Annotated in this window: 40 protein-coding genes and 1 pseudogene (1 of these 41 only partly in view); 20 read left to right on the plus strand and 21 right to left on the minus strand. The window is 42.0% G+C overall.

From position 1 onward, the window contains the following. From hisB to LPA49_RS15560, 9 genes are all read left to right on the plus strand, one after another. On the plus strand, positions 1 to 764 hold the 3' portion of the coding sequence (hisB, locus tag LPA49_RS15520; RefSeq protein ID WP_036971969.1) for a bifunctional histidinol-phosphatase/imidazoleglycerol-phosphate dehydratase HisB. It extends 298 nt beyond the left edge of the window; the window shows 764 of its 1,062 coding nt (coding positions 299-1,062); its start codon lies off the left edge, out of view; it ends in the stop codon at positions 762 to 764. Further along, entirely contained in the window at positions 761 to 1,351 is a 591-nt protein-coding gene (hisH, locus tag LPA49_RS15525; protein WP_230237064.1) for an imidazole glycerol phosphate synthase subunit HisH, read from the plus strand. The genes hisB and hisH overlap by 4 nt, the downstream gene beginning before the upstream one ends. Before the next feature lie 28 nt (positions 1,352 to 1,379). Beyond that, complete coding sequence (locus tag LPA49_RS15530) at positions 1,380 to 2,114, plus strand: 1-(5-phosphoribosyl)-5-[(5-phosphoribosylamino)methylideneamino] imidazole-4-carboxamide isomerase (RefSeq protein ID WP_230237067.1); 735 nt, start codon at positions 1,380 to 1,382, stop codon at positions 2,112 to 2,114. Next, on the plus strand, positions 2,096 to 2,875 hold the full coding sequence (gene hisF, locus LPA49_RS15535; RefSeq protein ID WP_036971975.1) for an imidazole glycerol phosphate synthase subunit HisF: 780 nt from the start codon (positions 2,096 to 2,098) through the stop codon (positions 2,873 to 2,875). Before LPA49_RS15530 ends, hisF begins: the two co-directional genes overlap by 19 nt. Continuing rightward, entirely contained in the window at positions 2,866 to 3,480 is a 615-nt protein-coding gene (gene hisIE / locus LPA49_RS15540; RefSeq protein ID WP_230237069.1) for a bifunctional phosphoribosyl-AMP cyclohydrolase/phosphoribosyl-ATP diphosphatase HisIE, read from the plus strand. Before hisF ends, hisIE begins: the two co-directional genes overlap by 10 nt. Positions 3,481 to 3,613: 133 nt before the next feature. Continuing rightward, positions 3,614 to 4,351 (plus strand): DUF4097 domain-containing protein, encoded by a 738-nt coding sequence (locus LPA49_RS15545; RefSeq protein ID WP_230237072.1) that lies wholly within the window; start codon positions 3,614 to 3,616, stop codon positions 4,349 to 4,351. A gap of 161 nt (positions 4,352 to 4,512) precedes the next feature. Continuing rightward, entirely contained in the window at positions 4,513 to 5,025 is a 513-nt protein-coding gene (locus LPA49_RS15550; RefSeq protein WP_075593264.1) for a hypothetical protein, read from the plus strand. Positions 5,026 to 5,076: 51 nt separating this feature from the next. Then, the gene (locus LPA49_RS15555; RefSeq protein WP_083633614.1) at positions 5,077 to 5,262 is read left to right on the plus strand and encodes a DUF1289 domain-containing protein; all 186 of its coding nucleotides are present in this window, start codon (positions 5,077 to 5,079) and stop codon (positions 5,260 to 5,262) included. Between the two features lie 64 nt (positions 5,263 to 5,326). Continuing rightward, positions 5,327 to 6,121 (plus strand): glycosyltransferase family 25 protein, encoded by a 795-nt coding sequence (locus LPA49_RS15560; RefSeq protein ID WP_230237075.1) that lies wholly within the window; start codon positions 5,327 to 5,329, stop codon positions 6,119 to 6,121. A 4-nt stretch (positions 6,122 to 6,125) separates the two neighbouring features. On the opposite strand, the gene LPA49_RS15565 is transcribed toward LPA49_RS15560, so the two are convergent. Next, complete coding sequence (locus LPA49_RS15565; protein ID WP_230237076.1) at positions 6,126 to 7,907, minus strand: M61 family metallopeptidase; 1,782 nt, start codon at positions 7,905 to 7,907, stop codon at positions 6,126 to 6,128. 260 nt (positions 7,908 to 8,167) lie between these two features. Between LPA49_RS15565 and LPA49_RS15570 the strand changes: the two are divergent. The 6 genes and pseudogenes from LPA49_RS15570 (at position 8,168) to LPA49_RS15595 (ending at position 15,232) form a co-directional block, all read left to right on the plus strand. Then, positions 8,168 to 9,647, plus strand: a pseudogene (locus LPA49_RS15570) (diguanylate cyclase). Positions 9,648 to 9,721: 74 nt separating this feature from the next. Next, the gene (gene ppnN, locus LPA49_RS15575) at positions 9,722 to 11,065 is read left to right on the plus strand and encodes a nucleotide 5'-monophosphate nucleosidase PpnN (RefSeq protein WP_036971989.1); all 1,344 of its coding nucleotides are present in this window, start codon (positions 9,722 to 9,724) and stop codon (positions 11,063 to 11,065) included. 11 nt (positions 11,066 to 11,076) lie between these two features. Further along, a complete protein-coding gene (xni, locus tag LPA49_RS15580) occupies positions 11,077 to 11,850 on the plus strand; it encodes a flap endonuclease Xni (protein ID WP_118844876.1) in 774 nt (257 codons plus the stop codon). A gap of 71 nt (positions 11,851 to 11,921) precedes the next feature. Then, a complete protein-coding gene (locus LPA49_RS15585) occupies positions 11,922 to 12,305 on the plus strand; it encodes a DUF3192 domain-containing protein (RefSeq protein ID WP_036971993.1) in 384 nt (127 codons plus the stop codon). A 6-nt stretch (positions 12,306 to 12,311) separates the two neighbouring features. Beyond that, a complete protein-coding gene (locus tag LPA49_RS15590) occupies positions 12,312 to 14,009 on the plus strand; it encodes a hypothetical protein (RefSeq protein ID WP_230237079.1) in 1,698 nt (565 codons plus the stop codon). A gap of 215 nt (positions 14,010 to 14,224) precedes the next feature. Continuing rightward, positions 14,225 to 15,232: an isocitrate dehydrogenase gene (locus LPA49_RS15595; RefSeq protein ID WP_036971995.1), complete on the plus strand. Its 1,008-nt coding sequence runs from the start codon at positions 14,225 to 14,227 to the stop codon at positions 15,230 to 15,232. A gap of 53 nt (positions 15,233 to 15,285) precedes the next feature. On the opposite strand, the gene LPA49_RS15600 is transcribed toward LPA49_RS15595, so the two are convergent. Then, positions 15,286 to 18,282 (minus strand): immune inhibitor A domain-containing protein, encoded by a 2,997-nt coding sequence (locus LPA49_RS15600; RefSeq protein WP_230237081.1) that lies wholly within the window; start codon positions 18,280 to 18,282, stop codon positions 15,286 to 15,288. A 474-nt stretch (positions 18,283 to 18,756) separates the two neighbouring features. Between LPA49_RS15600 and LPA49_RS15605 the strand changes: the two genes are divergently transcribed. Both LPA49_RS15605 and ilvN read left to right on the plus strand, forming a co-directional pair. Further along, entirely contained in the window at positions 18,757 to 20,481 is a 1,725-nt protein-coding gene (locus LPA49_RS15605) for an acetolactate synthase 3 large subunit (protein ID WP_075593260.1), read from the plus strand. Continuing rightward, a complete protein-coding gene (ilvN, locus tag LPA49_RS15610) occupies positions 20,481 to 20,978 on the plus strand; it encodes an acetolactate synthase small subunit (protein ID WP_036972002.1) in 498 nt (165 codons plus the stop codon). The genes LPA49_RS15605 and ilvN overlap by 1 nt, the downstream gene beginning before the upstream one ends. A 74-nt stretch (positions 20,979 to 21,052) precedes the next feature. Here the strand turns inward: ilvN and LPA49_RS15615 are convergent, their stop codons facing one another. The 15 genes from LPA49_RS15615 to LPA49_RS15685 all read right to left on the minus strand — a co-directional run bounded on the left by LPA49_RS15615 (position 21,053) and on the right by LPA49_RS15685 (position 32,249). Next, the gene (locus tag LPA49_RS15615; protein ID WP_036972004.1) at positions 21,053 to 21,328 is read right to left on the minus strand and encodes an HU family DNA-binding protein; all 276 of its coding nucleotides are present in this window, start codon (positions 21,326 to 21,328) and stop codon (positions 21,053 to 21,055) included. A gap of 205 nt (positions 21,329 to 21,533) precedes the next feature. After that, complete coding sequence (locus LPA49_RS15620; protein WP_036972006.1) at positions 21,534 to 22,067, minus strand: DUF3833 domain-containing protein; 534 nt, start codon at positions 22,065 to 22,067, stop codon at positions 21,534 to 21,536. Further along, positions 22,060 to 22,557, minus strand: a complete 498-nt coding sequence (locus LPA49_RS15625) for a chalcone isomerase family protein (RefSeq protein WP_230237084.1) — start codon at positions 22,555 to 22,557, stop codon at positions 22,060 to 22,062. Before LPA49_RS15625 ends, LPA49_RS15620 begins: the two co-directional genes overlap by 8 nt. 56 nt (positions 22,558 to 22,613) lie before the next feature. Further along, positions 22,614 to 23,108, minus strand: coding sequence for a DUF2878 domain-containing protein (locus tag LPA49_RS15630; protein WP_036972010.1), 495 nt, complete (start codon positions 23,106 to 23,108; stop codon positions 22,614 to 22,616). Beyond that, the gene (locus LPA49_RS15635; protein WP_075593257.1) at positions 23,086 to 24,348 is read right to left on the minus strand and encodes a cyclopropane-fatty-acyl-phospholipid synthase family protein; all 1,263 of its coding nucleotides are present in this window, start codon (positions 24,346 to 24,348) and stop codon (positions 23,086 to 23,088) included. The genes LPA49_RS15630 and LPA49_RS15635 overlap by 23 nt, the downstream gene beginning before the upstream one ends. A gap of 14 nt (positions 24,349 to 24,362) precedes the next feature. Then, positions 24,363 to 25,103 (minus strand): DUF1365 domain-containing protein, encoded by a 741-nt coding sequence (locus tag LPA49_RS15640; RefSeq protein ID WP_230237086.1) that lies wholly within the window; start codon positions 25,101 to 25,103, stop codon positions 24,363 to 24,365. Next, positions 25,096 to 26,352 carry an NAD(P)/FAD-dependent oxidoreductase gene (locus tag LPA49_RS15645; protein ID WP_230237089.1) on the minus strand — a complete coding sequence of 419 codons (1,257 nt, stop codon included), beginning with the start codon at positions 26,350 to 26,352 and terminating at the stop codon, positions 25,096 to 25,098. The genes LPA49_RS15640 and LPA49_RS15645 overlap by 8 nt, the downstream gene beginning before the upstream one ends. Then, positions 26,349 to 27,059 (minus strand): SDR family NAD(P)-dependent oxidoreductase, encoded by a 711-nt coding sequence (locus LPA49_RS15650; protein WP_182396524.1) that lies wholly within the window; start codon positions 27,057 to 27,059, stop codon positions 26,349 to 26,351. The genes LPA49_RS15645 and LPA49_RS15650 overlap by 4 nt, the downstream gene beginning before the upstream one ends. Further along, entirely contained in the window at positions 27,059 to 27,487 is a 429-nt protein-coding gene (locus LPA49_RS15655; protein WP_036972020.1) for a nuclear transport factor 2 family protein, read from the minus strand. Before LPA49_RS15655 ends, LPA49_RS15650 begins: the two co-directional genes overlap by 1 nt. Position 27,488: 1 nt before the next feature. Beyond that, positions 27,489 to 28,880, minus strand: a complete 1,392-nt coding sequence (phrB, locus tag LPA49_RS15660) for a deoxyribodipyrimidine photo-lyase (RefSeq protein WP_230237091.1) — start codon at positions 28,878 to 28,880, stop codon at positions 27,489 to 27,491. Then, positions 28,880 to 29,833, minus strand: a complete 954-nt coding sequence (locus LPA49_RS15665) for a DUF523 and DUF1722 domain-containing protein (RefSeq protein ID WP_036972023.1) — start codon at positions 29,831 to 29,833, stop codon at positions 28,880 to 28,882. The genes phrB and LPA49_RS15665 overlap by 1 nt, the downstream gene beginning before the upstream one ends. A gap of 10 nt (positions 29,834 to 29,843) precedes the next feature. Beyond that, positions 29,844 to 30,494, minus strand: a complete 651-nt coding sequence (locus tag LPA49_RS15670) for a ChrR family anti-sigma-E factor (RefSeq protein WP_230237094.1) — start codon at positions 30,492 to 30,494, stop codon at positions 29,844 to 29,846. Further along, on the minus strand, positions 30,487 to 31,110 hold the full coding sequence (locus LPA49_RS15675) for a sigma-70 family RNA polymerase sigma factor (RefSeq protein ID WP_036972027.1): 624 nt from the start codon (positions 31,108 to 31,110) through the stop codon (positions 30,487 to 30,489). The genes LPA49_RS15670 and LPA49_RS15675 overlap by 8 nt, the downstream gene beginning before the upstream one ends. A 62-nt stretch (positions 31,111 to 31,172) precedes the next feature. Beyond that, entirely contained in the window at positions 31,173 to 31,751 is a 579-nt protein-coding gene (locus LPA49_RS15680) for an LON peptidase substrate-binding domain-containing protein (RefSeq protein WP_036972030.1), read from the minus strand. 219 nt (positions 31,752 to 31,970) lie between these two features. Continuing rightward, the gene (locus LPA49_RS15685; protein ID WP_051501856.1) at positions 31,971 to 32,249 is read right to left on the minus strand and encodes a hypothetical protein; all 279 of its coding nucleotides are present in this window, start codon (positions 32,247 to 32,249) and stop codon (positions 31,971 to 31,973) included. A 259-nt stretch (positions 32,250 to 32,508) separates the two neighbouring features. Between LPA49_RS15685 and LPA49_RS15690 the strand changes: the two genes are divergently transcribed. Continuing rightward, the gene (locus LPA49_RS15690; RefSeq protein ID WP_036972031.1) at positions 32,509 to 33,138 is read left to right on the plus strand and encodes a hemolysin III family protein; all 630 of its coding nucleotides are present in this window, start codon (positions 32,509 to 32,511) and stop codon (positions 33,136 to 33,138) included. Between the two features lie 34 nt (positions 33,139 to 33,172). Here LPA49_RS15690 and LPA49_RS15695 read toward each other — a convergent pair whose 3' ends face one another. Together LPA49_RS15695 and LPA49_RS15700 are read right to left on the minus strand one after the other, a co-directional pair. Next, positions 33,173 to 33,481 carry an MGMT family protein gene (locus tag LPA49_RS15695; RefSeq protein WP_065979038.1) on the minus strand — a complete coding sequence of 103 codons (309 nt, stop codon included), beginning with the start codon at positions 33,479 to 33,481 and terminating at the stop codon, positions 33,173 to 33,175. Further along, positions 33,465 to 34,376, minus strand: coding sequence for a LysR family transcriptional regulator (locus LPA49_RS15700; RefSeq protein ID WP_036972033.1), 912 nt, complete (start codon positions 34,374 to 34,376; stop codon positions 33,465 to 33,467). The genes LPA49_RS15695 and LPA49_RS15700 overlap by 17 nt, the downstream gene beginning before the upstream one ends. 117 nt (positions 34,377 to 34,493) lie before the next feature. Between LPA49_RS15700 and LPA49_RS15705 the strand changes: the two genes are divergently transcribed. Together LPA49_RS15705 and LPA49_RS15710 are read left to right on the plus strand one after the other, a co-directional pair. Then, complete coding sequence (locus LPA49_RS15705) at positions 34,494 to 35,579, plus strand: efflux RND transporter periplasmic adaptor subunit (RefSeq protein ID WP_118844866.1); 1,086 nt, start codon at positions 34,494 to 34,496, stop codon at positions 35,577 to 35,579. Continuing rightward, on the plus strand, positions 35,579 to 38,650 hold the full coding sequence (locus LPA49_RS15710; RefSeq protein ID WP_036972035.1) for an efflux RND transporter permease subunit: 3,072 nt from the start codon (positions 35,579 to 35,581) through the stop codon (positions 38,648 to 38,650). Before LPA49_RS15705 ends, LPA49_RS15710 begins: the two co-directional genes overlap by 1 nt. Before the next feature lie 56 nt (positions 38,651 to 38,706). Here LPA49_RS15710 and LPA49_RS15715 read toward each other — a convergent pair whose 3' ends face one another. After that, on the minus strand, positions 38,707 to 40,308 hold the full coding sequence (locus LPA49_RS15715) for an amidase (protein WP_230237097.1): 1,602 nt from the start codon (positions 40,306 to 40,308) through the stop codon (positions 38,707 to 38,709). A 127-nt stretch (positions 40,309 to 40,435) separates the two neighbouring features. After that, positions 40,436 to 40,673: IS200/IS605 family transposase (tnpA, locus tag LPA49_RS15720; protein WP_230237099.1), on the minus strand; the 238-nt coding region annotated here is incomplete at its 5' end.

The following is a 40,673-nucleotide window of genomic DNA, read 5'->3' on the forward strand; positions in this document are numbered from 1 at the left end:
ATTGCAACTGCCGTAAACCTAAAACAGGGTTGCTGACTGAACTTATGCGCTCAGGCAAAGTTGATTTAGCCCGTTCATTTGTCATCGGTGACCGCCAAACAGATATAGGTCTTGCTGCTAACTTATGCTGCGAAGGCATTTTATACACCGGCAGTTGGGATGCCATTGTCACTCAGCTAACAACACAAAACCGTGAAGGTCGCATAACCCGCAACACCAAAGAAACGCAAATCGATGTGCAGGTTAATTTAGACCAAACCAAAAATGGCGACATTAGTACTGGCCTTGGCTTTTTTGATCACATGCTTGACCAAATTCGCACCCACGCCAATATCGGACTTAATGTTCAAGCCACGGGCGACTTACACATTGATGAACACCACCTCGTTGAAGACATTGGTATTGCCTTAGGGCTAGCACTTAAACAAGCGCTGGGTACAAAAACGCAAATTGGCCGTTATGGATTTGCGCTACCGATGGATGAATGTAAAGCCGAGGCGCAAATAGATTTATCGGGCCGTGCATCGTTTGTGTTAAATGCCGATTTTAGCCGTGAAAAAGTCGGCGACTTAGATGTGCAAATGGTTGAGCATTTCTTTAAAAGTTTAAGTGACAACGCCGCAATGAGCCTGATTTTGTCAGTCAGCGAGGGTAACTGTCATCACCAAGTAGAAGGCTTATTTAAAGCCTTTGCCAGAGCGCTGCGCGCTGCTATCGCAAAAGATGCCACGCAACAAACTGCCAGCTCGAAGGGGTGTTTATGATTGCCATAATTAATACGGGTTGTGCCAATATCAACTCGGTGCGTTTTGCGTTTGAGCGACTCGGTCAAAATCCAGAAGTGATCACTTCGCCTGAGCAACTAAAAGGCTTTGAACGTGCTATTTTACCCGGTGTAGGCCATGCTTCTGTGGCAATGAAGCGCCTAAAAGACGGTGGCTGGCAACAAGCCATTGATGAATATCATCGTCCGCTTATGGGCATTTGTTTAGGCATGCAATTACTTTGCGAAAGCACCGAAGAAGGCAATGTTGATTGCCTAGGTAAAATCCCGGGTATTGTTAAGCAACTTGACGTAGGTACATTGACATCACCGCATATGGGCTGGAACGACCTAACAGTATTAAAAGAGCATGCGCTCACTAAAGGTTTAACAGCGCAAGATCATGTTTACTTTGTGCATAGCTTTGCTCACACCGTCAACGATGCCACGCTTGTCAGTGGTGAATACGGAAACACTTTCTCTGCGATTGTTGCAAAAGATAACTATGCAGGCATGCAATTTCACCCAGAGCGCAGTGCCAAAGTCGGCACCCGATTATTACAAAACTTTTTAGATTGGCAGCTGTAAGCGCAGCACAAAAATAAGAGACCAAAACGTGATTATTCCAGCACTTGATGTATTACAAAACCAAATTGTGCGCTTATACCAAGGTAAGTATGATACAGCACAATTTTACCCTTACGAACTAGGCGCACGCTTACAATCGTACGCAAACAGCGGTGCAGGTAAGCTGCACCTTGTTGATTTAGAGGGCGCACGCGACCCGAGCAAAAAGCAATGGCAACATATTCAAACCGCGACCAAAGCATTAAACGTCCCTTATCAGGTTGGCGGCGGTATTCGCTCTGAACACGATGTGGCCGACTGGCTAGAAGCCGGAGCTAACCAAGTTGTGATTGGTTCAATGGCCGTTGAAAAGCGCGAGCAAGTCCAAGCATGGATTGAAAGGTTTGGGGCCGAACATTTCGTGATTGCCCTTGATGTAAACAAAACCGAAAACGGCTGGGCTCCTGCCACTCACGGTTGGTTAAGTGAATCTGAGTTTGGATTATTTGAACTTGTTGATTTTTACGTAGCATTGGGCGTCATTGACTTTCTGTGCACTGATATCAGTAAAGACGGCACCATGACAGGCCCTTCATTTGCACTGTATGAAGATTTAATAAACCACAACAACCAAATAAAAGTACAAGCATCTGGCGGCGTAAGCTCGCTTGACGATATCGCCAAGCTTAAAAAACTCGGTGTGGGTGGGGTTATCTTAGGTAAGTCATTGCTTGATGGTGCCTTTAATGTTGAGGAGGCGTTAGCATGTTATCAAAACGCATAATTCCTTGCTTAGATGTCAAAGACGGCCAAGTCGTAAAAGGCGTTAAGTTTAAAGGCCACGAAGTGGTTGGTGATATTTTAACACTTGCAAAAGCATACAGCGATGCCGGTGCTGATGAACTGGTGTTTTATGAAATTAGCGCCAGTGTCGAAAAACGCCTACTTGATGTAAATTGGGTTGAGAGTATTGCCCGCCATATTGATATTCCATTTTGTGTGGCTGGTGGCATTAAATCAGTTGCCGACGCAGCGCGTGTGCTAGAGCGCGGCGCAGATAAAATCAGTATCAACAGCCCTGCCATTGCACGCCCTGAACTTATCAAAGAATTACACGATGAGTTTGGTAAACAATGTGTGGTTGTCGGCATTGATAGCTTTTACGATGAAACCACTGGCGAATATTTAGTGTACCAATTAACGGGTGACCCTAATGCATCAAGCCGTACACGATACAAAACCGAAGAATGGGTCAAGCGTGTGCAAGACCTAGGCGCAGGTGAAATCGTGTTAAACTGCATGAACCAAGATGGTGTGCGTAAAGGTTACGACAATGTTCAGCTTTCTAAAATGCGCGCATTATGCGACATTCCGCTAATTGCATCAGGTGGTGCCGGCACAATGCAAGACTTTGTTGATGTATTTCAGCAAAGCCACGTTGACGGTGCACTTGCTGCCAGCGTATTTCATAAGAACGTCATTAACATTGGCGAACTAAAACAATTTTTAATCGATAATAATATAGCGGCACGACTATGCAATTAACCAAAGATAACCTTACTCAAGTCGATTTTGCCAAAAGCGAATTGATCCCAGCCATTGTGCAAGACGCACGCTCTGGGATTATTTTGATGCAAGGTTTTATGAATGCGGACGCCTTAGCCGCCACCTTCGACAAGCAAACAGTGACCTTTTACTCACGTTCAAAGCAGCGCTTGTGGACCAAAGGCGAAACATCAGAAAACTACCTTGAAGTCGTCTCTGTTCACACTGATTGTGATTACGATTCCATTTTAGTACTCGCAAACCCATTAGGCCCAACCTGTCATTTAGGCACGCAAAGCTGCTTTGGTGATGACGCTAAACCCAGCCTAGCTTTTTTAGCTGAACTTGAACAAGTGATTGTTTCACGCAAAGACGATGACCCAAGTAAAAGCTACACAGCGTCTTTATTTTCAAAAGACTTAAGCCGTAGTTGCCAAAAAGTCGGTGAAGAAGGTGTTGAAGTGGCACTGGCAGCCATGAAGCATGACAACGATGAATTAACCAATGAATCGGCTGACTTACTGTATCACTTAACCGTGTTATTACAGCGTCAAGGCCTTTCACTGGCTGATGTCGTGAGCTGCTTACAAGGCCGCCATAAGTAACATTAAACGCTTAAGATGCCGCTAAAAATGGCGCATCTTAAGCTATTACATAAAAAATTTTAAACCCATTTAAACCTTTCTCCTCCACGTTTACGACTAAGCTAACAACACCATACATATAAAAGGGAAAGTCATGTTGAGCACAGTTAAAACGTTATCACTCATTGCCGCAGGTTTGTTATCAGCGCAAACATTCGCGTGGGGCGATATGCCTCTACAAAACACTAAAAACCTGACACTAAACGCAAAATCACTAAGCGCTCTAAAAGTAGAAGCCGGTTCAGGTTTTTTACACATAACAGGCAGTGACACTGATGAAGTAACCGTAAAAGCTGAAATTTACCAAGATCAGCCTCACGATGAATACTGCTTAGGACTTGAGGCTAAAGGCAGTAATGCAGAGCTTTCTGCTGGCCAATGTGACTACCACACGAATAAACAAACACGCATTGATTTAACCGTCAGTATTCCACGTTCATTTAATGTCAACGTGCACGACGGCTCTGGCGAAATTATTATTCGCAAAGCTGCTAACACCGTGATCAACGATGGTTCAGGTTCCATTGAGGCAATCGACATTCAAGGCACACTTGAAATCAATGATGGCTCTGGCAGCATTAACGTAAGAAACGTCAGTCGTGATATTAAAATTCACGATGGTTCTGGCAACATTGATGTCGCACACACCCAAGGTAATATAAATGTTCACGACGGCTCTGGTGGCATCGACTTAAACGATATCGCAGGTGATGTGGTTATTTCAGACGGTTCTGGCAGCATTCGTGTTGATAAAGCAGCTAACTTTGAACTACTTAGCGATGGCTCAGGTTCAGTTAACGTAACGAATATTTTAGGTAAAACAACGTTATAAATACGCGTATGTATAATAATGTTATTCAATTGCCCCTTATTTATGGGGCAATTTGTCATCACAAAAACCCCCGCCAATAAATCTTTATTAGCATTTTTACAAGGGCTTAGGTATCCTTTAGGAAACGTTAAAGGAACTGCTATTTAAAAGGATAGCCTGATATGAAAAAGCCACTCGCCGCCTTACTTTTTGGCCTTGTTTTAACAGGTTGTACTGGCCTTACGACCGAGCAACAAGCCGCCATAGATAATTTGACACCTTGCGAGAAGATTAATGCACTTTTAGGCGCATACGACAATCGCTTTGAAGGCTTAAAACGCAGCCGTGTGAACACAAAATACATGGAAACATGGACAGCAAAATACAACCTAATTTCCGACAACTGCCAAATTACAGCGCTTGATAATGACAATGTCACGTATCGTTGTGTAGGTAACTACGCGCAACAACAGCAAGCGGTTGCAGATCACACTCGGGCAGTCAATTTCACCCAAGCTTGTTTAGCAGATAATAACTGGCATCAAACCCAAAAAGAGTCTGCAGAATCACTGCGTACAACGTTTGTGCTTGATGAAAATACCCCCGTTATTTCTATTCATTCGGGTAAAACATTATCGCGAAAACAGCCTTGGTCAACCACTCTTGAAATTGGTAAACCTGTTGCAGGTAAATAACCTATCGAATGCAATAAGGCCACATTGTTGTGGCCTTAACATTTAACTCGCATGACAGACTCTAAAAAGCCAAAATCCACATATAAAACTGACTGCATTGGGCAATGCCATCGACTTAATGGCTACTGCACTGGGTGTGGCCGAACGAATGATGAAATTTTTGATTGGATCATTTTATCTGAAAAAGAAAAGTGTGCGATTTTAAATACCCCTCGCTCTGACATAAAAACGAAATAATGCTGACACCCCAGCGTCATTAAAGCTTGTTAGCCTGATTAAAACGACTCATCAGGTAAGCATAATGCCCCCTATTTTTGTAATTAACTTAGCAAGTTCAATAGAGCGACTAAACCGCGTAAGCGATGAGCTTAATGCACAGAACTTAGCATTTGAGCGCATTGATGCTGTCGATGGTAAAACATTAACAGACGCAGATATCGCCAAGCATTACAATGCACGTTTAAACCTTAAAAAGTACCACAAACCTTTAAGTCGAGGTGAAATAGGCTGTTACCTGAGTCACCGAAAAGCATGGCAAACAATCGTCGATAGGCAACTCGACTACGCCATTATTTTAGAAGATGATTTTGTGCTCGACCGCTCAATTCACAGTGCTATCGAGAACATCAATCACTTAAAACAGCCATGGCAACTCATTAAATTGGCCGCGTATAAAAATCGCAATCGTGACATTGCATACGCAAAACCGCTTGCAGATGGTCAGCACTTAGCAATTCATAAAAAACTCATGTCTGGCTGCTGCGCAACGGCTATTAGCTTAGCGGGGGCTAAAGCACTGCTTAAGGCCACAGACACATTTGCGCGCCCTGTAGACTGCGATTTGCAACACGTGTGGGAAACCGGCGTTTATGGCTTTTCACTCCTGCCTTACCCTGTTATACAACCTGACAGTGCGCAAAGCGATATTCGTGATAGGTCTTGTCAGGTTAAAAAGTCATTTTGGCGACGTAAAAAGCAACAGCTACACAGTGCAATTTTAAACGCAAAATACACCAAACAGTTTGTAAAAGCCCAACAAACGCCCGACAAAAAGAAAGGAGCCGCAGCTCCTCTCTTACCAATCAAAAATCATTAAATGTTTACTTAGCTTGGTTTGGGTGGTCAACACCCATCCATGCTTTAAACAACGCCATTTGAGCAGGTGTAGCATCTTTTAATGCTGTTACTTTTTTCTCTTTATCGAAGTCTTCGCCAAGTGTGAGCGTTGTGCTTTGCAGCGCATCACGGCGGATAAAGTCAACAGTCACTGTGTCGCCCGCTTTAAACGTTTCTAAGCTTGCTTTTAAATCTTTACCAACATGCTTTTTGTTGAAGGCAACGATTTTATCGTCTGTTGTTAAACCTGCTTGCCATGCTGCACCACCACGACGAACATGTGTAAGTGTTAGTAACTCACCGCTATTTTTAGCGAATGAATCAATACTCGGTACTGATTTTGCGCCTTCAGGGCGAGTCAAACCTAAGCCAACTTTTGCTAGCAAGGCATCAAAATCAATGGCTGCTGGCTCATCCACATTAGCTTGCCACCATGCGCTGTAATCACGACCCGTTAGCTCTTTTAAAATGGCTTTTACATCATCAGGTGTAAAACCATCAGGCAAACGATGCTTATTGTAAAGCGCACGGTGCACATCACGATAACTGATTTTGCCATCACTTTTTTCTAGCAAGTCGATATCAAGTGCCATTGAAATTAACGAGCCTTCAAGGTAGATATTAGTGCTGTAGTTGCGAGCATGGTCACCACCTTGATTGATCCACTTATCAAAGCTGGTTTCAGCGGCGCTTTGTACTTCACGACCTGGGGTTTGTAAGTGGCGGTTAATAGTTTTAGTTAGGGTATCAAAAAACTCATCCGTTTTTGCAATACCAGAACGCACTAACAGATGATCTTCAAAGTAACTTGTAGACCCCTCTGCAATCCACAGTGTTTTCGCGTAGTTAATATTTGTGTAATCGTAAGGAGCGATGCCTTTCGGACGATACGCCTTTACATTCCATGTATGAATAAACTCATGGGCAGCAGTACTAATGAACGCTAAGTAGTCTTTACGAGAGCCAAAACGGTCACGTGGGCGCTGAATAATTGTTGAATTTAAATGCTCTGTAGCTCCCCCTGCACCAGACGTTGCATGTACCATAAATACATAGCGCTCATACGGATAGCTATCCCAAATTACATTACCTGTAGCCACTAGTTTTTTAAGGTCCGTTAGCATTTGCTCAACGTCGTAGTTACCGTCGCCCCAAATAACCAGCTCGTAGTCTCGGCCATCCACCGTGAATTTATGTAACTCGTTAATGCCTGTTTCAATTGGCGAGTCGACCAAAATATCGTAATCAGCCGCTTTAAAACTGTGTTTTGAACCTGCATTTTCCATACTCGAAACAGAGCGCCATGCTTTAGGCACATCAAGCTTTACCGTCACAGGGTCTTGGCGAAATGATTCACTGAACATGAAAAAGCCCGATGCATCAATAAACGCATGGCTGTCATCGATGTGACGCGCGCGTTTACCTAGTTCATTGGCATAGACTTGATAATCAATATTAACGTGTGTTGGCTCATTTAAGTGAACACGCCATGTGCTGTGGTCAATTTTTTCCCATTTTAACGGCTTACCATCATCATCTTTCGCATCGAAAAAACGTACCCCATTCGCAAGGTTTAAAATTTCGTAGCGTCCAGTACGCCATGCCGGAAGTTTTACGTCTAAATGCGCTTGGGCTGTCTCAGGAAACTCCACACTAACATTACCTAAGTGATGTTCAGGTTCAGTGATCGCCAGTGAATAGTTTACATCTGCAAACACACTGCTAGAGCATGCGGCCAAAATTGACATAGCCAAAAACTTTTTCATAACAACTCTTTTTTATTACTATCGATAATTGCGAATTAGCCTATCAACTGAGATATAAAATGTGAATTAAAAACCGATAAACTGCCGTAGCAATAAGCCTGATAGACAAAATAGTTAAGTTTTTGACTTATCACCTACATTTCACATTAAATTGTTGTAGACTTAAGGTACATAAATATAAAACTTGATGGCGGTGTAAGTAAGTGCAGCAACAGCATGATGTTCTTAATAAAAAGTTAAAGCAAGCGATCGACGCAAGGATGGTTGTCGAGGATGCGCGCAAACATCAAGTTGAAGTACTTTCACAGTTTGCGGCTAAGTTATCGCTGAGCTGTAAAGGCCTAGACATGGAGCTTGATAACCGCCTTGCCAAATACCGAAGTGCTCTAAAAAAAGGCGTTGATTTTAACCTACTAGCCCCCTTTATTGACGATGTACTCGGTTTACTCAAACACCAAGAAGCAAAACAAATTGCCTTGCAGCGCGATCTTAATAAAAGCGTATTAGATGCGGGCAAGCAGTTACAAAAAGTAAAAGGGTTACCTGATGATGCGCGCCGCTCGCTGCGCAACTTGCTTGACCGTGAGCTTGATAACATTCAATCGAACCATGATTTTGTGCCCATTTTATCCAAGCTGGTTGTTATTTATCACCAAGCCCTGCAAGCAAAGCTAGCTGAAAGTGATACCGGCGAAGCTTTAATTAAACCCGAGCTTGCCTCTGAGCTAATGACATTGGCTAATGGACTGTTATTTGAAGACGAAAGTGCTGAACAAATAAAAAGTATCAGAAACCAAATTACGCGCAACGACAGCGTTGATGAGCTACTTGATGCTGCGATTGGCATTATTACCATTATTTCACAAAATATAAGTAAAGAACGCCAGTCGGCGCAGAGCTTTTTAATTTCGTTAAATCAGACAATTGAAGAGCTGCATCATTCTATTGTCTCAACCACTAAACACTCTGAGTCACTGAGTGCAGAATACGATTCACTTAATAAAAGAATCGAAAGCAAAATTAAAAATCTTAATCAGCAAACTCAACAAGCAACATCAATTTCGGCGCTTAAAGAATTAGTGGAAGAAGAGCTCAAGTCATTGAGCGATGATTTAATCACCAAAGAAAAACTTGAACACGCTGAGCGTGAAAACTTACTTGCAAGCTTTAAAGACATTAATAATCGGGTAAGTAGTCTAGAGAGTAAACTGACAACTTATAAGCAACGTTTAAACGAACAACGTTTTAAAAGTTTGCTTGATGGCTTAACGAAACTTCCGAACCGTGCCGCATTTGATGAGCGCTTTGAACATGAATACCAGTTGTTTTTATCGCAAGGTTCTGAGCTTACTTTAGTCGTTATTGATGTCGATCATTTTAAATCAATCAACGACAGATATGGCCACAGTGCAGGCGATAAAACACTTCAGGTGCTCGCCAAAGCGCTGCAAAAATCAATTAGAAAGTCTGACTTTATAGCCCGTTACGGCGGTGAAGAGTTTGTACTTTTAATGACCGGCATGCCGCTTGAAAAAGCCGTAGCCCCCTTAGAAAAACTACGAAAAACAATTCAAAGTATCCCATTCAAATTTAAAGATACGCAGGTTGAAATTACGATTTCAATTGGCGCGACTCAACTAAAAAAAAGGCGATACGCAATTGATTGCCTTTGACCGAGCTGATGAAGCGCTTTATACAGCTAAAAATGAAGGACGAAATAGAGTTTGCATTAGCAAATAAAGACCTCATGTATACCTTACTTAGGGTCTTTAATACATATTAGACAGGCTCATTGACGAGCTAGGAGAGTGCTTATGTTAAAACAACTGAATCCTACCGGTGTACTGGATTTACTATCACAACTAGAAGTTGATCTACTCGAACAATCATCCACCAGCGAGCGTTATAAATTATTTAGGAACTGCGTGCTCGCTGTTCTCAATGTGGGTAGCCACACAGACTCAAGTTCTGAAATTTACGACAAATATGAAAATTTCGACATTCGCTTATTAAGCCGTGAGCGCGGTATTAAAATTGAATTAGAGAATCCACCAGAATCCGCGTTTGTCGATGGCGAAATAATCACGGGTATTCACGAACATATTTTCTCAGTGATCCGTGACATCCTGTTTATTTGCCAAAAATACGAAAAAGATCTAACAGAGCAAAAGGCCATTACCCATATGGTATTCGACATGCTCAGAAACGCAGGAGCACTCAGAGTTAATAGCGATCCTAGTATGATTGTATGCTGGGGAGGCCACTCTATTAACGAAGTCGAATATAAATACACCAAACAGGTGGGTTACGAGTTAGGCTTGCGTGGTTTAAATATTTGCACCGGTTGCGGCCCAGGTGCAATGAAAGGCCCCATGAAAGGGGCGACCATTGGCCATGCTAAACAGCGTATTACCGACAACCGATATTTAGGCTTAACAGAGCCTAGTATCATTGCCGCTGAGCCACCTAACCCTATCGTGAATGAGCTGGTTATACTGCCTGACATCGAAAAACGTTTAGAGGCTTTTGTACGTTCTGCGCATGGTATTATTATTTTCCCTGGCGGCGCGGGCACTGCTGAAGAGTTGCTCTATTTATTAGGCATCTTATTGCACCCTGAAAACGAGAAGCAATGTTTACCCGTTATTCTCACAGGGCCTAAACAAAGTGAAAACTACTTTATTGAGCTTTGTAAATTTGTTGAAAACACACTCGGCAAAAAAGCCCTTGATAAATTTGACGTCATAATTGATGACCCTGAACGTGTTGGCAGAACCCTTAAAGCTAAAATGGCAGACGTACGCGAATACCGTAAAAGCCAAGGTGATGCCTACTACTTTAACTGGACATTAAAAATTGATAACGATTTTCAGCAGCCGTTCGCGCCGACACATGCTAATATGGCAAGCTTAGATTTACATTTAGATCAACCTACTCAACAACTTGCAGCTAATCTACGACGCGCATTTTCGGGTATTGTTGCTGGCAATGTAAAAGATGAAGGCTTACAGGCGATTAAACAGTACGGCCGCTTTGTACTCAGTGGCGAGCCTGCATTAATGGCCGATATGGATAAACTGCTTGCCGCTTTTGTTGAGCAAGGTCGTATGAAGTTACCTGGCAGCAAGTATATCCCTTGCTATGAAATCAAAGCATAACTGGAGAACATGTGACAACCCAATTACTTTTAATAGATGCGTTAAACCTTATTCGGCGCATCTATGCCGTTGATAGTAATCAGAGTCATCACAGTGAAGAGCATATGATTAAAGCAAGCTGTGCCCGCGTGGCACATGCTTGTAAAAAATTACTAAGTCAATGCAACGCCACCCATGCAATTGCGGTGTTTGATGGCGATAAAAGCTGGCGATATCATTACTACGCAGCTTACAAAAGTACGCGTTCCCCCATGCCTGATACTCTAAAAAACAATTTAGCGCGTTTTAAACACGCTATCGAAGAGACCGGTATCGTGGTGTTCTCACCTGAGAACGACGAAGCAGACGATATCATTGCCACGCTTGCCTACAAAGCAGCATCAAATAATGTCTCGTCCACTATTGTGTCTACCGATAAAGGCTTTTTACCGTTTTTATCAGCGCATATCGCCATATTCGATTACTTTAAAAAACACTATATTGAGCATCAAGACATTAAACAGCGGTTTAATGTCCCCCAGCACCGACTTATTGACTTTTGGGCACTTGCAGGTGATAAAACCAATGACATACCGGGCGTTAAAGGAATTGGTAATAAATCGGCTGAGCAATTAATTAATGACTATGAGTCGATTGAAGCGGCCATGATGGACGACGCACTCAATGCCACTTTAAAACGTAAGTTAACCGCTGATATGGATAAGCTGATTATCTCTAAAAATTTAGTAATGTTACGAACAGATATAAACTTAGGCTTTAGTTTAAAGCAGTTAAGGCTCAATTAGTCGCAATCTCGTAGCACAGTTTATCAACTGCGCGTATACTGAAAATTCGTGTTTGTTTTATAGAGTTACACATGATTAAAAAGGTTTTCCAATATCTGGTATTAGGGTTAGGTGTTTACGCACTTATAGCAGCCCTAGTGATCACTTTTTATAAAGATGATCCGCAAGCCATGATCTGGCAAGACCGTGAAGCCTTCAACAAACGCTACATCGCCAAGCTTTCAATAGAAAAACCCGAAAACCTCAATGCCGTGCTTGATTATTTAGGTAGCCCCGATTTAACCTATGCAAAACGCGTTGAAGACAATGTATGGCAAATTATTTTTTATCGCACTCAACATGTTAAATCAGATGGCATAACCACGATTGATGAGTGTACAGGTTTACTGTTTAAAAATGGCCAACTTGTATTATGGGGGCCCAGTGCCTATGAAAGTTATCAGCAAGAAAGTTAGCACACAATGATGGACACTGTGACGCCGCGGGAATTGGCACGCTTATTCGATAGCACACATCAGCTACTTAACCTGTATTATCAAAAACGTAAATGGTCACAAATTTACCCATTACTCAGTAATCTTGCTGAGCGTTATTACCTGATATATCAAACATACCCTAAAAGTCTGCAGGCACAACTTAACTTATACGTCGCAGCCCATGGTTACACAACGAACCTGGTTGTTAACCAGTGTGTCATTGCGTGCATAATGTGCCATAGCCTCAATTATAATAAAGCAGTAAGTGAGCAAATTATAAGTTGCTGTCTTGCTAATTATTTATGTGTGCAATCACAAAGTAATAAGCTCGCATCAGGGCAAACACTGACCGAGCAAGACAAAAAACTGTGGCATTGTCGTCATCAACTTGCTGTAAAATTGCTCCATGCAGCGGGCCCAAATACGGTTTCAATTCAGCACTTATTAGCGCGTTTAAATAAATATAAGCAAGCCTTACTCAGCGCACCAAAAGTGATGATTTACGATGGTGCGACAACCCTTGTTGCACTCGCTAATATCATCGCGATGAATACTACCTACCGAGAGTCCGGTGGCCATATTAGTGTGCATAAAGCATTGGCCGATATTTACCTTCGTACACCTAATGAGTTTGCGCAAAATGCAATTAAAGCCTTTATTGCACATATCGGTCCGTACATTCCCGCAAGCGAAGTGAAGTATGCCGAGCAAACCTTAATATACCTAACGACTGACGAGCAACATCGGCATATTTTAATTGATGTGTCTCAACCTGAAAAAATTCGTTGGCATCGATTTAAAGCCCCCCTGTCAATTATTGATAAACAACGTGTTTGCAATGATTCACGCTTGCTTTATACCGTTTGGTTTAGTGAAAACATCAATTTTGTGCTGCCTCCCCCAGCAAATCAGCGTCGCCAGCAACAGTATCTAACACTGATCAGCGAACTTAAAATAGCAAAAGAGTACAGTTATCGGGCGTTAGACAAATTACTGAGTCCATACCCTGAACTTATTCACCAGCTTACGTACGCTGTTAAGCCTTATAATAAAGAGCACCAACGCGCAAAAGATTTACGCCATTGCTTATCTATGGTGGGCTATGACAATGCGCCAGCGATCATCCAGAAAGTATTGTTTCAGCGCTTAGTTGCCACCACATCGCACCCTTTATATCCGCACATAGCCAAACGCCTTGAAAACATAGTACGGATTATTCAAGCACTGTTTAAACACTCACCTATTCAGCAATTTGAGCAAGTCACCTTGCCGTTATATGCCTATGTCTTGTATCTGTGTGAGAATCAGGCGACAAGTTTGTCACGCAAAACCGTGTTTGAACACGCAGAAGAGCATACGGTAAGCCCCCCACTTGCGTGCTTGTTTGGGATTAACACGCTTGATTTGGCTCCCCTGAACGAATACCTTACCCAGTTAATCGGCGATAATCCTTGGACACAGCATTTACTTAACAGTGAGCAATTAAAAAAACAACAATTACAACAGAATGAAAAGCTTTGGATAGCAGTAAAATTGTTCAGTTATTATGTATTTCAACCTAAGGCTATGTTTAGTAGTTGGCAAGAAAACATTATCGCTGAAACATTAACGACGGTCGGTTGGCAGTCAAAAGCGGATTTTTATTCATACCTTCGCACATGCGAGTTTGCTGATAATTTTTAAAAAATGGTGCTAAAACGTTCGAAGTCGTTAAGAAAATATGAACTTTCGTCTATTTATAGTCAGTATTCACAGTATAAACTGGCAAAAAGCTGAATAAATTGCTATAAAAGCCGCTTAAATTTTCAAACACATCCACGTAAATCCTCTAACAAGTAAATCGCGCTCATTTTCGCGGTGTATTTACGTGTATATCTACTCATAAATAGGAAAAGTAAATGGCTAAACAAACCATCACAGTGATCAAAGGCGACGGCATTGGTCCTAGCATTATTGATTCAGCACTTGAGATCCTAAATGCCGCAGGTTGCGATTTTGATTATGAATTCGTTGATGCTGGCCTTGCTGCCCTAGAGAAAACAGGTGAGTTGCTTCCGCAAGAAACAATCGACACTATCGCACGTAACAAGATCACTTTAAAAGGCCCATTAACGACGCCAGTAGGTGAAGGTTTTACGTCTATCAACGTGACACTTCGTAAACAATTTGGCCTTTATGCTAACGTACGCCCAGTTAAATCATTTGAGGGTACTAAAGCGCGTTACGATAATATCGATATCATCACTGTTCGTGAAAACACGCAAGGTATGTACTCAGGTCTTGGTCAAGTAGTATCTGAAGACGGTAACGAAGCTGAAGCATTATCAAAAATCACCCGTGAAGGCGCTGAAAAAATTGTTACATTCGCATACGAACTTGCAGTCCGTGAAGGCCGTAAAAAAGTAACCGCTGTTCACAAAGCAAATATCCTTAAATCAACATCGGGTTTATTCTTGAAAGTTGCACGTGAAGTAGCAGAACGTTACCCACAAATCGAATCAACAGAGATGATTGTTGACGCAACATGTATGAAACTAGTCATGACCCCAGATGAGTTTGACGTTATCGTTACGACTAACCTATTCGGCGACATTTTATCTGACTTATGTGCTGGTCTTGTTGGTGGTCTTGGTATGGCTCCAGGTGCAAACATCGGCGAAGATGCCGCTATCTTTGAAGCAGTACACGGTAGTGCGCCAGACATCGCAGGCAAAAACCTTGCTAACCCGACGTCAGTTATCTTAGCATCAATCCAAATGCTTGAGCACTTAGGTATGGCTGACACAGCGGAACGTATTCGCAGTGCAGTCGCTGACGTTATCAAAACAGGTGACCGTACAACGCGTGACCTTGGCGGCAGCCACGGTACAACAGACTTCACACAAGCAGTGATTGAACGTCTATAATTAGTTGTATGCTAAATAATAAAAAAGCCAGTTTTTAACTGGCTTTTTAATGCTTAAAATTTGCCATACCTGCGTATAATCAGCGGGCTAAAAATCAGTAATAACCACCAGATAGCCCCGCCACTTGATCCCGAATTACTCTGTGTTTTAACAACCGTGACTGATAAGCTTGTTTGTTCTACAGCCTGCGTTTGGGTGTCTGTTACTGTTAACGTGACTGCGTACGTCCCCTCATTTGTGTATTGGTGTGTCGGCGATGCTGAGGTACTTGTACTGCCATCGGCAAAGTCCCACTGATAGCGATATTGCCCTGTACCACCACTTATTTGACTTGAAAACTGCACGTTCAAACCTTGTGCATTAAAACGAGCACTGGCATTTAAAGGCACATCCACAGTGACTGCAAATTGCGAAGATGTTGACTCCATGTTGGCATCAACCACCGTGACATTCACATCAAAGCTACCCGACAACGCATATTGATAACTGACCGTTGCCGTTGATGCAGCACTTCCGTCGGCAAAATCCCAGCTATACTGATACGGTGCAATGCCCCCTTGTGCAGTGGCTGTCGCAACCAGTAAACCATTTTCATTCGCTGTAACCGAAAGGCTAAGTGTTAGCGGCTCACTAACAATAATTTCTTTGTTTAACCGCGTAACCTCTCCCGACTCAGTCGTACGCTCAAAAACGACAGTATAGCGGCCATATTCTGCATACTGATGGGTTGGCGCGAGCACCGTTGACTGCTCGCCATCACCAAACGACCACAGAAAAGTATCGGTTTCATTTAAAATAAGACCGTTGATACTAAACGACACATCTCGGTCGCTACGTTGGGCACTAATACCAGAGGTTGCATCATAGTTAAGCTCTACATTCACTTCACTGCTATCCGTTGCTTGCGACACAATGCGCCAACCGAAGCCCAATGAAGGTACATTAACCCCCGACGCAGGCTGAATAGGGAAGCTGTAATCTTGAGAATCTGAAAATGAGCTAATTGCTAATAGGTGCTCGTCTCCCAAGCCCTGGCGTTGATCATACAAACTAAATGCCGCATCGCGCACTTGAATATCAGTATTGGCAGGGGCTGATGTTGTGCCCTTACGAATCGTATTTTGGTCAGCATCAACCACAAGTGCAAAGCCTTCACCTGGGTGAGAAGCTGTGTTGTTATTTTGCTCAGCAGGGTCAACATACCACAACAATACCCCTGGAGAGTAAGACTCAAACTGGAGGCCACTGTCAATGCCGGCATAATCTCTTAGCTGTAAAAAGTAATGTGTTGGTTGCTGATAAACGTACTCACCAATACGTGAGAAACCTGCTAGTTGAGCGATTGATGATTGCTCTGCATCATCTTTAAATACAACGGTATTCCCCTGAGTGATAGTTAAGTCGTCAACCACAATGCCATAAAAGTGTATGTTCACATCGGTGACATACGTAATTTCAAGCTCGATTGTTTGCCCTTCATAAGCAGACAAATCAAATCGCATATCAAGGTGACCGTGCGGCAACTTTGCGCCATCTTTAAATTGCGAGTCGCCACTTAAATAAGGACCAATGTCACCATAGTGTGGGTTTATCGCCTTGGTATAGCTATTAGCAAGTGCAACACCATTTACTTTAATTTGTGCATAGTCGTAGTCTTGTTCAATGCTAAAGTGTGATAACAACGCAAGCTCGGTACTGCCAGCAGTAGAGGGTAATGTAATGCGTTGCTTGTAACTGTGTACAAGCTCATTCCCTTTACCTGAGTAATACTGATAGCGCCCTTGTAACGGTGCTTTAAAGCTTTCTAATTTAGCGGGTAAGGTGACCTTTAACTGATTTACGCCAGAACTAAAGCTACTCGACGCTTTTAAATTATGTTCAGAGTCTGTATTTACGTCGGCTAAGTCAATTTCGGTTTGATGTAGCCAATTTCCTTTGTAACGTGTTTGCAAGTAGTCAAGCGCGTACGCACTAAACATCACTGGCGCTGAACCTCTTGGCGACCCAGCCCAACTCCCGCCGGCCATAATAGACCAAGACGCAACAGGTTCACCAATTGCGCTGCCCATTAAGTCATATTCATCAGGCAATCCAAGATCGTGACCAAACTCATGAGCAACAACCCCAATTCCCGCATCGATGGGATTAATCGTGTAGCCAAATAATTTCACATTACTGCCAGCAACAGTAGCGGGTTGGTTTGCGTTGTTTGTAACGAAAAAACGGTGTGACCAAATAGCATCGGTGCCCAGTACTCCACCACCCGCTTCTTCTCCAATACTAGAGTGAAACACCATTACATGATCGATAATCCCATTAGGTTCGTTGGTAATACCGTCACCATCAATATCATCGAGATCGGTTAAATCGTAGTCTTGTAAATTAATATTAAAGGTTGCAACGGCTTTTTCTACCGCTTCTAATATAAGATCTGGGGCGTTTAGATCACGAATGTCACCTTCTCTCTCACCGTAAAACTTAGCGGGCTTATCTGCACTCACCCACCCATAAACATCTCCTGTAAATGCAAAGCTTTCACCTGATGCTTGTTGATAATAATGATGAACCGTGTTTAACGATTGACCCGATGGTCCCGGGTACGATGTGTCATTAAAGAGCATTTTTTGATAGTGAGCTTGGCTGTAATCGCTGTAGTACATAGGTGTATCTTCAGCAGTGAGTTGATTATTGTCGTAAGGCAAGTCAGGAAAGTCGATTAAGATTGCCAATACTTTAACGTTTGTTTTGTCATCGGTTGGGATTAACGATACAAAATTTGTGAACTTATTATCAAGCACTGCTTTATTGTGCACCTTTGCGGGGTCTAATACTCTGGGTTTAATCGCAACGCGTTGAGCTGTATTCACTTGCCCAATGTAGTCTTCTAAAGCAGCTTGCTCGTCGCGCTGATTAAGTTCACCGCGTTTATTCAGCCAATACACTATTTGTTCTTTATTGATCAAGCCAATATCATGAGTCGCTACAGGCTTTGCAAACACCGAAAAGCTCGACAACAAACACACGCCTGCTAAATAATTAATAAATCTCACAATTAATACCCTACCCCAGTTTCGTATATGGCTAATCATAGCTAAGTTATGCATAAATAACATGACCTTAGGTTATTTATTACAGACACTTAACGCTTGCCACACGAACAATTTAATGCATAGTTACACCTTAATATACGTGCTAAAAATGAATTTAGATGCAAGAAATACAAATCAACGCATCAGAAAAGAAAAATTAATGCAAAAAGATGCTTTTGCGGTTGACATCAGTTTCCAAAAGGCTTAAAAATAACCCTAACAAATTTTAAACAGTAGCCGTCTAGTCGGCTGTTATTTTTATAAAGAAAAAACAATGAATTTTCGCAGCCATCTTTTAGTCGTCAATGTACTCGTACTGGTCTTAGTAAAAAGCCCAGCGGGGACGTATTAAAAGATGAAAGCACGCTTTTAAAAACCCCCGCCATTTGCGGGGGTTTTTTTATGCTCTTGTAGCTAGCACACAGAGGAATGAGGATGAGTACAGCAGAATATAATGGATCCGAACTTGTTGTTCGGGCACTTAAAGAATTAAAGGTTAAATATATCTTTGGCTACCCAGGCGGGTCAGTGCTGGATTTATACGACGCACTTTTTCAACAAGATGATATCGAACATATCTTAGTACGTCATGAACAAGCAGCCACGCATATGGCCGATGGTTATGCCCGAGCAACGGGCGATGTCGGTGTGGTGCTTGCAACTTCGGGTCCCGGAGCAACAAACTGCATTACCGGTATTGCTACCGCTTATATGGACTCCATTCCTATGGTTGTGTTGTCTGGTCAAGTACCCACAGGACTGATTGGCGATGACGCCTTTCAAGAGACCGATATCGTTGGCTGCTCTCGTCCGATTGTAAAGCACAGCTTTAACTGTCGAAGCGCAAAGGAAATCCCGGCCATTCTTGCCAAAGCATTCTACATAGCCAGCACAGGGCGTCCTGGTCCTGTTGTGGTTGAATTGCCAAAAGACATGCTAAACCCAGCCATTAAATTTCCATTTGATTTTCCAAAAACAACAGAGCTTCGCACATACAACCCAAATACCAAGGGTCATTCAAAGCAAATTCGTAAAGCTGTCACTGCCATTCTAGAAGCGAAAAAGCTTGTTATTTATTCTGGTGGCGGCATTATTCTCTCGAATACATCAGAGCAATTAACCCATCTTGTAGAGTCACTTAATGCCCCCATTACAAATACATTAATGGGACTAGGTGGTATTAGCGGCACACACCCTAACTTTATCGGTATGTTGGGTATGCACGGCAGTCTAGAGGCAAATAAAGCGATGGCCCATGCCGACGTTATTTTAGCGTTAGGGGCACGATTCGATGATCGGGTAACCAATAATGTAAAAAAATTCTGCCCGAACGCCACTATTGTTCATGTTGATGTTGACCCCACATCGATTTCAAAAACCATAAAAGCACATATTCCTGTCGTTGGTTGCTTACAAACGGTACTTGAACAATTACAAAGCGCAATAGATAAAAGCTCCATTGCGATTGACCGTTCTGCACAAGAGGATTGGTGGCGACAAATTATTAGCTGGCGAGAGCAAAAGTGTCTGAGCTACAGCACCGATGGCGATAAAATTAAACCGCAAGCGGTTATAGAAGCAATTTACAAAGCAACCAATGGCGATGCGTATGTCAGCTCTGACGTAGGCCAACATCAAATGTTTGCAGCTCAGTACTACCCGTTTAAACACCCGCGCCAATGGATTAACTCTGGAGGCCTTGGCACGATGGGCTTTGGCTTGCCTGCGGCTATGGGTGTAAAACTGGCTTTCCCAGACAAAGAATCAATTTGTGTTACCGGTGATGGCTCGATTCAAATGAATATTCAAGAGCTTTCGACTTGCTTGCAATATAACCTTGCTGTGAAAGTCGTGTCACTTAATAACCGTTCACTAGGCATGGTTCGCCAATGGCAAGACATGATGTATTCAGGGCGTCACTCATCATCGTACATGGAATCATTACCTGATTTTGTAAAACTGGTTGAAAGCTATGGCCATGTCGGTATTCGCGTAGATCATATTGATGAACTACAACCAGCCATTGACAAAGCGATGTCGATTAACGACCGATTAGTATTCTTAGATATTTGTGTTGATGAAAAAGAGCATGTTTACCCAATGCAAATAAAGCTAGGGGCTGTGGATGACATGTGGTTACGTAAAGGAGTAAAAGCATAATGCGCCGTATTTTATCGATTTTATTAGAAAACGAACCGGGTTCACTGTCTCGCATTGTTGGCTTATTTTCACAGCGCGCTTACAACATTGATAGCCTGACAGTGGGCACCACTGATGACCACTCACTTTCACGTATCACTATCACCACAATGGGTGATGACCGCATTGTTGAGCAAATCACAAAGCAAGTAAATAAACTTGTGGATGTACTTAAAATCATTGATTTAACAGAAATGGCACACATCGAGCGAGAGTTATTGTTAGTTAAAGTCTTTGCTCAAGATGAAAACACCCGTGCCGCAGTCACGCGCGTTGTCGATGTGTTTCAAGGTGCCATACTCGATATGGGCCGCCACAGCTATACATTACAGCTTGTCGCAAGTACCGAGAAAATAGAATCGTTCTTGGACACGCTTCGCCATGAAACAGACTTAATTGAAGTCGTGCGTTCGGGTGCGGTCGGCATTGGTCGAGGTGATAAGGCGTTAAAGGCATAAGCCTTTACCGCTTTATGACAGACACAAAAAAAGGGCTATTAGCCCTTTTTTTAATTAATAAGTACTTATTCTTATTAAGGATTAACTTGGTCTTTAAGACCTTTACCCGCTTTAAAGCTTGGGATAGTTGCTGCTGCGATTTGGATTTCTGCACCAGTTTGTGGGTTACGGCCAGTACGCGCTGCACGCTCTTTTACCGAGAATGTGCCGAAACCAACTAATGCTACTGAGTTACCTTCTTTAAGAGAGTTAGTAACTGCGCCAGTGAATGCATCTAGTGCACGCGTTGCTGCCGCTTTTGAGATTTCTGCATCAGTAGCGATTTTTTCAACTAATTGAGCTTTATTCATTGTTAGATTCCTATTCGTTATTATTTTGCCTTCGCAAAACCTATCTTTATGCATTTTTGAAAAGTTAGCAACAGCAAATTGCTATTTTTACGTAAATTATTCAAAAATGGCTACATTTTAACTGTCTATCACTAACTTAGTGACATCAGGATTAATAAAGACTGAATTTAACCATCTTCCAAAAGGTTTTATGACAGCTAAACGATCATTCGATTTTCTCGATAACCAAGGTTACTTCCCCAACCTCGACACCAAACTTATCAATAGCGGTACGGTTAATCAAGCGCGATTGTGTTACCAAGTACATCCAATCATCGAAGTTTACAACTAAAGTACTATCGTTATAAGGAAGTTCTACCGAGTAAGTCCAATGAAACACACTGCCGTTACTATCCCCTTTCGCTTCACCCACTACATCTGAAGCGGTACCTGAAATACTCCCGTCATCATTTAGAGTGATATACCAAGTGCGAGTTTGCGTTTCCCCATCGTCATAAACAAACTGCTCATCAATCACCCCTTGGTTGCCTTGCCAGCTTGCTTGCATATCAACAACTAACTTACGCGTTAACTCGCCCTTGTGGTCTTGAACAACGCCGTACGCTTTGAGTTCACCACTGAAGAAACGTTTAAAGTTAAATTCTGGCTCTGTCCCTTTATAATAATCAACATCAGGGGCTGAACAACTCGCGACTAAAAATACCATAGCTGAAATGAACATTGCTTTGAGCTTAATCATGTTTCCCTCCTATAAGCTGTTTTCTAAGTGAAGGCTCTGTTGTGTCGGCACTAAGCCAAATTGCTAAAAAATTATCGGCAAACCTTTCATCTTCAATAGCACCGAGTTTTTCGTTGTTGAAGTAAAAAGCTCCGATTCCCTGTTGGTTTGTTTCAAATGACAAGGAATCGTTTTCTTTTATATCTGGCCATAAATCAAGTAATTGAGTATCAAAGGCACCAACCATTTCATCAAAGCCCAAATGCTGCCATTGCTCATTAGTGGCTTTAACAATATCTTTTGCCGAAAAATCTCGCAGGTACGTTAAGGTGAGTTTGGTTGGATGCTGGCCAAATACATAGTGTCCTGTGGGCGTTTCTAGTTTTGCGTTATACACATCCCAAAACAAGTATTCCATTTTTGCTTGGCCTACGGTTTTAAAACCCGTAGCGTTAGCGTTTGTCATTAATACCAGTGAGGATAATAGGAGTAATGCGAGTCTGTATTTCATTGTTCTATACCTTAAAACATATCTTTTAGACACTACGCATCACAGGGGCTAAGTGATCATTTTGAGGTTAAATAGCGTTTGTTTATGACAATAATTGCCATGAACATCGAGGCCCAACTAATGCCATAACACAACCAGAACATCCAAAGCGATATATCGATGTTTAAAACACCAAAACGCGCCCCTGCATAATAGCTACCCGGTGCAAAAAGAGCGCATACAAGCCACCCTAAATACCATGGAAGCTTTTGCAGAAACTGCATTGAAGTATTGATGGTTAAAAGCAATGCTCCCCAAAGGAGTACCAGCCAAAATGGAAAGGGGTAGACTTTAAAACTCAGTAAATTTAAGGATGTCGCAAGCCATTCAAAGCCTAACGCAAGGGGCAGGCCACACACTAGAAGCAAAAGGTCTTGCTTGCGTTGCTCGGAAAGATAGATCATCAATCCAACAACGCCTAAAGCTGGAATAACGGCTTGTTGCTCAAGGAGTAAGGCCATAAACCACACTCCCTGAAACAACACGAAATTAATAATTGAGCGCAATGTCATCGCCTGAGTGAACAAAACGAGGTCGACGAGCAACCAAATGAACTGTGCTAATCGAACGCGTTCTGAACGCGCCTTCGCAATAAGCCAAATAAAATAGCCATAAGCGATAGAAGCGTTGATCAAATTTAACTTTATCGATTTCAGGCCAGCTTGCCACAAAGCGTTCACGCCAGTCAGCCAACGTTCTGGCGTAATGTACGCCAATGTCTTTAACACTGTGAACAACCATGTCAGTTTGCTGTTTAATTTGCTTGTTCATTTCATCTAAGCATGGCAAACAACCGCCGGGGAAAATATACTGCTGTATAAAATCTGAGTTCTTTAAGTAATGGCTATAGCGTTGATCCGCAATTGTAATCGCTTGTATTAGCATTGCCCCATTAGCTTTTAACAGTGACTGACACTTAGCAAAAAAGCCAGGCAAATACTCGTGACCCACAGCTTCAATCATCTCAATAGAGACAAGCTTATCGTAGCGGCCCTCAAGGAGTCGATAATCGTGTTTAAGCAACGTTATTTTGTGCTCTAAATTTAATTCTTTTATTTTTTCTGCAACATAATCATGTTGCTCATCAGAAATAGTGGTGGTTGTGACATGGCAATCAAAATGCGTTGCAGCATAGATAGCAAATGCCCCCCACCCCGTTCCAATCTCAATGACCTTATCGCCAGGTTGCAAGTCGACTTGCTCACATATAAGAGCGAGTTTGTGTGTTTGTGCTTGTTCTAGCGTCGCTGCTTTCGATGGATACACAGCGCACGAATAAAGCATTTCGTCACTTAAAAATGCGCTGTATAAATCATTGCCTAAATCGTAATGCGCTGCGATGTTCTTTTTAGAACCCGATGCAGAGTTTTTGTTTTTTAAGTGATTGACTCGGTGAGCAATGCCACTTAAAAAAGCGAATTTTTTTTCAAAAGCGTCTAGTTTGTCTTGGTTGAGGGCAAATATTTCGATGAGTTGCGTTAAGTTATCACAATCCCAATACCCTAAAATATACGCTTCACCAGCCCCCACACTGCCCGACATGGCAAACATTTTATACATTGCGGCGTCATTTACTGTCACCGTAACACTGAGCGAACTGTGTGGATTACCAAACTGTTCGCGCTCGTTGCCATCAATTAATGTGATGCAGCCTATGTCGATACTGCTGAACGCACCTGTCACCAGTTTCTTATAAATTTTTGACAACCAACCTGTTGTAGAGGATTGCGTTAAATTTGATACTTTTTCCATCACATCACCTAATTTTAATTCTCTTGCTCGCCTGAGTGACCAATAAAGGGCACACGTTTGCAAAATAGTTTCAGCGCATGAATGTAAATACCTTTAAAAATACTCAACGTCATCGCTGGAAACTGTTTCAGCACGGCACTAACCTGCTCTTTAGTCAGGGCTTGCCTTTGCAAACGAAGTGTTGCATCAAACAAAAGAGTGTCGTCTTTTTTATTTTCAATATGAATCATAGCGTTATCAGAATTAAGTCTGACATTCCAATGATAGTTCATATCTAAGTTCATGAAAGGTGATACGGAGAAAACCTTTTTAAAGTTCACTTTTTTTTCTAAAGGTACGACATAATAATGACGTTCATTCCACGGCGTGTTACTCACTTCTGCAAGCATGTGTGTAAAATTGCCATCGGGGGTTTGATAAAAGAAAAAATTTACGGGGCTGAAGTAAATGCCAAAACAGCGCATTTGCCCCAGCATATAAACATGGCTAAACGTTGTGTTAATCCCCAGTTCTGCAAGCTTATCCAGTGCGCGTTGCTGCAATGATAACTGCATGTTGGTTTGATAGTTAAAATAATCGCTTTGTTTAAACTTTAATAGTTTAAAGCCATTACAACCAAGCCAAGGATGAATATTATTCAGCTCCTCTGGCTTGGCTAAATCGACCCACATCATGTAGAGCGGGTATTTAAAGTGATGCTCTTTTACTGCAAAACGCCGATGTCGAACATCACCAATGTAAATAGCACTATTCAAACTCAACTCCGAGTTGTTTAGCTACATTCACGGCACTTCTTACACCATCTTCATGAAAACCATTGTACCAATAGGCACCGCAGAAATAGCTGTTTTTATGGCCATCTATCAGCGCTTTTTTCTGCTGGGCAGCAATAGATTCTTTGTTAAAGACAGGATGGTGATAGATAAATTCGCGTAAGATTTTGTCTTTGTTAATTCCCTCTAAGTGGTTTAAGGTCACACAGAATTGTGGTTTACTTTCAATTCCTTGCAAAATATTCATTTGGTAAGTAACCACAGCAGCTTTGTCTGTGTTGTTATTAAGCAAATAATTCCAACTTGCCCAGGCAGCCTTACGTTTAGGAAGCAAAGAGGTATCGGTATGCAATACCACCGAATTCGCTGTGTATGGAATCGCAGAAAGTACCGCTTTTTCATCCTCAGTTGGGTCTAACAAGAGCTTTAAAGCTTGGTCTGAGTGACACGCAAAAACAACTTTATCAAACGTTTCGCTGTGACCATCATCAAAATGAACATGGGCACACTCTTCACCACGCGATACAGAACTAATATTACTGTTAAGACGAATTTTGTCTGCAAAACCTTTAATCATTGGCTTGATGTATTCACGAGACCCTCCCGGAATAACATACCACTGAGGGCGGTTGGTAATATCTAAAAGGCCATGGTTATAAAAGAACTTAACGAAGAACTCTGTTCCCACTTTGGTCATTTCTTTAATACTGGTCGACCAAATTGCAGCTCCCATTGGCAGGATATAGTGGTAACGAAAAAATTCGTTAAAATCATGCTCATCTAAAAACTCACCTAGCGTTTGGTTAGGTTGATAATTTTGATCTGCATGTAACGCCTTACACACATCATTAAAACGCACGATGTCTTTGAGTAGTTTCCAAAACTTAGGACGAAAGATATTTCGCTTTTGTGCAAATAAACTAAAAAAAGTGTGGCCATTGTATTCAAAGCCCGTTTGTTCATTATGCACACTAAAACTCATTTGCGTTTTTTGTCGTTGCACTCCCAATCGGTCGAGCAATTTTTCAAAGTATGGATAGGTTCTATCATTAAACACAATAAAGCCTGTATCAACGGCATAATCAACACCGTCAACGTTGACATCAATTGTGGCAGTGTGACCGCCTATATAGTCATTTTTTTCGAACACTGTTACATCATAATGTTTATGAAGTAGGTGCGCACAGCTTAAACCAGCTATACCCGACCCAATTACGGCCACTTTTTTCAACGTGATAATCCTTTTGCAAGCTTCAGCCATAATGGCGTAGGAAGCATTCGTAATAATTTTAAAATGAGGGTAAATCGATAAGGGAAATGCACTTCCTTACGTCGTTTTTCAACCCCTTTGTATATGTAATTAGCTGCTTTTTCTGCGCTAACCGCCATGGGCATAGGAAAGTCGTTTTTATCTGTTAAAGGCGTTTTCACAAATCCGGGATGAACCAAGGTCACGTCTACATCATTTAAATCAACAGCAAGGCTGTTTGCCAAATAACTGACTCCCGCCTTAGAGGCGCCATAGGCTTGGCTTCGTGGCAAGGGTAAATATGTGACGCTTGAACTGACAATGACCAACTGGCCACCCGGCTTAATTTTTGGCAGCAAGGCCTCTAAGCAGTAGCCCATGCTTAATAAGTTTGTTGTTACAACGCGGGTAAATAATGCACTGTCGAAATTACGCGCATCATCAATATATTCACAATTTCCTGCGTTTAATATAACGCGATCAAATTGTGTGTAGGCCACGGTGCTTGAACGGATGTCTTGCAAATTTGTGGCATCAAACTCACAACGTTCAATGTTGCTGTGGGCACTTAATTTAGCAAGCTTGTCGGTGTTACGACCACAGGCTATAACCTGCTCGCCAGCATCTGCGTATTTATACGCAAGCGCTTCACCTATGCCAGATGTCGCGCCTGTAATTAGTGTTGTCATTATGCACTCGCTCTTTTATCAATGAAACGAACTGCTGAACCAAGTAACGGAATGTGTCTGTACAGTAAGGCACCCGCATCGAAATAATCGCGATGTTGGATAATTTTTTCGTTAGAAAAAACGAGCCGACTGTGCCCTTCCACCGCTATTTTTTTACCTTTGTTTAATTTTGGATGACGGTAAAACATTGTCCAATAAATAAAGGCTTTGTTGGTCGTGTGCTCGACATCAGTGATGTTAAATTCACAAGAAATAACATTAGCGTACAAATTTTTAAAATAGCCGTGTAAAGCGGCTAAACCATCCACTGCATGAAGGGGGTCTGAAAATTGGATATCTTGATGGTAGATTTCATCAAGCAGATGCAAATTGTCTTTATTGAGTGTTTGATAAACATTAATAAATCTGTCAAGGGTCGCCTTGTCCATATCACACCTTAAACGCGTTCAACGCACGCTCTCGCGCCGCTTTATGATCAACTATTGGAGACCAATAACTGCTTTTACTTCCCTGTTTAGCTAAGTAGTCATGTGGGAAGTGAATGTGTTTCGCAGATATTTTTTCCAACTCTGGTAGATATTTACGGATAAACTCACCATCTGGATCAAAGCGCTCGCTTTGGGTGATTGGATTAAAAATACGAAAATAAGGTTGTGCATCACACCCTGTGCTAGCAGCCCATTGCCATCCACCATTGTTTGACGCCAGATCGCCATCAATCAAGTGTTTCATAAAAAAGCGTTCGCCTTTGCGCCAATCAATAAGGAGGTGCTTAGTTAAGAAACTAGCAACCACCATTCGCAACCGGTTATGCATCCAGCCGGTTTGCAATAATTGTCGCATTGCTGCATCCACAAGCGGATAGCCGGTTTTACCTTCACACCACGCATTAAAGTCATGTTCGTCGTCGCGCCATGCTAGGGCATCGTATTTATCGTTGAAGTTGGCGTATTTACTCAAACTTGGATAAATCGCAATCAGGTGACGATAGAACTCGCGCCAAATCAACTCGTTTACCCAGCAAAACAGACTACTTTTAGCATTTTTCAATACATCGGGGTGACGCTGCTGAATGAGCGCCAGCAACTGATGAACACTAATAATGCCCAGCGCTAAATAAGGGCTTAAACCAGAGGTGCCTTTAATACTTGGGATATCACGTTGTTCCTGATACGTACCAAGCTTTTCGTCGATAAAGCGTGTACATACATGGCTTAGCGTTTCATCATCAACCGGCCATTTTTCGGAGCTGCCGTCAGAGGTTAATAATTCATTTTCTTGCCACTGAACTGCAGGTGGCATATTAGGCGGCTCGGCAAAATAAAAATGCGTATCTTGAAACTGCTTTAACCACGCATTTTTGAAAGGCGTGAACACTTTAAACATCTCGCCACTTTGGTTTTTAATACTGCCTGGGGGGGCAATAACATCACCATCATAGCTGTAAAAATGTACATCTAGCGCATCAGCTTTAACTAAAAATGCATTATCTCGTTCAACTTCATTGAGTTCGTATTCATTATTTGCATAAACACTTTCAATAGAATGCTGTTGGCAAAACGCTGAGAGCTTATCAACACACCCCGAATAATCGTGTGCATCAATAAGGTGTAATGTAATGCCTTTATCAGCTAAAAGTTGCCCTAAGAATGCTAAACGGCGCTTTAATAAATCAATCTGAATAGGTGCTACATCATGTTGTTGCCATTGTTTTTCGGTTATAAAAAACACCGCATCTTGGCATCCATTGTCGATAGCGCGATATAAAGCGTCGTTATTAAAAAGGCGCAAATCGCGCCTAAACCAAAATAATGTCTTCATTAAATTCCGTAGCGTAATTTCAGTTCGTTCGGGTAAGGGTCAAAATAGACTTGCTTTGCAAGGTATTCATTGGGATGTATTTTTAGATGGTGCTTAATTAAGGTAAGCGGTACGTACAAAGGAACAAGTCCTTTTCGATACTCGTCAATCGCATCGCGAAGCTCTTGCTTTTCAATTTTAGTGAGCGACTTTTTAAAATACCCCTGCAAGTGCATTAAGGTATTGGCATTATTTTTTCGCGAAGCAGGTTTCTTTAATGCGGTCATTAGTCCCAAAATGTACTCATTCGCGAGCGCATTAATATCTTCGCCATCAAATGTGCCCAGTAAGTTACCCAAGTTTCGATACGCCTCGTAATTATGAGCCATCAGCAAATATTTATATTGCGCATGAAACTGCGTTAAACGGTGCACGGTAATGGGTTGCTCATTAAGCGTTTGCCAATGTTTGTAGGTGTAGACCCGCATGACAAAGTTTTCACGCAGGTGCATATCGTTTAAGCGACCGTTTTCTTCACAGGGTAGTAGCGGGTTGTGAGCCATAATTTGCTCAGCAAAAAAACCAACGCCCTCAGAAGTATTTCCGGTACCCGCTTCATTGTAAATTTTAATCCGTTCCATGCCACAGCTTGGGCTTTTAGCACAAAACACAAAACCGCTTAACTCAGCAGTTTGTTCTGTTGCCACGCGCTTACCATACTCAGTCAGTTTAGGGCCAACATCGCCCGTGCCATCTGGTCGACATACTTTTATCGTGTCACCAACACGCACTTGGCGAATGGTCGGTCGCGGTATTGGCAAACCAACCGCGACTTCAGGGCAAAACTTTTTATACTCGACATGATTAGCTAACTCATCCATGCAAAAGTTTGATTTTTTGTGACCACTATCAAAACGCACTTTATCGCCTGCTAAGCAAGCACTAATACCTATTTTTATTGTCGATTGCAGCATAAAGTTCCTACTAATAAATCAAATTACCAATTGGATTAAGTAATTTGCTGATACCCTTGTTAAAGTGTAGAGCACTGCTCACCACCGTAAAACATAAGCACCCTTGCGCCGTTTTAGGCGTATGATTATGACGCCCATCAAGCATCATAAAATCTCCAGGTACGTAACTGCCTTCTTCATCACTAAACTCACCCTCTAGTAGTAAGGTTAGCTCAAATCCAGTATGTGTGTGCTCTGGAATTTCACCCCCTGCATCAATATGTAAAAGACTGGCTCTTAAAGCACCGTCGTCTATGTCAATGCGTGAGCGAGCCAACTTACCAAGTTGCATAAAGTTACTGTGACCAATACGTGTTAATGCGCGAGGCAATGTGTAAGTTTTGTCTTTAATATCGATCGTAATGGGGGCTTGCTCGTAAATTTCGTCGATTGCATCGTCTGCTGTAATTGCATCGAATAAGCCTGCATCAAATGAATCTTCACTATCAGCATCAAATCCTGCAAATACATTATCAGCCTGTTTGGCTTCGAGTGCTGCAATCTCTTTTTTACACACGGGGCACATTTCAACATGAATAGCAACAGCGATACTCAAAGATGCTGGCAAATTGCCTTCGCTGAACTGCATGAGAATGTCGTTAGAAGGATGGTGCTTAATCATGTTGGTCTCCCATTTCGTTGCGTAACTTCTGCAAGGCCAAGCGAAGACGAGACTTCACTGTGCCTACGGGAATATTTAAATGCTCTGCAAGTTGTTCTTGCGACATATCTTGAAAATACACCCCACGTACAACTTCACGTTGCGCCTGAGGCAGCTTGTTAAGGTACTGCTTAATTTGTTTGTCTTCTAAATGGTCGCTAAATTCGTGTTGACCCGGAGTTGCTTCATCAATAAGTGGCCAAATATCTTCGCTGATACACTCTTCTCTACTGCTTTTCATTTTTCTTAGCATGTCGAAAGAAGCATTACGCATCACGGTATAAACCCATGTCGTTGCAGCCCCTTTATCCTTGTGATAGAGGTGTGCCTTGCGCCAAACTGAAGTAAGCGTTTCTTGCACAAGCTCCATCGCTTGCGCTTCAGAGCCAAATTGTTTAATTCCAAAGCGCTTTATTTTTGGCGAAAAATATTGGAACAACAGCGCAAACGCCCGTTTATCGCGGTGCGTTGCAACTGCAAATAATGCATCTGCAAGCTCTTTGCTTGGTGTATCTGGCATGGCAGTGAATTGACCTGTGTTAGGTTTACAACCTGTTTGAAGTTGTTGACTTACCATTTTAATGTCATCCAATTATTGTCGTTACGTACATTACGCAGAGCGACAACAAACAGATCACATTAATCAGTAAATTCGGTATTAATCAAAGTATGGAGGAAACTTAGCAAATTTTCAAAGTTAGATTTAAAGGCAAGTTGTTGTTTTTTAACTAGTGAAATGGGTAATATTTCGAGCCAACGCGCAGCAACCCACGCAAGGTTATCAAATTGAGGGGCTTTATAGAGTGCAGCTAAATCAGGTTGATTCGCAAATACAGCTTGCAACGTATGGCTTAGCAATAAGTTTTCATCGGTGACGACTGATTTTACATACCAGCTCGGTTTCGACACGCGCTCAACATCAGCATGACGAAGCGCTTGTTTATCATAAAATGGTTGATTGATAGACACGGCATGCTCTGCATACACATCAATGAGTAACTGCCCGCTATCATCTTGATTAAAATCGGTTATTTGCATCATACAACCGAACTCAGGCAGGTTAAGCTCTGTGTCGTGTTGGTATGTGCAAAGCACAAATCCGGTGTTGTCTTTAACAGCTTCTTTTACCATGGTTAAGTAACGCTGTTCAAAGATTCTTAGCTTTGTGTACCCTTCAGGTAAAATAAAAACCGGTAAAGGAAAAATCGCACGCTTCATAAAGTCAACTATCAAAAAACCACATGCCTTTAGTTACGTGCGCTTTTAGTCCGCCGATCAATATTTCATGAAATCTTAATTCTATTTCCTATCCTAAAAATTGAACCATTGTGCAACATTACGAAATAACTCGATTGATGCATACGCACTGAGTAAACTCAACACAGGTGCAACCATAAGTAAAAATAAGCTGATTTCACTACTCATTGTCCTGCCTCCTTACTGCTTGTTAGTTACTTCAGATGTTTTTGCAGCCAACGTTACGGCTTCTTTTGAAGCGGTGTCCGCATCACCCATGTAACTTTCAAGTAATTTTTGAGCATCAAACTCAATGCTTTTATTCACACTTTGCTTAAGCTCTATACTTGCTTGTTGAACATAGCTTTTAATGGTTTGTGTGATGGTGTTACTAATGTCTAATTCAAAGTCAGTAGCACTTGCTTGAGCAGACCCTAATACAAGTAACGCAGCAGTCGTAAGTTTTAGTGAGTTATTCATAATGATATTCCTTGTCTCTTTAAGTAATTAGTCGTAATTACATAATCAAAGGTTGTGCCATCATGAAAATATTTTATAAATACTTGTTTTTAAATGAATTTTATAGACAATTAATTTTTGCACTTATTCAGTATTGGTTAATAAAACCAATGAAATTTACTTTTTTAACCAACTTTTAGTGAAAAAAATAAGCGTTGATAAATTCAGCGTACACTTGTACACTGAAATTGTTTTTTAATTCATTTTTATTAGATGGTCTATGACAACTGCGCTTCCTTATTCACGCCAAGAAGAACAACTTAATGTGCTCACACATGGCTTAGGTGTCCTATTTTCTGTGTATGTACTGTGGGACTTAGTGTCACAATCAAACGCAATGTCAGCCACCGTGAGTGCTGTTGTGTATGGCTCAAGCTTATTGGTACTTTTTTTAGCCTCAACGCTCTACCACGCAAGTACAAAAGAGCGCCTGCGTGCTATTTATAAAAAGTGTGACCACTGTGCAATTTACTTACTGATTGCGGGTACCTACACGCCTTATTTAGTTATTTCGTTGTCGGGCGCGTGGGCAGTGGCCGCATTAGTGTTTATTTGGTCTTTAGCCATTGGCGGGGTAATTTATAAGTTGCTTGTAAAGCATACCAATAAAAAAATATCGCTCACAACATACTTATTGATGGGTTGGTTTGCACTTGCTCTTGTTTACCCTTTATATTTGAATCTTGACCCAAGTGCGTTGTGGTGGTTACTCGCAGGCGGCATTGCTTATAGCTTGGGAACTTTCTTTTACAGCGCTAAAACGCGACATTACAGTCACGCTATATGGCATGTATTTGTACTTATCGGCTGCGTATGTCACTACCTATCTATTAGTTTATACGTGTATTGAGGCGGGTTTATAAATTTATAGCGGGCGTAGTGGCTTAGTCCCATTGATGTATACGCATATTAATTTTTGACTTGTTAAAGGTGACACCCTCTATTATCAGTTTTTCACGTTGCTCACGGTGTTTAGGTGTGCCTTCAGGAAAGGATATTTTGCCCTGACTATTGACCACCCGATGCCATGGAATTTTAGAATCGCTTGGCATCATTTTTAATAATCGTCCCACCAGTCTTGCATTATTAGGATAACCAGCAAGACCAGCTACCTGCCCGTAGCTGGCTACTTTTCCCTCTGGAATAGAGGCTATAACCGTATAAATGAGTTCTTCTTTAGTTGCTTGTTGCACGAATTGAATCCAAATACTGTTTACTTACTTCACTAAATGCCTGCCAAATAGCCCTCGCAACCGGGCCATGGTGCACGGAGTGCTGTCTAAATACGCGAATTTCTGCACCAAATTGATGCTCTCTATCTGTAATTTTTATTTGCTGTAAAAGACCTGCTTCTATTTCACTTTGACAGTGCTGTAAACTGATCATTGCCCACCCTGCCCCAGAAAGCAAAAACGATTTAACACTGGTTATATCATCAATTTTCATCAAGGCAGACCCTAGCGTATAAGAGAGTCTGTCGCTATCAAAACTTAAGTCACTCTCAAACATTGCCAGACACGGGTAATTTTGAATGTCGGCAAAGCTAATTTCCGCTGGCACGACACTTGGCGCACTTACAATGCCAATGTCAAATTTACCAATGGGTAAACTTTCTAGATCACCCGTCGCATGAAACAAATCAAACCATGGGCCAATTCCTAAATCTGCTTGATGGCTATTTACTTGCTCTAGCGAAACAAAGCGTTTACCAGACGAAATACTAAACTCGGTGCTCGAAAAGCGCTTGAAAGTGTGGCTAATGACTTGGTTATAACTATGTTGATGGCACAGCTGCTCGTAACAAATTCGGTAATTAGCTTCATTACCGAGTGCAAGCTCTTTAGCTAACGAACTTAACTCACTGTTAGCATTAAGCAACTGACGCGCCTCTCGATAAAAAATACGCCCTTTTTCAGTCAAATGTAATCGGTAGTGTGCACGGTCTAATAACTCAAAGCCTAGTTCAGACTCTAGCTTCTTGATGGCAATTGTAAGGGCGGGTTGTGTTTTATGAAGCTTTACCGCCGCTTGGCTCAAACTAGAGCTTTGCACGATAGCATCTAAAATAATTAATTGATTTAAATTCATTAACCGCAAACCCTATTAATAAAATTAATGATGTTTCTAAAATTTAATAATTTTTATTTTATATCTTTGCAGCGTATCCTGCAGCAAATTTATGCTTTCATATCTATGGAGAAGACAATGAGATTGGCATCCGCCGTGTTATTCACCACTGTATTATGGTCACTTGCGGCATGTACAGAGCAAACTGCGCAAAGCAACGCTGAGCCGGTCATACGCCCTGTTAAACTTTTCAATACCAACAGTCAGTCAGATCAGGCTATTCGTAGTTTTCCTGCTGAAGTCGTTGCCAACCAAGGGTCTTACTTGGCCTTTAGGGTTAATGGTGAATTACTTGAGTTTCCTGCACTTGCTGGCCAACATGTTGAAAAAGGCCAACTTCTTGCCAAACTTGATCCAGAAGATTTTCAGCTTCAGTACGAAGAGCGAAAAGCACGTTTTGAGCTTGCTGACTCGCAACTTGAACGCGTTCAAAAGCTATTTGATCGCTCCATCGCAAGCCAAGCAGAGCTAGACCAAGCACTGGCAAATAAGCAAGTGGCAGAGTCTGCTTTAAAAATTGCAAAAACCAATTTAGATAACAGTGAACTTCGCGCTCCTTTTGCGGGGACTGTGGCAAAAGTTTTTGTGAAAAACTTTGAAAATATCCAAGCAAAGCAAAACATATTACGTCTTGAAACCCGCGACTTAATGGATGTGGTTATCCAAGTGCCTGAAAAACTCATTGCACGCATTGATAAAGACGTTAACTACCAACCTGATGTTATTTTTGATGGCTACCCAGACAAGTCGTACCAACTCACCGTAAAAGAATTTGACACCCAAGCTGACCCAACCACCCTTACATACAAAGTGGTGTTTTCGCTGCCAGTGCCTGAAGACTTTAATCTTCTTGCGGGAATGACAGGCCGTGTTGATATTGATTTAAGCAAAATCACCCACTCACAATCAGCGTATATTCTGCTGCCTGTTGAGGCAGTGTTTTCAGAGCCTACAGAGTCTGAAAAAAATAATAGCTATGTATGGCTGTATGACGAAAACACCGGTTTAGTTCACAAAAAAGCGGTTAAAGTGGGCCAATTACACCGCAACGGTATTGAAGTGCTTTCAGGTATTGAGCAAGGTCAAATGGTGGTTGCTGCAGGTGTGCATTCCTTAGAGGAAGGCATGAAAGTACGTCCATGGCAAAAAGAGCGAGGCTTATAATGAGCTTTGCTGCACTTGCTATTGAGCGAAAAGTTATAAGCTGGATGTTCGCACTGTTTTTGCTAATAGGCGGCACCGTGGCTTATTTTGGTTTAGGGCAACTTGAAGACCCTGAGTTCACTTTGAAAAAAGCAATGGTGATCACTCTGTACCCAGGTGCCTCACCACAACAAGTTGAAGAAGAAGTTACTTTTCCAATTGAAAATGCAATTCAACAATTACCCTATGTTGATTATGTCACCAGTATTTCGTCGCCCGGTAAATCACAAATTACCGTTGAGATGAAAAGTAATTACCGCAAACAAGACCTTCGCCAAATTTGGGATGAATTGCGCCGTAAAATTAACGACCAAGCCGCAGCAATGCCTTCGGGTGTTTACCCAAGTAAAATTATGGATGATTTTGGTGATGTTTACGGTGTGATGTATGCCGTGACAGGTGATGGCTATTCGTATGATGAGTTAAAAGACTACGTTGATTATTTAAAGCGTGAGTTAGTGCTGGTTGATGGCGTAAGCAAAGTAACCGTTGGCGGTGAGCAACAAGCACAGGTAATGGTTGAAATTTCAACCCGAAAATTAGCACAATTAGGTATTTCGCCAGACCGTATTTACCAGCTTTTGCAAACCCAAAATAGTGTTTCTAACGCGGGGAAAGTACGGGTTGGCGATGAATCAATTCGTTTACACCCCACCGGTGAATTTAAAGACGTTAAAGAGCTTGAAAACCTTTTAATTTCAAAGCCGGGTGAAAACGAGCTTATATATTTAGGTGATGTTGCAACGGTATTTAGAGAGTATGCAGAAGTACCAAATAACATTATTCGCTTTAATCAGCAGCAAGCACTCCTTGTAGGCGTGTCGTTCAGCACAGGTGTAAACGTGGTTGATGTGGGCGCTAAAATAGACGCGCATTTAGCATCGTTAGAATACCAACGCCCACACGGTATAGAGATTAATAGTGTTTATAATCAGCCAGCAGAAGTCGAAAAGTCAGTCAGTGGTTTTATTATTAGCTTACTTGAAGCCGTTGCTATCGTCATTGTGGTGTTGCTGGTATTTATGGGCTTTAAAAGCGGTGTACTAATAGGTGTCATTTTACTCCTAACCGTACTCGGCACCTTTATCTTTATGAAGCTATTTGCCATTGATTTGCAGCGGATTTCGCTCGGCGCTCTGATCATTGCGCTCGGTATGCTGGTTGATAACGCGATTGTTGTTACCGAAGGTATTCTTATTAATTTAAAGCGCGGGCAAACTAAACTACAAGCTGCAACCAATATTGTTGATCAAACTAAATGGCCGTTATTGGGTGCAACCGTGATTGCGGTTACTGCATTTGCCCCAATTGGTTTAAGCTCGGATGCCAGTGGTGAGTTTGCAGGTAGCTTATTTTGGGTGTTGTTTATTTCGTTATTACTCAGTTGGATTACGGCAATTACACTCACGCCTTTCTTTGCTGACTTAATGTTTAAACAAGCTACGGAAAAACAGCCTCACCACGATGAAGACCCTTATCAAGGTATCATCTTCAATGTGTATAAAGGTGTTTTGCATTGCGCAATGCGTTACCGTAAAACCACCTTATTGCTCATGGTGATCATGCTCGTTAGTGCGGTATTTGGCTTTAAGTTTATTAAGCAATCATTCTTTCCGGCCTCGAACACCCCCATGTTTTATGTCGATTACTGGCATACTCAAGGTGCCGATATTCATACCACGATGGACGGGGTAGCAAAACTTGAAGCGTTTCTACAAGCCGATCCTCTCGTTGAAGAAGTGACCACCACGGTTGGCCAAGGTGCTCCTCGCTTTATGCTGACATACGCGCCAGAAAAGTCATACCCAGCTTATGGACAGTTGATTATTCGTGTACAAGATCGTGAGGCCGTGACAGCCATGATCAAAAAAGTGCGCGACTACCAACATGAACATGTTCTCGATGCGCAGCTTAAAGTTAAACGCATGGAAATTGGGCCATCGACCGATGCAAAAATTGAAGCGCGCTTTTCAGGCGCTGATCCTGTCGTACTTCGTCAGCTCGCTAAGCAAGCAAAAGACATTCTTCATCAAGACGCTGGTGCCTTTAATATTCGTGATGATTGGCGTGCTCGCTCTAAACTTATTCGTCCGCAGTTCAACGAACAAAAAGCACGCCGTTTAGGGATTGCTAAGTCTGATCTTGATCAGCTTTTATTAACAAGCTTATCGGGTAAACAGGTCGGCGTGTATAAAGACGGCACGCAAATGCTGCCCATTATTGCACGCTCGCCTGCAGAAGAGCGGTTAAATGTCGAAAGCCTGCGCGACTTACAAATATACAGCCCTGTATTGGGAGTCTTTGTGCCAGTTACGCAAGTAGTTGATGACTTTGTTGTTGAATGGGAAGACAGTTTAATTATGCGCCGTGACCGAAAACGCACTATCACTGTCATGGCAGACCATGATGTGATTGGTGATGAAACACCTGCGAAGCTGTTTGCCCGTGTCCGCAAAGATATTGAAGCGATTGACCTGCCACACGGCTACGAGTTGCAATGGGGCGGCGAGTTTGAATCAGCAAGCAAAGCACAAAAAGCGATTTTTGGCTCATTACCGCTTGGTTACTTGGCAATGTTTGCAATTACTGTATTGCTGTTTAACTCAGTTAAAAAACCACTGGTTATCTGGGCTACAGTGCCTCTGGCAATCATTGGTGTATCGGCAGGTTTGTTATTAATGAATGCAGCGTTTAGCTTTATGGCACTGCTTGGTTTACTGAGCTTAAGTGGCATGTTGATTAAAAACGGCATCGTATTAGTGGATCAAATTAACCTCGAACTCGATAGCGGAAAAGAGCCCTATCAAGCCGTGTTTGATTCAGGCGTTAGTCGTGTGCGCCCAGTCGCTATGGCAGCGATCACGACTATTTTAGGAATGATCCCACTTTTATTTGACGTATTCTTCCAATCAATGGCGGTCACAATCATGTTTGGGCTTGGTTTTGCGACAGTACTGACACTTATTGTTGTGCCAGTGCTTTATACACTGTTGTTTAAAATTAAAGTACCTAAACAACGCCACAGTAATTAAGTACTCTTGTATTTGTGCCTCCCCTGAAAGGATATTTTCAGGGGAGGCACTAAAAATTAATTGTATTTGTATCCAATCAATTGCTCTAACCGATGCGCAATTGCAATCAACTCTTTTTCACTCAACGCACCACCCGTAATAGAAAGTCCAACGGGCATATGATGCACTTTACCCATAGGCAGCGTTAAATGAGGGTAGCCAGATACAGCCGGGTAAGTAGAAAAGCTGCCCGTGAAGTGATCCCCATTGATACGGTCTATTGACCACGCGGGTGTTAAAGTCACAGTAATAATTGCATCAAGATTGTGTTCTTTAAGCATTTTATCTAAGCCATCTGCTCTGGTTGCTTGATGCACTTTTTGTAATGCTGTTAAATACTTCTGGTCGGTTAACGTTGCTTTTTGCTGCGACTTTTCAAATATTTCTTGTTGAAAGTAAGGCATCTCCTTAGTAGCGTGAGCTTGATTAAACTGGATCAACTTTTCTAGTGTCAGCGATTTATATTCGTTTGGCAGTTGAGCAAGGTAGTCATTTAAAGTCGCTTTAAACTCATAGAGTAAAACATCATAACTATCTTGATAAAAATGATCATATGGCTCTGTCGATAACCCCTCAACTAATAAAGCACCTTCTTGTTCGAGCATCTGTTTAGTCTGGTTAAAAAGTGACTCAACTTGCTCATGAGCAAGTGGCGCAGCATACAGTACACCTAAACGCTTGCCTTTTAATGAGATGGCACTTTGCTCTGGCGTATAGTCATAATTAAGGTGCCCTTTTGCGATGTTTGTTGCGGGATCTTTTTCATCAAAACCTTGCATAACTGACAGTAAAATGGCCGCGTCAATTACCGAGCGTGTCATAGGCCCCGCTGTATCTTGCGTATGAGAAATAGGCACAATGCCATGGCGGCTCAATAAACCTACCGTGGGCTTTATACCCACAATACCATTTGCAGAAGACGGACACGTAATAGAGCCATTTGTTTCAGTTCCAATCGCAGCAACACTTAAAAAGGCGGCAACAGCAGCACCAGAGCCTGAACTAGACCCGCACGTAGAACGATTTAAATCATGGGGATTACGCGTTTGCCCCCCAATCGCACTCCACCCAGACGATGAACGTTCAGAGCGCATATTGGCCCATTCACTTAAATTTGTTTTGCCTAAAATAATGGCCCCTGCACGTTTAAGTTTGGCAATAATTGGCGCATCTCTGTGCGTAAAATTATCTTTTAATGCTAACGAGCCTGCCGTTGTAGGCATAGTCTCAGTTTCGATATTATCTTTTACTAAAATTGGTATGCCATGCAAAGGGCCGCGTAACTTACCATGACTAAGCGCTTCATCAAGTTGCATAGCTATGCTTATAGCATCGGGGTTCATTGCAACCACAGCATTTAATTGAGGATTGAGCTCATCGATTTGCTGAATAAAAAACTGTGTTAATTCAGTTGCTGTGAGCTGTTTTTCTTTCATTGCCTGAATTAATTGCGGGATTGTACTTTGTTGAACAAGGTTTTTTAGTTGTTGATTTCTTTGTTCAGAGAGTGGGGTATTTTCTTTTGCAGACACATTAACTGTAAAGCATAAAGCGGCTAAAAAAACACTTAATGCGAATACATGTAAAGCACGAATAACCTGACTAATTCCTGTGTACATTTGTCGTTCCTGTTTTATAGAGTGTTGTTGATTGTTATTTTAAAATCGGTATTTACCCATACTTTTGTAAAAGATCCACCTTCTAAAGAAGGTGGCTTTGCATTAGCCCCCTAGAAGGGGGCGTTGTTTACTGGAGTGTTAACTGCGCCTGCTCTTGCACCTCTTCCTTTTCTTGGTGCCTGACATACCGCCTTATTATTTCTTCATTTATCCCTACAGTATCTACGAAGTACCCTCTCTGCCAAAAATGGTTTCCCCATAACTTGTTTTTCCTTAAGTATGGATATTTGCTAAATAGCTTTAACGCTATTTTTCCCTTTAAAGCACCCATTAATTTCGAGACTGATAACTTCGGCGGTATCTTT

This window comes from Pseudoalteromonas sp. MB41 (assembly GCF_020966275.1).
In the GTDB taxonomy this organism is placed as follows: domain Bacteria; phylum Pseudomonadota; class Gammaproteobacteria; order Enterobacterales; family Alteromonadaceae; genus Pseudoalteromonas; species Pseudoalteromonas lipolytica.

Coding starts and splice junctions, on each gene's coding strand:
- hisH (WP_230237064.1), top strand. CDS start 761: ATGATTGCCATAATTAATACGGGTTGTGCCAATATCAACTCGGTGCGT.
- hisF (WP_036971975.1), top strand. CDS start 2,096: ATGTTATCAAAACGCATAATTCCTTGCTTAGATGTCAAAGACGGCCAA.
- hisIE (WP_230237069.1), top strand. CDS start 2,866: ATGCAATTAACCAAAGATAACCTTACTCAAGTCGATTTTGCCAAAAGC.
- LPA49_RS15545 (WP_230237072.1), top strand. CDS start 3,614: ATGTTGAGCACAGTTAAAACGTTATCACTCATTGCCGCAGGTTTGTTA.
- LPA49_RS15550 (WP_075593264.1), top strand. CDS start 4,513: ATGAAAAAGCCACTCGCCGCCTTACTTTTTGGCCTTGTTTTAACAGGT.
- LPA49_RS15555 (WP_083633614.1), top strand. CDS start 5,077: ATGACAGACTCTAAAAAGCCAAAATCCACATATAAAACTGACTGCATT.
- LPA49_RS15560 (WP_230237075.1), top strand. CDS start 5,327: ATGCCCCCTATTTTTGTAATTAACTTAGCAAGTTCAATAGAGCGACTA.
- LPA49_RS15565 (WP_230237076.1), bottom strand. CDS start 7,907: ATGAAAAAGTTTTTGGCTATGTCAATTTTGGCCGCATGCTCTAGCAGT.
- ppnN (WP_036971989.1), top strand. CDS start 9,722: ATGTTAAAACAACTGAATCCTACCGGTGTACTGGATTTACTATCACAA.
- LPA49_RS15585 (WP_036971993.1), top strand. CDS start 11,922: ATGATTAAAAAGGTTTTCCAATATCTGGTATTAGGGTTAGGTGTTTAC.
- LPA49_RS15590 (WP_230237079.1), top strand. CDS start 12,312: ATGATGGACACTGTGACGCCGCGGGAATTGGCACGCTTATTCGATAGC.
- LPA49_RS15595 (WP_036971995.1), top strand. CDS start 14,225: ATGGCTAAACAAACCATCACAGTGATCAAAGGCGACGGCATTGGTCCT.
- LPA49_RS15605 (WP_075593260.1), top strand. CDS start 18,757: ATGAGTACAGCAGAATATAATGGATCCGAACTTGTTGTTCGGGCACTT.
- ilvN (WP_036972002.1), top strand. CDS start 20,481: ATGCGCCGTATTTTATCGATTTTATTAGAAAACGAACCGGGTTCACTG.
- LPA49_RS15615 (WP_036972004.1), bottom strand. CDS start 21,328: ATGAATAAAGCTCAATTAGTTGAAAAAATCGCTACTGATGCAGAAATC.
- LPA49_RS15620 (WP_036972006.1), bottom strand. CDS start 22,067: ATGATTAAGCTCAAAGCAATGTTCATTTCAGCTATGGTATTTTTAGTC.
- LPA49_RS15625 (WP_230237084.1), bottom strand. CDS start 22,557: ATGAAATACAGACTCGCATTACTCCTATTATCCTCACTGGTATTAATG.
- LPA49_RS15630 (WP_036972010.1), bottom strand. CDS start 23,108: ATGACATTGCGCTCAATTATTAATTTCGTGTTGTTTCAGGGAGTGTGG.
- LPA49_RS15635 (WP_075593257.1), bottom strand. CDS start 24,348: ATGGAAAAAGTATCAAATTTAACGCAATCCTCTACAACAGGTTGGTTG.
- LPA49_RS15650 (WP_182396524.1), bottom strand. CDS start 27,059: ATGACAACACTAATTACAGGCGCGACATCTGGCATAGGTGAAGCGCTT.
- LPA49_RS15655 (WP_036972020.1), bottom strand. CDS start 27,487: ATGGACAAGGCGACCCTTGACAGATTTATTAATGTTTATCAAACACTC.
- phrB (WP_230237091.1), bottom strand. CDS start 28,880: ATGAAGACATTATTTTGGTTTAGGCGCGATTTGCGCCTTTTTAATAAC.
- LPA49_RS15665 (WP_036972023.1), bottom strand. CDS start 29,833: ATGCTGCAATCGACAATAAAAATAGGTATTAGTGCTTGCTTAGCAGGC.
- LPA49_RS15670 (WP_230237094.1), bottom strand. CDS start 30,494: ATGATTAAGCACCATCCTTCTAACGACATTCTCATGCAGTTCAGCGAA.
- LPA49_RS15675 (WP_036972027.1), bottom strand. CDS start 31,110: ATGGTAAGTCAACAACTTCAAACAGGTTGTAAACCTAACACAGGTCAA.
- LPA49_RS15680 (WP_036972030.1), bottom strand. CDS start 31,751: ATGAAGCGTGCGATTTTTCCTTTACCGGTTTTTATTTTACCTGAAGGG.
- LPA49_RS15685 (WP_051501856.1), bottom strand. CDS start 32,249: ATGAATAACTCACTAAAACTTACGACTGCTGCGTTACTTGTATTAGGG.
- LPA49_RS15690 (WP_036972031.1), top strand. CDS start 32,509: ATGACAACTGCGCTTCCTTATTCACGCCAAGAAGAACAACTTAATGTG.
- LPA49_RS15700 (WP_036972033.1), bottom strand. CDS start 34,376: ATGAATTTAAATCAATTAATTATTTTAGATGCTATCGTGCAAAGCTCT.
- LPA49_RS15705 (WP_118844866.1), top strand. CDS start 34,494: ATGAGATTGGCATCCGCCGTGTTATTCACCACTGTATTATGGTCACTT.
- LPA49_RS15710 (WP_036972035.1), top strand. CDS start 35,579: ATGAGCTTTGCTGCACTTGCTATTGAGCGAAAAGTTATAAGCTGGATG.
- LPA49_RS15715 (WP_230237097.1), bottom strand. CDS start 40,308: ATGTACACAGGAATTAGTCAGGTTATTCGTGCTTTACATGTATTCGCA.